The organism is Hydrotalea sp., from assembly GCA_030054115.1.
Taxonomy (GTDB): Bacteria; Pseudomonadota; Alphaproteobacteria; order JASGCL01; family JASGCL01; genus JASGCL01.
In genome coordinates, this window is the sequence record JASGCL010000011.1 from 1 (window position 1) to 43,126 (window position 43,126).

A 43,126-nucleotide genomic window follows, 5' to 3' on the forward strand; every position below is an offset into this window, starting at 1 on the left:
TTGTGGCATCGCTTTGTTCTCCGCCGTTTTTTTAACACCCCACCGTCCGTCATTCCTGAAATCGTTGCGAGCGATATTGCGTTCAGCAATATCGCAAACCATTCGCAACGATTATCGGCCGCGCTCAAGTAACGAAGTGATAGCGCGAATAAATTGCAATCCTTGGCGTCATATTTCATCAAAGTAATAATCTTTTGCCAGCGAAGCTGTCATTTTATCAACCAGCGAGGCGATGTCCGCTGAGAGTGGGCAAAGTTGACGCCAAGGATTGGTTTCCCGATAGCCACCACGCGCTGACGCGCCCCCGCCTAAACGGCGGGCATGTGGTGGCTTCGAGAATGACGGAGAGAGGGGTGAGAGGGGGAGATTTCAAGGATGACGGGGAGAGAGATATTGAGCGGTGAAGCGAAAAAAAACACCAAAAAACGCCTCCAAAACCACTTGACAAAGCCGTGGAAATAGCTTGACAAATCCCATAAAATCCCATAAAATACCAAAATATGGCAATGATGGGGGATTCTGTTTTTATCCCCCGCAATTGCGCCATAAGGGTATTTTATGATGGCTGTTTTTACTGGAACCTATCCCTTGAAACTTGACCTGAAGGGTCGAGTCTCCTTGCCGTCCGCTTTTCGCACCCATTTGCCGGAAAATCGTTTTTTTCTTTTTCCATCGCCCAGCCATGATGCGCTGGAGGCCTGCCCCATCAATTTCATGGAAAAATTACAAACCGCGGTCATGGCGCAAACCAATTTGTTTTCAAAGGAAGAAGACGACATGGCCTGGCTGTTCGCCGAAAGCCGCGACATCGCCATCGACGATACCGGCCGGTTTATTTTGCCCGGTGAATTTTTATCCCACGCCGCCATTTCATTGGGTGATACAATATTTTTTGTCGGCCATGGCACAAGGTTTTTTATTTGGCATGAATCGAAATTGAATGATTTTAAGAAAAAACGCACCCCGCCGAAAAACCTAAAGCTCGTGCTCTAACCCGCCCACAATTAACAAAATTAAAAAATGACAACCAACCACATTCCAGTTTTATGTAACGAGGTCATCGATATGCTAGCCCTAAAAATTAACCAAGCGAACGGCATTTACATCGACGCAACCTTTGGCGCCGGCGGCATGGCGCGGGCGATATTGGAACAGCGGCCGCAAAAACTCATCGCCCTGGACCGCGACCCCAGCGTCAACCAAATGGCGAAGATATTGCAAGATAATCACTCAAATTTTGAATTTATGAATAGCAATTTTGGCAAGATGGACGATTTATTAAAAAACTATCACGGCATGGTCGACGGCGTGGTCTTCGACCTCGGGGTTAGCTCGATGCAATTGGATAATGCGGCACGCGGTTTTTCCTTCATGCAGGATGCACCGCTCGATATGCGGATGAATCAAAATGGCACCGATGCAACCGCCGCCGATATCATCAACCAATCGAGCGAGGCCGCCCTGGCCGATATTTTTTACCGCTACGGCGAGGAAAAAAAATCGCGCTGGTTGGCAAAAAAAATTGTCGCGGCGCGTGCCGAACAACCCATCACCACCACCGCGCAATTAAGCAAATTGGTGGTCGACACGATTGGTAAGCATGGCAAGCATCACCCGGCAACCCGCCTGTTCCAGGCGTTGCGCATTGCGGTGAATAACGAATTGGGCGAGGTTGTAGCTGGTTTATTGGCGGCCGAAAAATTATTAAAAATTGGCGGCCGCATGGTGGTGATTTCGTTCCATTCGTTGGAGGATAAAATTGTCAAAGATTTTTTTAAACAACGCGCCGTGAAACCGGCAAATCCATCGCGCCATGTGCCAATGGTCATGCCGGTTGCTGGCGGCGCAAGCGCGGCGCAAACCACCCAAACCACCGATGAGCCAAACCCAGCCAAGCCACATAACCTGACCTTTAAACTTCTAACCAAAAAACCCATCACCGCCAGCGGACAGGAATTGGCGCAAAACCCGCGAAGCCGTTCGGCCAAATTGCGCGCCGTGATAAAAATTGCGGCGAACAATTCACCACAACCGCTGGCCGCTTAATAACATCAAAATTTACGAAAGAAAAAACCATGACCCTTAAAAAATTACTTATCATTATTATTTACAGCTTCTCCTTTGTTGCGGTGTGGTGGACGCCGACCTACATCGGTTATTACCTAAGCCAGGCCAACCGCACCGCCAAGCAATTGCGCCACGATGTGCTGGCCCTGCGCGAAGAAAACAGCCGTTTGGAGATTGCCTACAGCGACCTTTCCAGTCCCTCGTCGGTCGCGACCCTGACCGCAAAATTTTTGCCCGACATGCGGCCAACCCACGAAGCGCAATTTGTCAGCCGCCAATGGTTTTTTGATAACCGCCTGGTTTACAACCCCGATGACAATCGGCGCGCGCTGGATAACATCGATAATGGCCAATTAACGAACGACAGCGATAAGACCCTGCAACAATAAGCAAGCATGCCGCGCGCCAAAACCCTGCCCCGTTCGATGCCGCTTATCGATTTTCTGGATGAAAAACAGCTGTTCGATACGCGCCACCTGCCGCACGATTTTAAGGCGACGCATGACCCCAAACAAATTTATTTGCGGAAAATAAAAGGGCGGATGATTATTGCGGTGGCGGTTTTGTCATTGATATTTACCGTGCCGTGTTATCGATTGGTGCATTTGGCGATGGACGGCGCGATTAACAAAAAATTTATGATAGCGCCGGACGCATATAATATTGTGCCGCGCGGTAAGATTTATGACCGCAAAGGTTTTTTATTGGCCGGCAATTTGCCGACATTGTCGCTGGTCGCCAGCCCGCGTAATATTCTAAAACCCAACGACACGGCGCAAAAATTAAGCCAATTGTTGCCTTACCTGCAAAAAAGCGATTTGCTAAAACAATTCCAAGATAAAAATGGCAGTAAAATTATTCTCGCTGAAAACCTTGACCCGGCCCTGAAGCAATCTATTTTGGCCTTGGGCGAGCCAGGGTTAGAAATCGGTAATGGCAACAAACGTTTTTACCCGAGCAGTCGTAGCGGCGCGGTGACGGTGGGGTTTGTTAATCGCAACAACCTGGGGGTTTCTGGCCTGGAACGTTTTTTTAACAAACAATTATCTGCCGGCCATGATGTTAATATCTCGATTGACAGCCGCGTGCAAAATTACCTTGATAACGAATTGGCCAAGGCGAAGACGGCGCATAATGCATCGGCCGCCGGTGGGGTGGTGCTGGATATGCAAACCGGGGAGGTTTTGGGACTATCCTCCCTCCCCGGGTTTGACCCCAACAATCGCGCCAAGCTTGATATCAACGATACCTTCAACATGGTCACCGGCGGCAGTTACGAATTGGGGTCGGTCATGAAAATTGTCACCATGGCCGGATGGTTGGACCAGCAACAGGTTAACCAGAACAGCAAGGGCGATGAACCATGGCGCAAAAGATTGTGGGATGTTACCCGGCCGCTGGATATCGATGGTTACACCATCAACGACCTGCACCCCATCAAGCGATCGATTACCAGCGACGAGGTTTTTATCTATTCATCGAACATTGGGGCGGCATTGCTGACGGGTGATGTTTTGCAAAATAATAAAATGGCGCAACGTAATTTTTTGCAATCGTTGCATTTGCTATCAAAAATGAATTTTGAACTGCCCGACCATGAGATGGCGCGGCCGATGGTGCCAAAAACATGGGGCAAGATAGAAAGCGAAACCATAAGTTTTGGCCATGGGATTTCCCTGCCGCCGTTGCAATTTGCCGCCGCGGTGGCGGCATTGGTGGGCGACGGCGTGTGGCGCGCCCCGACGTTGCAAATCAAGCAACCCGATGCAAGCAATGCCGCCAGCCAAAATCAATCGCTCAATCAAGGGAACATGTTCGGCACCTTGTGGGGTAAATTCCGTGGCTTGTTGCCAGAAAAATGGCAAGCCGCTTTCAACTGGCCATCACCGACCGACAATGTGGCCGACCCAAATAAAAAAAATAATAGCGAGGTTGTCAGTGCCGCCACCCGCGCCGAATTGCGGCGGTTGCTTCGCCTGAATGTGCTGGTGGGTTCGGGGCAACGTATCAATGGCACGGCGGCGGTCGGGTATGAGGTCGGCGGTAAAACCGGCACCGCGGAAAAAATCATCAATGGGCAATATAGCCGCGATAAAAACTTGACCAGCTTTATTTCGATATTCCCGACGCAGAAACCGCGTTACCTGGTTTTTCTGTTGCTGGATAACACCAGCAAGGGTTATTTGGCGAGCGAGACATTGGTGCCGGCCAGCGGGCGATTGATTGGTGCCATCGCGCCATTGTTGGCGGTCGCGCCCAGCCGCGCCGCCGAACAACGCAACGACCAGGCGTTGGAAAAAATCAGTCATTTTGCGCCGCTGGATGGCGCCTATAACGGCGGTGATGACGGGGTTGTTGTTGACACAAATAATATTAAAACCGAAATGATAAAATCGCAATAAAGCCAGACAAAAAATTGCTAAACAGACGTTAAATAATTGGGGCAACATGCTATAGCAATACAAGCCCCGATAATTTTTTTATTATTTTATGATAGTTTTTTTCGTTGCATGACCGAACTTGCCCCAAAATCGATAGAACAATTGGCCGCGTCCCACGCCGGCATAACCGCCGATAGCCGGCGGGTGGCGGGTGGCTGGTTATTTGTCGCCCTGCCGCCGAGTTTTAGCGGCGGCCAAGATGGCCGCGATTATATCGGGGCGGCGATTGAAAATGGCGCAACGGCGATTTTGACCGACGATGGTGCGGTGGCAAAAAAAATCAGCGGCGATAAAAATATTGCCATCATCACCAGCGATAACCCGCGCCGCGATTTAAGCCTGCTACTATCGGCACGCGCCGGTGCCATGCCGCGCAACATTGCCCTAGTTACTGGCACCAATGGCAAAAGCAGTATTGTCCAAATGGCGCGCGAATTATGGGCGCGTGGCAATTTATCGGCGGCGTCGATTGGCACGCTGGGCATTGTGCGCGAGGGCGCGGCGGCGAAATCCACCACCACCTTATCACACACCACGCCCGACCCGGAATGGCTTTACCCCGCCCTGGCGGCATTGCACCGCGATAAGGTAGACCATGTGGCGATGGAGGCATCGTCCCACGGCCTGCACCAGTATCGGTTGGATGGTATTATCGGCCAGGTGGTGGCCGGCGCAATGGCCGAATTAAGCCAAGACCATTTGGATTATCACCAAACATTGGACCATTATTACCAAAGCAAATTGCGGTTGTTTACCGACATATTGTCAATTGGTGGCCGCGCCATTTTTTGGCAACATTGCGCGGTGGCGGAAAAAATTTCGGCAATTTGCGACCAACGGCAATTGACAAAAATAATGATGAGCCGCAAGAAAAATTCCGCCGCAACATTATTCCTATCCCGCGTGACGCCAACCGACAATGCGGGCCAGGTTATGGATTTTCAATTCATGGGAAAAAATTACCAGGCGAGAATCCCCCTGACCGGTCATTTCCAGGCGGAAAATGCCCTGACCGCCTTGATGATGGTGATGAAGGATAACAGCGCGGGTGAATTGCAAAAATACCTGCCGCATCTTGCCACTTTATCGCCGATACGCGGGCGGATAGAAAAAATTGCCGAACATCGCGGTGCGCATTTTTTTGTTGATTACGCCCACACCGACGCGGCCCTGGCCACGGCGTTGCAAACCTTGCGACCTTTTACCAAGAGAAACCTTATCGTGGTGTTTGGTTGCGGCGGCAACCGCGACGCCACCAAAAGGCCAAAAATGGGCAGGGTCGCCAATGAACTGGCCGATAAAATTATTGTTACCGATGACAACCCGAGGGGCGAGGTGGCAAGTAAAATTCGCGCCGCGATTTTGGCGGCCTGCGAAAATGGTATAGAGGCCGAAAACCGCCGCCAAGCCATTGCGATGGCGGTGGCGATGGCCGATAAGGGCGATGTGGTGTTGGTCGCGGGTAAGGGCCACGAAACCGGCCAAATTATTGGCGATAAAACATTACCATTTGATGATGCTGAGGTGATAAGGGAGGAAATAAAAAATGACAGAAAATAATATTATTTGGAGCCGGGAACAATTGGCGGAGGGTTTGGGGCATGATTTGGGCGATTGGGTGCGCGACCCCGTCGGCATCTCCAGCGACATCACCGGCGCGACCGGTTTTGTCATTGATAGTCGACAAATTAACGGCGGGGAAATTTTCTTGCCATTGGTCGGCAAAAACCAAGACGGCCATGATTATATCGAACAGGTGATAAAAAATGGCGCGGCCGGCAGTTTGTGCCTGCGCGACCGCGTGAAAAATTATTCGCCCGACATACAAAAAAAACTCATCGCCAGCGATGATGTGATGGCGGATATTAAAAAACTCGCCCATTCTCGGCGCAAGGAAATACATAAAAACCGTGGCAAGGTGTTGGCCATAACCGGCTCGGTGGGGAAAACATCGGTCAAGGAAATGGTGGCGCATGTGTTGGAAAAATCCGGCAAAAAATATTACAAATCGCCGGCCAACCAAAACAACACCCTGGGGGTGCCGCTGTGCTTGCTGAATTCACCGGCCGACATCAAGGCCGGGGTTTACGAATGCGGCATGAACCACGCCGGCGAATTGCGCGAAATTGGCGAAACATTGTGCCCCGACATTGTTATCATCACCAACATTCGCGAAAACCACATTGGTTATTTGGGCAGTTTGCGCGGCATCGCCAAAGCCAAGGGCGAATTGTTGGAGCACATGATGGACGATAACCCATTTGACCCCCCAGTGGCAATTTTGGAAAAAACATCTGGCCAATATGATTTTTTTAATTTGCTGTCGGGTGAGTTTAAAAACCGCCACCCACATGGCGAAGTGATTTCAGTGGGGGAGGGGGATTTTTGCGACGTGCGTTTAAAATCAGCCCGCGCCGAAGTATCTGCTGATGCCGAATATAATTTTAATATCTCAGCACAATTCAAATTCTTTGCTCGCGAATTAAACTATTATTTAAAAACGCATGGCAAACATCAAGCGTTAAATAGTTTGTTTGCTTTGGCCGGGCTTCGTTATTTGTGGATAGATGAAGATGCCGCCGTGGTGCAACATGCGCAACAATTATCAACCTATGGCGCGCCAAGCGGGCGCGGCAATAGCGAGTTATTAAAAATAGGCAATAAAAGAATAGTGCTGATAGACGAATCCTATAACGCCGCACCGGCATCGATGAAGGCGGCATTACAAAATCTTGTTAATTATGTTGAGCCAGCTTTAGGGTCGTCAAAAAAGGCTAGAAAAATTGCCATCCTCGGCGATATGAAAGAATTGGGGGATAAGGAATTAGAATATCATAAAGAGATAGTCGATATAGCCCAGCGTTCAGGTGCCTACTATCTCATCTTCGTTGGCCACTTGATGAAGCAAGCTTGGGAGCATTTTTTATTACATGGTAGCGCAGGGACTGTAGTTTCGCCGCCGCGTACAGAAGACCCGGGACGGGGGATGGCCTTTGACAACGTCGATGAAGCCATCGCAGAATTGAATAAAATTATTGTTAGATATGATATTATCATGGTCAAGGCGTCTAAGGCCATGGGGCTTGTAAAAATTGTCAAACACCTGCAAAACAAGGCCAATGAAAACCAACCATAAAATATTTTATCGTCTTATTTATTAACCCAGCCAACCCCAACCATCATGTTTTATTATTTTCTACTACCGCTCGATTCCTACGTCGGTTTCTTAAACGTTTTTCGCTACATCAGCTTTCGCGCCCTGATGGCAATGCTCACCGCCTTTTTATTTTCGCTGGCTTTTTACCCGTGGTTTATGCGTTGGCTTCGCGCGCAACAACGCGGCCAAACCAACATCCGCGCCGACGTGCCGCTCAACCATTTAAAAAAATCCGGCACGCCGACCATGGGCGGGTTGATGATTATTGTCGCCACGCTTTTTTCATTATTTTGTTGGGGCAATGGCGGCGATATTATTTTGTGGGGCGCGGTGGTGGTGTTCATCGGTTTCGGCCTTATCGGCATGGTCGATGATTTGCAAAAAGTCACCAAACAAACCAAAAAAGCCGGCAAAATGCTGGCCAACGGCGGCCTGCCCGGGTGGGTGCGGTTGTTGCTCGGCGGGGGGATTTCGGTGTTGGGGTATTTTTTTATTCGCTACGCGTCCGAAGATACCAACCTCAGCACGACCCTTTATTTTCCATTTTTTAAAGACCTCAGTATTAATTTTGGCTGGGGGTTTTTGTTGGTCATGGCGGTGGTGGTGGTCGGGTCGGCCAATGCGGTTAATTTAACCGACGGGCTCGACGGGTTGGCCATCGGCCCAATATTGATAGTAACCGCGGTGTTTGGTTTTATCAGCTATTTGGTGGGCAACAGCATCTACGCCGATTATTTACAAATCCACCATGTGGACGACAGCGGCGAATTGGCGGTGTTATGCGCCGCCATCATCGGTGCCGGCCTGGGGTTTTTATGGTTCAACGCGCCACCGGCAATGATTTTCATGGGCGATACCGGCTCGCTCGCCCTGGGTGGCGTCATGGGTTATATCGCGGTGGCAACCAAACACGAAATTGTGTTGGCGATTGCCGGCATGTTGTTCGTGGTCGAGGCCATGTCGGTGATGTTACAAGTTGGTTATTTTAAATATAGCAAAATGAAATATAAGGCCGGGCGCAGAATTTTCCTCATGGCGCCGCTCCACCACCATTATGAAAAAAAGGGCCTGGCCGAAACCCACATCGTGATAAGGTTTTGGATAGTGGCCGGCATCTGTGCCCTTATCGCCCTCAGCACGTTAAAATTACGTTAAAGAATGGGAGCCTGCAATGTTGCTTCCTTCTTATCAAAAAAATAAGAAAAAAATCTACGTCGTTGGTTTGGGGGTTACCGGCCTGGCCGCGGTGAAAACCCTGGTGGCATCGGGGGCCGATGTTGTGGCGTTTGACGACGACGAAAAAAATCGCGCCACGGCTGAAAGCAACGGCATTACCATCCTTTCCCCCGCCGATTGGGGCAAGGGCGACAATATCGATATGTTATTATTATCGCCCGGCATTGTCGCCAACGATTCAAAGCTAAAAAAATCCCACCCGGCGGCGGTGCGGGCGCGGCAATTGGGGGTGGCGATTCGCGTCGATGTTGATTTGTTATTTGACGAATTGGGCGGCGATGGTGATGATGATGAACAGGACGATAACAAGCGCGATTTTGTTTTTATCACCGGCACCAATGGCAAATCCACCACCACCAAATTAACCGCGCATTTATTAACGGCCAACCGGCGGTCGGCCACCATGGGCGGCAACATCGGCCTGGCGGCATTGTCCTTGCCGGTTTTGCCAAACAACGCGGCCGGGCGGGGTGTTTATGTGCTGGAGCTCAGCTCCTACCAAATCGAACGAATGGCCGACCCCGTGCCACAGGTCGCGGTGTTATTGAATTTATCTTTTGACCATTTGGAACGGCACGACACGATGGAACATTACCTGGCGATTAAAACAAAAATTTTTGGCACGGCGCAGGCAAAGCAACCAAAATTATCGGTGATTGGCATCGACGACGAATTTTGTCGCGGCTTTTATGAAAAAAACAAAAATAATTTGCGGCTGATTCCCATCTCTGGCCTTACCTTGCCATCGGGCGGGGTTGGCGTGGTTGATAATAATTTGGTCGACAACCGCGATGGCACAAAAAAAACCATTGCCGGCTTGCCCCTGCACCCGGCACTGCCCGGGCCGCATAATGCGCAAAACCTGGCGGCGGCTTACCTGGTGGCCGATTATTACGGCATGGCGGTTAAGGATTTTGTCGCTGGCGTTGCAACCTTCGTCCCCCTGGCGCATCGCCAAGAATTGGTGGCACAATTTGGTGATGTTGCCTACATCAACGACAGCAAGGCCACCAATGTCGATGCCGCGTTGATGTCCCTGCGCAGTTTTAAAAATATAAGGTGGCTGGCCGGCGGCGAATTAAAATCCGGCGATAGGTTTCATGACCTGTTGCTGGCCGCCGATAATATCGCCCGTGGGTATTTTTTTGGCGCCGGCGCAAAACAATTGCAACAGGCGGTGATGGCAAAAATCGACGGCGCGGTGTTTGACAATTTGGCCGACGCCTTGGCGGCGGCGCATCAAGATGCAAAACAGGGTGAGGTTGTTTTGCTGTCGCCGGTTGGTGCCAGTTTTGACCAATATAAAAATTTTGAAGAACGTGGCAATGATTTTAAAACCCGTGTTTTGGCTTTAAAAAACCTCCCTTAATCCTGCTGGCTGTTATAGACAAATATAAAGATAATAGATGGATCGTTTGCTTTTTACCCGCGCCGACAAAAGCCCGCTGGCCAGGTGGTGGTGGTCGGTCGATATTGTTACACTGGTGTTGGTGTTTTGCCTAATGGCGGTTGGCTTGCTGGCGGTATCCTCCAGCATGGCCAACCCGACGACGCCATCATCGGTTTTTATCAAGCATGTCATTTTTGTTGCCCTGGGCATGGTGACGATGGTTGGCACAAGTTTCCTGTCGCCGCGCCAAGTAAAGGCACTTTCGGGTTTGATATTTTTTATCGCCATCATGCTGATGATATTGATATTGGTCAGGGGCGGGCAAGAGACCAAGGGCGCAAAGCGATGGTTTCCTTTATTCGGCCTTGCCCTGCAACCATCAGAATTTATTAAGCCGGCGTTGGCGGTGCTGTTTGCCAATTTTTTTGTCCTCGCCAAGCGTGAAAAACAATATTTTTTTTATGGCTTGGGGTTGTTGATATTGCTGTTGGTTATCGGCTTGTTGTTGTTGCAACCCGATGTCGGCATGACGGCGTTGGTTGGCTTGACCTTCCTCAGTATTATGTTTTTGGCCGGCACGCGATTGCGTTTTATATTGCCGTTGCTGTTGGGCATGGCGTTGGTGGGCATCGCGGCCTATTATATTTTTCCCCATGTTCAGGAACGTATATTACACACCAACGACTACCAGATAAAAAAATCGATGGCGGCCTTCACCAGCGGTGGGTTTCTTGGCACTGGCCTCGGCACCGGCGTGGTGAAATTAACCCTGCCCGATGTTCACACCGATTTTATTTTTGCATTGTTGGGGGAGGAGCTAGGCCTCATCCCCACCTTGGGGCTTTTGGGGGTTTATGTGGTGATTATTTTAAAAAGCTTTAAGCGGCTTTATGAAAGCAAAAATGATTTTAGAATAATCGCCGGCGGCGGGTTGATTTGTCAATTTGGTTTTGCGATATTGATAAACCTGTTCAGCGTGCTGGGGCTGGGCCCGACCAAGGGCTTGACCCTGCCGTTTATTTCCTACGGCGGCTCGGCGATGTTATCGGCCGCCATCACCATGGGCTTTTTATTGGCATTGACGAGGCAGAAAAATGACGCGTAATAATTCTTACAAAATATTTTTGGTGTCGGGCGGCACCGGCGGGCATAGTTTCCCCGCCCTGTCGCTGGCGACATTGTTATTGGCCACTGGCCACCAACCGTCGGTGGTCAGCGAACAACGCGGCATCGATTATTTTCATAAACATTTTCGCGGGCATAAATTATCTTGCCCGACCTATTGCCTGCCATTGCGTAGCCCGCAGGGCGGTGTTGTCAAAAAATTATTGGCCGGCGCGTCGTTGCTGTGGGCGGTTTTGCCGGCCATCAAATTGTTGCGGCGCGAACGGCCGGCGGTGGTGGTCGGGTTTGGCGGTTACATGATGGTGCCGATGTTTTTGGCGGCGCGGTTGCTTGGCCTGCGCCATGTTTTTTTGGAACAGAATGCGGTTATCGGTCGCGCCAATCGGTTGTTTAAATCCTCGGCCAGCGCGATAGCCATCGGCTTGCCGCAATGCCGTGGGCTTAACGCTGTTGAAAGAAAAAAAACAAGCTTCGTCGGCACACCCATCAAGGATGTTTTTTTAAAAACCAAAGCTGTTAAAAATAATAATAATGGCGCGTTAAGAATTTTTGTCACCGGCGGGTCGCAGGGGGCGCAGGTTTTTGCCGATATTGTGCCACGGGCGATGGCGCGACTGTTGCAAGAATTACCCGACAATACCGGCAACATGGCAAAAAAAATAACCATCCGCCAACAGGCCAAGGCGGCGCAGGTTGCCGCCCTGGCGGCGCGGTATGACGCAATGGCTGTGAAAAACACCATCAAGGATTTTTTTGACGATGTGCCACAACAATTGTCACGCGCCGATATTTTCATCGGCCGCGCCGGCGCGTCGACCCTGGCCGAAATTGCGGCCATGGGCAATGCCGCCATCTTGATTCCTTTCCCCTTTGCCACCGACAACCACCAATATTACAATGCAAAATTATTGGCGGCTGGCGCGGCATGCCGATTGTTGGTGGAAAAGAAAAACAAAACGGCGGAGGACAGCGAAACATTGGTGCGTGAATTGGCGGCCGCATTGCGCGACCTGATGCTAAACCCCGCCGCACGCCAGTCATTATCGCGCAACATAAAATCCTTCGCCAAAAAAAACGCTGGCGTTGAATTGATGAAATTGGTTATAGCAACCATCGAACACCGCAAAAAATAACTATATTTTATTACGACCATGCCCGCCCAAAAATCATCCGACATTACGACGCGCCCGTTAGGGACAATTTATTTTGTCGGCATCGGCGGCATCGGCATGTCGGCCATCGCCGAGGTAATGTATGATTTGGGTTACAAGGTCGCGGGGTCGGATTCGGGCGAAAACGCCAATGTTTTGCGCTTGAAGAAAAAAGGCATCGTTATTCACCTCGGCCATGATGCAAAAAATATCATCGCCAGCAACGACAGCAATAATGGCAATGGCATCGACACCATGGTGGTCAGCACCGCCATCAAAAAAGACAACCCCGAATATGTCCAGGCCCAAGCCCTGAATATTCCGATAGTGCATCGCGCCGATATGCTGGCGACCTTGATGCGCTTGAAAAAATCGGTGGCGGTTTCGGGCACCCACGGCAAGACCACCACCACGTCGTTGATTGCCCATATTTTTATCACCGCCGGTTTGGACCCGGTGGTCATCAGCGGCGGCATCATCAACAATTATCAATCGAACGCCAAATTGGGGCAGGGGGATTGGTTGATTGCCGAGGCCGATGAATCAGATGGTTCGTTTTTATTATTGCCGGCGTCGGTCGCGGTGGTGACCAATATTGACCCGGAGCATCTTGACCATTATGGCGATTTCGCCACGGTCAAAACCGCCTTTTACGATTTCATGCGGCGTGTGCCGGTTGATGGTTTTGCCGTCGCCTGCCTTGACCATCCGGTGGTGGCCGAATTGGTAAAAAAAATAAAAGAGCGAAAAATTATCAGCTACGGGCTGGCACCCGGCGCGGCGGCGCGGCTTGAAAATATCCGGTTCGATAATCGCGGCGCGTTGTTCGATTTGTGGCTTAATAAAAAATGCGAAACGGCGATTCGCCTGCCGCTGTTTGGCAACCATAATGTCAGCAACGCCGCCGCCGCCATTACCGTGGCGCGGGCGGTGGGCATCGACTGGCGCGATATTCGCGCCGCGTTGGAATCCTTTCAGGGGGTGAAACGTCGCTTCACCCTGACCGGCGTGGTGCAGGGCAAGGACAAAAAAAATATCTCGGTGATTGACGATTACGCCCACCACCCGGCGGAGATTGAGGCCGTGCTCTCCGCGGCGCGGTTCGCGCTTGAGGGCGCGGGTCATGCGGGCCGTTTGGTGGTGGTGGTGGAACCGCACCGCTATACCCGCCTGCGCGACCTGTTCGATGATTTTTGTGCATCGCTGTTGAAAACCGACTTGCTGTTCGTGGCCGATGTTTACCGCGCCGGCGAACAACCGATAGACGGGGCGACGGGTGATAGCCTGCTCGCCGCGATAAAAAAATCCGGCCACCCCTATGCCGAAAAAATGTCATCGCCGCAGGGTTTGGCAAAACAATTGGCCGCCGTGGTGCAACCAAACGATATGATATTATGCTTGGGGGCGGGCGATGTTTCCAAATGGGCCAATGCACTGCCCGCCGAATTGGAAAAATTATTATAAAAAAATGGTCGCGCAAAAATTATCATCATTGTTACATGAATTAGGCGCAGAGCTTGGCGAAAAATTATTGTTCGATGAGCCATTGGCGCGGCACAGCTGGTTTGGGGTTGGCGGCAAGGCCGATATTTTTTTTACGCCGCATGATATTGCCCAATTGCAATATTTTTTAAAAAACCTGCCGCGCGATATACCAATCACGACCATCGGTGGCGCGTCTAATTTATTGGTGCGCGATAATGGCGTGCGTGGCGCGGTGATAAAACTGGGCAAGGGATTTAACAGCATGACTCATCATAATGGCATGATAACCGCCGGCGCGGCGGTGCGCGATGCCACCCTGGCGCAATTTGCGTTGCAGGAACATGTTGCCGGTTTTGAATTTTACATCGGCATTCCGGGCACCGTCGGCGGCGCGGTGATTATGAACGCTGGTTGCTTTGGTTCGGAAACCAAGGATATATTGCACCACGCCGATTTTATAAATCGCGCGGGCGACATCATCACCTTACAAAACAGCGACCTACAATTTTCTTATCGCCACGCCGCCGTGCCGACCGATTTTATTTGCATCAATGCTTATTTTACCGCCATGACGGGCGACGAAAATGCTATTCGCGAAAAGATGCTTAAGTTGAAGGAAGAAAAAGCAAAAAATCAGCCCCTGCGCGGTCGCACCGGCGGGTCGACATTTAAAAACCCACTGCCGCACCATGCGTGGGAATTAATCGACGCCGTGGGGTTGCGCGGCCACCGCCTGGGCGGCGCGGTGTTCAGCGAAAAACATTGCAATTTTTTGCTAAATGATAATAATGCAACGGCGCGTGATATCGAAACCCTGGGGGATTTGGCGGTGCAAAAGGTTAGGCAAAAATTCAACATCGATTTGCAATGGGAAATAAAAAAAATTGGCGAGGCTTAAAAACATGAATCAAAATACCAACCAACAATTTAAAAAAGTTGCCGTGCTTTACGGCGGGCCATCGGCCGAGCGCGATGTGTCGCTGGTCTCCGGCGCGGCGGTGGGCGACGCCTTACGTTCCTTGGGCTACAATGTTATGATGCTCGACCCAAAAGATATAAGCGATAATGGCCTGGCGCAATTCAAAACCGCGCTTAAAAATTTTGCGCCCGATGTTTGTTTTAACGCCCTGCATGGTCGATTTGGCGAGGACGGCGGCGTGCAAGAAATCTTGGAGCAATTAAAAATTCGCTACACCCATTCGGGGCCGGCGGCGTCGCGCCTCGCCATGGACAAGGTCAAAACATTAAATAGTTTTTCGGCCCATGATTTGCCGATTGCGCGGCACGAGGTTTTTAACCAAGCCGCCATCAGGCAACAACCAACCCCCAGCATCGCGCGGCCGTTGGTGATAAAGCCGGTGACCGAGGGGTCATCGGTCGGGCTTTATATTATCAAGGCCGGCGATGAATTCCCCGACCTGTCCACTTGGAATTTTGGCGACGCATTGGTCGAGGAATATATCCCAGGCCTCGAACTAACCAGCGCGGTGTTGGAAATCGATGGCGTGGCAACCGCCCTTGGGGTAACCGAATTGCAACCCAACCGTGGCGTTTACGATTACCAGGCCAAATACCAAACCGGCGAAACCACCCATGTCTGCCCGGCCAACATCGACCAAAAAATTTACCAGCAATGTTTGGCATTTGCCTTGCGCGCGCACCAGGTGATTGGCGCGAAGGGGGTCAGCCGAACCGACTTCCGCTACGACCCGCATAACAACCGCTTGGCCTTGCTTGAAATTAACACGCAACCCGGCATGACCAATTTGTCGCTGGTGCCGGAGCAAGCAATATACAAAGGCATTTCCTTCGCGCAATTGGTCGATTATATTTTGGCGGCGGCCGGTCGTGCAGAATAAAATATTATAGTTAGCGATGGATAGTTTTTTAGATATTTATAATCGGATAGCGCGGCTGGTGATTATTATTACATTGCTGGGCATGATGGGGTTTTTGTATTTTTTTTTCTACCCGCCGCTTAACCCCGCCAGTCGATTATATTTCATCACGCCGCGAATTGAGGCCGTGGCGATAAAAATGGGCTTCGTGCTTCGTGCCACCGCGGTCAGCGAAACCACCTTCACCCCGTCATCAGATATTATTGATAAGGTTTTGACGGCGCATCAGGTGGCGATTGCCGAACCCCTGCCGCTGATTCCGGCGCGCGCCATTAAATTAGCGTTGGAACAATTGCCGATGATAGAATCGGCCACCGTGGTGATTCATTACCCCAGCCGCGAATTACGCATCAATTTTGTTGAACGGGTGCCGGTCGCCCTCCTGGCCGCGACGCGGCAAATTATCACGCGCGACGGGCGGTTGTTGCCGCAACCCACCGTCGGCGATTTGCCCGACAATATCATGCTGTTGGATTACCGCCCGGCCGATGACATGATGGTGCAACATTTCATCGCGCTATATAACCAATTGCAATCCTACAGCCTACTCCTTGATTTGGTGCACCAGGCACAATATGTCGGTGGGCGGCGGTGGCGGTTGTGGTTGACGCGCCCCTTAGGCAATGGTTACCTGCAGGTCGATATGCCAGAGGACATAACCCCAGCGGTGATGGAGCGCTTGAGCAAATTGGTGTTAGGTGATAAAATCCTAAACTTGAAAATCGAGAAGCTTGATTTGCGGCTTGAAAACCAAACGATAGTGCGGCTATTGTCACCGGATAAGTAGAAAAATACCAGCGGACAACAACTAAAAAATATTTCTAATGGATAAAAAAAATCGCCTACAACGTCCGACCAATGCCCTGAAGAGCGGTTGGGAAGATTTTTCAAAAAGTTTTGATAACGAGCCATTTGCGGTGCTGAGCCTGGGGAGCGAAACGATTCGCATCGCGATATTTTGCCGCGATAAAAACAATCGACCATTATTGATGGGGTTTGGCACCGCGCCATCGCTGGGTATTAAAAATGGTTTTATCGTCGACCTGCGGGCTTGCCGCGACCGCGCCCTGGCCGCCCTCAGCCAGGCCGAACAAAACGCCGAGCATCATTTGAAAAAAATCACCGTGTTGTTTTCCGGCCCCAGCCCGGCGGTGGTGATGAAAAAATATAACCTGACCCTTAATGGTTCTGCGGTAACGCGGCGGCATCTGCTCGCCCTGAACCAAAAATTTTGGTCGCCAAAAATGGTGGGGGATTATCACCTGCTTTACCCCATTCCGTTTGATTACCGGTTGGATAACTCGCCCGCGCTGAAAAACCCGCTTGGCTTGGTCGGGCAAAAACTTTCCCTAACCATGGCAATGATTTACGAGGAACGCCACGCCCTAGAAAATATCGATGGGCTTTTGCAAAAAATTAACCTGCGGCCATCGTGGTTGCTTGATGAGGCCATGGCGTCAGCCCTCGGCATGACCGCGGTTGACGAACAGGAAATGGGGGCATTAAGCCTGCATATCGGTGCCGAAACCACCAACATCGCGGTGATTAAAAACTTCTGCCCGATATTTCTTTACCGCCTGCCGATTGGTGGGCGGGCATTGACCCTGGCCCTGGCCAAAAATTTGGGGCTTGATGTAAAAACCGCCGAGGCAGTGAAGCGGTCATTCGGCGATATCACGGGGCAAAATGGGCAATTATCATTTGCCACAACCAATCCGCTCCTGCCAAAAATCGATGAAGCGGCGGCCATGGCGGTGGTAACGGCCTATCTGTCAAACCTTATCAACCAGGTAACCGGTGTGTTGGAAAAATATAACATCAATTACCGGCAATTGGCGGTGTTATCTTTAAGCGGTGGCGGCACCAAGCTAAAAGGCCTAGACCAATTGTTAAGGGAAAAATTGAATCGGCGGGTGCGCACCACGCCTGCCAACCCCCTGTCCAATTTGCCGCGCCATGCCGATGGCACAGAATTTGCAGGAATGGTGGGGGCCGCATTATTCATTATAAAAAAACAACTTAACCAACAACAAATGCCCAAACCATCTTTATTGCGAAATTTGGTTGCTTGGGCAAGAAAAAACTATGGCTAGAGATAAAATAACTTGGCAGGGCAAGCGAACAGGCGTAAAATAATATCATGAGCTTTAATCCAAACATCGTTGTCTTTGGGGTTGGCGGCGCGGGGTGCAACGCGGTCAACAACATGGTCGAAAAAAAATTGCAGGGCGTGCAATTTGTCGCGGCCAACACCGACATGCAATCGCTTATCCATTCAAACGCCGATGTAAAAATTCAATTGGGCACCACCTTGACGCAAGGGTTGGGCGCGGGCGGCAACCCGGAAATCGGGCGAGAGGCGGCACGCGAAAACATCGTCGAAATTAAGGAAACATTAAAAAATTGCAACATGCTGTTTATCACCGCTGGCATGGGCGGCGGCACCGGCACCGGCGCGGCACCATTGGTGGCGAAAATCGCCAAAGAACTGGGCGTGCTGACCATCGGGGTTATTACCAAACCATTTTCGTTTGAGGGGCGAAAGAAAATGGACATCGCGCTTGATGGCATCCGCGCCATGAAGGACCAGGTCGGCACATTGATAATCGTGCCCAACCAAAATTTAATGTCGCTGGCCAATGAAAAAACCACCAACCGCGAGGCCTTCATGCTCGCCGACCAGGTGCTTTACAATGGCGTGGCCGGCATCAGCGATGTTATCGTGCGCCCCGGCCATATCAATTTGGATTTAGCCGATTTGCGCGGTGTGATGAGCGAGATGGGTCGCGCCGTGCTCGGCACGGGCGAGGCCACGGGCAAGGACCGCGCCACGGTTGCCGCGCAACGCGCCATTCAAAACCCATTGCTGGAAAACACCGACATCGCCGGCGCGAAGCAATTGCTTATCAATATATCGGGCGGTGAAGATTTAACCTTGTTTGAAACGGAAAAATCCATCGCCATTATTGCGGCGGCGGCGGGCGAGCATTGCAATATCCATATCGGCAGTTCGACCGACCCGGCCCTGAACGGCAAAATCCGCGTCTCGTTGGTGGCAACGGGTATCAAGGGCGAGGGGGCCGGCGTCGCCAGCCATTTGTTAAAATCATTGCAGGGCGCCACCGGTTTCCAAGGTAGCGACCGCGCCGGCGAGCATCTGGCGGCAATTAAAAACACCGCCCTTAATCCCCTTAATCCATTACGCCCGCAATATGATGAGGAAGGCGAAGAGGCAATGGATGAATCGGAAGAACCCTATCGCCAACCAAATGGCTTGATGGGCGGGATGGTCCATAAAACGAGCGATGAAATGAGCGATGAAGCCAGCAATGTAGACATTGATGGCATGGACGATATCGCCAATGTCGCCGATGCCGCGCCGGCCACCGCGACGCGTGATAATAATAGTGGCCGACCGGTGTTTAATAACCCGTTTGCTAAGGGGTCGCCGATTCCTGGCGACAGCGATGACGCGGCAGACAATGTGGAAGACAGGCTTGAATATAAGCCAACTTTGCGTGATGCAACCGGCGATGAAGCAACCGACAGCATTGCCGATGAAATGGCCGAGTTTGATAATTTTTCGCAAGCCATCAGCAAAAAAGAAATCCATAAGGAAGAAACAGAAGATAACGCCGCATGGCACGATGCCGCTGACTCGGCGCGTTACCGGAGCAACGTCGCCGACCTGCAAGACGAGCAAGATGATGCTATCGACAATCGCCGCACAGCCCATGGCAATGACGGCAAAGAATCCGGCGGTAAAAAAACCGGCCTGTTCAAAAAAATATTCAGCGCGTTTTTTGGCGATAAAGATGGCCAGGACGATGACGATGGTGATGGCCCATACCCCGAGGTTGTCGACCTGCGCGGCGACATGGCAAGAAGCGCCACGGCGGAGGATGACAAACCACGCGGCGCCATGGCAAGAGGCGCCACGGGGGACAATGAAGCGCAACATGGCAAATCGCGCCTGAAACACCGCCTGACCCGCAAAAAACAACGGGTGGAGGAAGAAATAACCTATGACCTTTTTTCGATGCCCGGCATCGAGTTGAAGAAGAAATAACCCCTGACCTTTTTTCGATGCCCGGCATCGAATAGCCACTGGTAAATACCATTGCGCCATGTTATAAAAAGAGATGATATTAAAGAGCACCGCATTTTTATTATTTTTGCTGTTGTTGTTTTTTGGCATGTTTCACACCGCCAGCCAGACCTATCGCCTGTTTAAAAAAAGGGAAGAAATCAGGGCATTGCAGGCCGAGGCACAACAATGGCAGGAAAAAAATAAAATCCTGGGCGGCAAGGTAAAATCGCTGGATGGCAACAACCCAAACAAAGATTTGTTAGAAGAATTGGCGCGCGAAAAATTGGGCTATAATTACCCCAACGAACGTCGCCTTAAAGAATAAATGGCAGAATAAAAGAATAAACAACCGACGATTTTTTTGTAAAATCAACGCCGGTTATTATAGAGGGCTTAGAGTATTTTTTGAAATATCAGGCGCAATACCCATAATTTAATAACGCCGATAATAATAAAAATAATAATCGCCGCCCACACCGGTAATAACAACCATGGCACAATAACATTGTCCCAAATAATATTAAGGTGTAAATAACGTTCCATAACAACCTGGAAAAGATTCAGGCTGGAAACCGAGGCATTAAACCAGGCCTGGCCCATGCGGTCGGTCCAATCGCTGGTGGCCAAAAAATAAATCGAAAAGAAGCTATAAAAGGCAATGATCGCCGTTGAAAGCGCACGATAAAGGTAAAGGAAAAATAAATAAGCCATGGCCAACCATAAAGGGTTTGAAGGGAAAAGTCAAGATTGCTAGCCCCCCCTGCCGATGGGTGAGATAGGCACTTGCGGCTGGTCGCCACGCGCCATTCATGGGCTTGCAATTGCCCCCGCCCCTAATCAAATGGATTTTTTTTGACACGCATCGTCCAGCGGAACGGCACGCCGGCGAAATCGAATTCGTCCTTCAGGCTGTTTTCCAAATAGCGCAAATAATTTTCATTCATCAAATCCTTGCGGGTTAGAAATATCACAAAATGCGGCGGCCGTGATTTTACATTGATGATGAAATTAATTTTGGCGCGCAAACCGCGACGGCTGGGCGGTGGGTTTTTTTCCATCGCACGGCGTAGCCAGCGATTCAAACTGGCGGTGTCGATACGTTTGCCCCAGCGTGTGTGTAATTGTTTAATCGCCAGCAACAGCTGGTAAATCCCCTTGCCGTCCAGCGCGTTCAACGGCATGATGGGTAAATCCTTAACCCGTGGCAACAGATACGAAACCTGCCGTTCAATTTCGGCGCGGGCGCGTTTTTTGTTTTCGACCAAATCCCATTTGTTCAGCACCAGGCAAAATGGCCGCCCCTCCTGGATAACCAATTTTATAATCGCCATGTCCTGTTGTTCCAATGGCGCGGTGGCGTCAATCATTAAAATCGCGACATGGGCAAACCGCAGGGCGGTCAGGGCAAGGTCGACCGATTGTTTTTCAACGGCTTCGGTAATTTTGGCACGCCGGCGAATACCGGCGGTGTCGATGACTTGAAAATCAACCGGCTGGTTATTAATGACGCGCGTAAAATCGTGATAGGTCGCGTCGCGCGTGGTGCCGGCCAGGTCGCCGGTTAAAACCACTTCCTCGCCGATTAACCGATTGGTCAGGGTCGATTTGCCAACATTGGGCCGACCGAGGATAACCAATTTGATGGTCGATTGCCGGTCGTTGCGAATTTGTGACGCGCTTCGTTGTTTGGTTGGTTTGGTTTTTTCTTTTTCAGGTGGGGTTTTGGCCGCCTTATTGATGGCGTCATCGATATCATCATAATCCTTACCCCATTCGCCGGCTTCCTCATCCATTTGGTCATCGGCCTGGTCGTCTTGGTCTTGGTCATCGGCAAAGGCTTCCTCGGGCAAAATTTTTATCAAGCAATCGTAAAGTTCCATCATGCCGATGCCGTGGCTGGCCGACATCACCACCGGTTCGACCGCCACACCATTGACGCGGTTGATGGGGTATTTCGCCAGCAGGTCGGCAACCTCGCCCCGCGCGTTTAACAGCTTGTTGCTATTTTCCCCCTTGTTAATTACGACAATGCAATTGTAGGCGGGTTGTGCGCCTTGACGTTGTTGCTTCAGGATGAATTCGGCCAATTGCCAATCAAGTTGATTCAGCGGCACCAAGCCATCGACCATAAAAATAAGCAGGTTACTGCGGGTTATTAAGCCGTAAAGCAATTGCCGCGCCTTCTCATCCATCGCGTCTTTAATCGGTTGAAAACCCACCGTGTCGGCCACCATGAATCGCGCGTTTAATACTTGGGCGGAACGAACCTCGATATCGCGGGTCAGGCCTGGCATGTCGGCGGTTAGGCGGTTTTTGCGCTCATAACTTTTTACCACCAATCGGTTGAATAACGTCGATTTGCCAACATTGGCACGACCGATAAGGCTGATGAGGAATTGTTGATGGATGGGCTTTATCATAAGCCGCTCTATCATTTTTTAGGGCTTATGGCAAAAACCATTATAATGCTGGCCGACAAAATAAACCCGCTGAGCAACGAATACATGACAAACAATTGCACCAACCTCGGCGGCAGGGGCGATGGTGCCATATCCATCGGCAATAACATCCCCACCACCAATGACGGCAGGGTTAGCAATAATATCGATAATGCTAAGCGCAATGGCCGTGCCAGTCGGTCAATAAAAAAACCGGTGTGTAATAACAACCCAACCCCGGACGACAGCACCAACCCCAGCCATACAAATTGCCGGGACAATAGCTCATGGTGCTCATGATGCTCGCCCATGCCCGGTAACGTGGCCGGCAAAGAAATCGCCGGAATAAAAAACACCGCCAACCAAAAACAAACAACCCAAGGGAAAGCATTTTTTAAGGTGATGCGCAAATCAAGCATATAAAGGATGGCAAATAACCATAAGGACAAACTGACCGCGCTGGCCAGGTTGGCAACCATGGTGCCCGAAAACCGCGCCATCGCCAATAAATTTGGCGCGGTGCTGAGTTGTTGTTCCAACTGCTCGCCCATGGCGATAAGCGGCAGGGTAAGGAAAACCGATGTCATGGTGCTCACCGCCCCCGCCACCAGCCCGGCCAGCAATGCTCGCCAAACGCCGGATAAAAAATTTACCGGCATTTACAATATAATTATTAATGGCATGGAAAATTCAAACCATGGCGCGTGTCATGGGCCGCGTTATGCAGATTCGGTTGCGCCGAAAAAGCCGTCAGCCACAGGCCGCCACTCGCTAAGAACATCATGGCCAGGCCGAGTAAAAAACGGCTGGTCGCTGGCGACAATAGCTTGGCGTGGATATTGGTTCGGGTTTTCGCCGCGCCACCATGTTGCGCGGTGATGATAGATAATTTATTCATTTTTCACTCCTTCGGAAAAATAGTTTTTTTTTAAAAACAACCCTCTCAAACCCATGGCAATAAACCACAAGGCAGAAATTGTTGCTACCACGGATGGCAGGTTTCCTGACTCTGGCACGGGTGCAATTATTTATAATAAATTCTTGCGCTATAAAAAAAACCTTCCCAATTGCTCAGTGGTTTTTCCTACGTTGCGTTGTTAATAAAAACAACAACAACCCCAGGCCTACAGTTGCGAAGGACAGTTGAGATTACCAAACGCCAATCATGGCTAATTCGATTCCCATTCCCTATTAAGCCCCATTTGCCAAACGATTGTGGCAAACAGGCACCAGCTATAGTAACCCAACATTAACCGATTCAAACCGAGATGGCAAGGCTTCAATAAGCTTTCACAACGACTTGGCGATATTTTTTGGTAACGCCATAAATAGAGCAGATGACAATGAAAAAAAAAGATGATAGAGCAGGGGGCAGGGGGCGAAGAAAGCCTCCCCCAATTTACAGCCCATAAACCATATTTTAAAAAACATGCCTAAAGCCAAATCACCGAATGCCAATGTTATTGGCGAATCGATAAGCGGTCCCTATGATTATTTTCGCCTGCTAAAACCGCGCGTCATGTCGTTGGTGGTTTTTTCGGCGATGGTCGGGTTGGCAATGGGCAAGGCAATGATTTATCATATCGGGCAAGCATCGGGGCAAGTTTTACCCATGCCGATGAGCGCGGCGCAACAGGTGCTGGCAATTATTTTTATCGCCATGGGGGCGGGGTCGGCCGGCGCGTTGAACATGTGGGTCGACCGCGATGTCGACAGCAAAATGCTCCGCACCATGAAACGGCCATTGCCGCAGGGCATTATCACCCCCGACAATGCCTTGGCCTTTGGCCTGGTGATGGCCTTGTTCTCGGTGTTGCTGTTGGCCTTCACCACCAATTATATTGCCGGCGGGTTGTTGGCCTTCACGATATTTTATTACGTGGTGGTATACAGCATGCTGTTAAAAAAACGCCATGTTTATAACGTGGTGATTGGCGGCGTGGCCGGTGCCCTGCCACCGGTGATTGGCTTCGTCGCGGTCTTGCCAGTTTTTTATTGGCAGGCCTGGTTGCTGTTCCTCGTGATATTTTTTTGGACGCCGCCCCATTCCTGGGCATTGGCAATTTTTCGCGGCCAAGATTACCAGCGCGCCAAGATTAAAATGCTCCCCGCCGTGATGGGTTATAAAAACACCGCTTGGCAAATGGTCGGCTATTCGTTTTTGTTGTTATTGTCGGTGCTGTTGTTTTTTGTCAGCGGCCTGACCAATCAATTGTTTAATTATTTTCTGTTGATACTAACCGTGGCGTTTTTTGCCCTGTCGTTAAAATTTTTATTGCTATGGCGTGACAAAAAAAATCTTATGATTGAGGCAAAGAAATTTTTCTACTACTCGATATTCTATTTATTTATTTTTCTGTTGGCGTTGCTGATAGATATATGGTAATGGTTAAGCCAATGAAATCTTCACGGAAATCTTCACCAATTATTAAAAAGGACGCTGTGTTGTCGGCGCAAAAACGCTTGTCGCAGAAAAATATCACGGTGGCAATAATGGTGGTGTTGTTGGTTGTGTTGTTTTTTTTCATCACCTACACGCGGTTAAAAATGGGCGTAAATTTATTGGCCAAATAATGATGCGTCGCCTGTTGCTTTCGCAATAAATAAGAATATAAAAATGTTAAAAAAAATCTTCAGCAAAAATAAAAATATCGCCATTGCCTTGGTGGCGATTGTCATCGGGTTGGTGGGCGGCAGTTTCGCCTCCGCGCCATTATATCGTTTGTTTTGCCAAGTAACCGGTTTTGCCGGCACGCCGCAAAATGCCAGCCAAAATGGCAATGCGCTGGTGGCGGGTAATAATACCAGCATCACGCCGGAGGTGATAAAAAACTTTCACCCCCTCACCATTTTTTTCGACAAAACAATCGATACCAATATGCCGATTAAGGTTACCATCCAAACGCCGCGGGTTGATGTCGCTGTCAACCAAATCAAAAGAGTCGTCTACCGCGTTGAAAACCTGACCGACAAGCCACTGAACTTTACCAGCACCTATAACGCGACCCCCGATAAATACGCCCGTCAAATTATCAAGACTGAATGTTTTTGTTTTGTAAAACAATTGTTACAACCGGGTGAGAAAAAAGATTTGAGTGTGGTGTTTTTTATCAGCCCAGAAATCATCAATGCCGAAGGGGCCGAGAAAATTCGCGAACTCACCATCGGCTACCATTTTTTCCAAGATCGTAGTTGATGAAGCGCGCGGCAAAAAAAAATTGACGCGGCGCGTAAAATTTTTGGCTTGATTCTTATTTGATAAATTGTTAGAAGTCGCGCCATCATGGCAAGCAAAAAAGCAAATCACGATTATCACTTGGTTGACCCAAGTCCATGGCCGTTGCTCGGTTCCTTTTCGGGCTTTGTCTTGGCCTTTGGTTTTCTTTGCTTTCTCCACCCCGATATTTTTGGCGTTAAGGTCAGCAACGACAACCAATTTTTTGTTATTATTTACAGCGCGGTAACCCTCTGCCCGGGGTTTGCGCTGTTGCTGGCGACATTTTATTATTGGTGGCGCGATGTTATTAAGGAAGGGAAACTTGGTTTCCACAGCGCGGTGGTGGAAAAGGGGCTACGTCTTGGCATGGCTTTATTCATCGCCTCCGAGGTTATGTTTTTCGTGGCGTTCTTCTGGGCGTTTTTTTACAGCAGTTTGTTTGTCGACGATGTGAAGAACCTCGCCCGTTACAGCTTCACCGGTGGCACCTGGCCGCCGAAGGGGATTGAGCCGGTTCCAACCTTTGAACTGCCGTTTGTCAACACCATGATATTGTTGCTGTCCGGCACAACCCTTACTTGGGCGCACCATGCGCTGAAGGAAGACAACCGCAAGGATTTGATACGCGGCCTGGGCTACACCATCGGCTTGGGGTTGTTATTTTCCGCTATCCAACTTTATGAATATATCCACGCGCCCTTTTCATTAAAAAGCGGTGCCTATGGCGCGACATTTTTCATGGCGACCGGCTTTCACGGGTTGCATGTTATCATCGGCACGATATTTTTGGCCATCTGCTATTTCCGCTCGAAACGCGGCGATTTTACCCCGACCCACCATTTCGGGTTGGAGGCCGCCGCCTGGTATTGGCACTTCGTCGATGTGGTGTGGCTGTTCCTGTTTGTTTCGATCTATTGGTGGGGCGGCAGTGGCGTCGTCGCCGGCAACTAATTGCGAATTGGCGGGGGCGATAATGCAGAAATAACGACGGCAATTGCCCTATCATTCCGCAATATTTATGGGCTAACATAACGGGATAAGAATAACGGGATTAACCTTTGCAACGTTTCGGACGATAGTTGGTGGTTAACAAATTAGTTTTTATAAAAAATATAATTCATTATGGCTAAACGCAAAAAAAATCATATCCCACTTACCGCCGGCTCGTTGGTCAGTTTATCGCTGGCTGGGTTATGCCCGCAATGCCATCGCGGTAAAATTTTTACCGGCTACAGCCGCGTCAAAAATCGCTGTCCATCTTGTGGTTATAACCTGCAACATGAAAATTCGGGCGATGGGCCATCGGCCTTTTTATTGCTGTTGATTGGTTTTCCGGCGGTGTTTGTGATTGCGTTGCTTTATTTAAAATACGATTGGCCGTTTTGGGCGTTGTTTTTGATTTTCATTGCGATGGTGGCGGGGGGGATGTTCCTGCTGTTGCGGCCGTTAAAGGCGATGTTCATTGCCTTGCAATATTACATGAAGAGCGAATAACATGAAGCAAGCCAAAAAAATCACCACGCGGCCAAAAATTATTTTGCCGCTTATCATCATAACCTTCCTGCTTGGGGTGTGGCAATGTTTTCGGCTGGAAGCGAAAATGGAACTTATCGACACGCAAGTGGCTAACCAGGCAAAACCGCCCATCGCCTGGTATAAAAACCCGAATCTAAGCCTCGCCGACCGCGGCAAAAAATTTATCGTCCGTGGGCGGCTGTTCCCCGACAAAACAATTTACCTGCTCAGCCTGGCGCCAGACGAAAGCGAAACCCGTGGTTACGAACCGACCATGCCGTTTTTAACCAACGACAACGAATGGCTGTTGGTATCGGTCGGGTTTTATTTGGAACGATTGAAAAGAAATATCACCAGCCAAGCGATAGACGCCGACGTGGCCGATTATTTAAAAAATTTGGCGGGCAAGGAATTGACCCTAACGGTTTACAGCGACCCCATCAAACGCCAGGGCATGTTCACGCCGGATAACATCGATGGCAGTAAAATTTGGTTCTACATCAATAAAAAACAATTGGCCGACAAATGGCAAAGGCCGGAATTTTTAACCGATAGGCCAAGCAATCAATTTTTGTTCAAGGTCGCAACTATCAGCCCGACGCCAAAAATCATTTCCGGCAAGCCGACGATAAAATTTTTTGACCAGGGGTTGCCGTTACCCTACAACCGGCACCTCGAATATATCGCCACCTGGTGGCTGTTATCATTTTTTGGATTTTTGCTTTATTGGTTTGGCACCGGCCAGGTTGACGAAAAAAAGAAAACAAAAAATAAAAAAAACAAAAAATAAACGACCGCCACCATGACCACAGGTTTATACGACGACAGCGCAAAAAACTTGCCACCGAAAATTTCCTCGGCGGTTATATTGCTTCATGGTTACGGCGCGGACGGCAATGATTTGTTGTCACCGATAAGCAACGCCTGGCGCGATGTTTTTCCCGAAATGGCCTTTATCGCGCCGAACGGCCTTATCAAACGGTCGGTGTTTGGTTACGAATGGTTCCGCCTGACCAATATCAGCGAGGAAGAAATCACCAGCGGCGTGCTCGAAACCGAAAATGCCATTTGGGGTTTGGTGGCCGAGGTCGCGCGCACCCTGCAATTGCCCCTGACAAAAATATTTTTGCTCGGCTTTAGCCAGGGCACGATAGTCGCCCTGCATGCCGCTCTAAAGCACAAGGATTTGCTCGGCGGCGTGATTGGTTTTTCGGGTGCCTTGCCCGACCGAAAAAATATCGCAACCAGCCTTAAGCAAAAACCGCCGGTGTTGTTAATCCATGGCGAATTGGACCCGGTGGTGCCGGCGGTCGCGTCGGAGGTTTCAGCCCAGGCGTTGCAGGCGGCCGGTGTGGCGGTGCAATTGGTGTTGGAACCTGACCTGGCCCACGCCATCGGCCCGATGGGATTCAACGCCGCCACCGAATTTTTGCAAAAACATTTGGCGTAAATTGGTATATATTGGGGGCAAGGATGGCAGGGGGGACAGGGGTTTTACGCGGTATAATCGCCACTTGCGCGCTTGGCGTTTTCGTGGTTAAAAAAGACTGAACATCGCCTCAGCGGGTTTCAGCAAAAATATATAAATTATGACAACCAAACAACTCGATTTTATTTTGGCGTCTCAATCGCCGCGACGCGTGGCCTTGCTGGCGCAATTGTCGATAGCACCGCAGGCCATTGTGCCGGCGATAATCGATGAGGTGCCGCGCCGCGACGAATTGCCAAAGGATTTTGTCATCCGCATGGCCAAGGCCAAGGCGCAGGCCGTCGCAACGCAACAGCCACAAAAAAATATCTTATCGGCCGACACGGTGGTCGCCATGGGGCGGCGCATATTGTTAAAACCCGAATCGGCCGAGGCCGCCACCGCGATGATAAAAAAATTGCAGGGGCGGCGCAGTCGCATCTACACCGCCATGACATTGCTGACGCGCGATGGCGTTTTGCATAACCGCCTCAGCGTGACAAAAATAAAATTGAAAGAATTAAACAGCCAAGAAATAAAAAATTACATCACCCGCGACGAATGGCGCGGCCGTGCCGGCGGCCTGGCGCTTGACCAATCGGCGGCGGCCTGGCTGGCGTGGCTTAACGGCAGTCCGACCGCTTGCCTCGGGCTTGACCTGAAAATGACCTATCAATTATTAAAGGGCGCGGGGTTATTATCATGAGCAATTTATTCGACCAGGTTGAGAATAAATCTTTAGGAAAAATAAAAACCGGCGGCAAATTATTGGCCGATGCCCTGCGCCCCGACACCCTGGTCGATGTCGTGGGCCAGGAACACCTGACCGCCGACAATGACTCGGTGCCCGGCCCATTATTGCGCATGGTGCGCGAAAAAAAATTGCGGTCGATGATATTATGGGGGCCGCCCGGCGTGGGGAAAACCACCCTGGCACTTTTGCTCGCCCGAGATTCGGGCATGCAATTTCGGTCGCTGTCGGCGATTTTCAGCGGCGTCGCCGATTTAAAAAGAATTTTTGAGGAAGCCGAAACCGCGCAAAAAATGGGGTTGGCAACATGTTTGTTCGTCGACGAAATCCATCGCTTCAACCGCGCGCAACAGGATAGTTTTTTACCATTCGTCGAACGCGGCGTTATTATTTTAATTGGCGCGACCACCGAAAATCCTTCCTTCGCCTTGAACAACGCCTTGCTATCGCGCTTGGCGGTGTTTGTCTTGAAACCCTTGACCGAAAAAGATTTTGCAAAAATCTTTGCGCGCGCCGAACAATATTACGGCAAAAAAATAATGCTCGACGATGCCGGCAAAAAAATCCTTTATGATTTGGCGGCGGGCGATGGGCGGTATTTTTTGAACATGGTGGAGCAGGTCGCCTTCGCCAATCCCGCCCAACCATTGGCGCATCAAGAATTATTGGCGTTGGTGCAAAAAAAATCCGCGCTTTATGATAAGGGCGAGGACGGGCATTATAATTATATTTCGGCCTTGCATAAATCGGTGCGCGGCAGCGACCCGGACGCCGCCCTTTATTGGTTATACCGCATGTTAAACGCGGGGGAGGATAGGGATTTTCTGGCGCGGCGCATTGTGCGCATGGCCTATGAAGATGTTGGCCTGGCCGATGTTGCGTCGCAAACCGTCGCCATCACCGCCTGGCAAACGATGGAGCGGTTGGGTAGCCCCGAGGGCGAAATTGCCCTGGCCGAGGCGGTGGTATATCTTGCCCTGGCGCCAAAATCGAATAGTATTTACAAGGCTATCCAACGGGCGGAGGATTTTGCCAAGCAACATAACAACCAAGACCCGCCAAAAATTATTTTGAATTCGCCAACCAAATTGATGAAAAATTTGGATTATGGTAAGGATTATGTCTATGACCACAACGACCCCGATGGATTTTCTGGCCAGCATTATTTCCCCGACGGCATGGCGCGGGTCGATTTTTTTCAACCGGTTAATCGTGGCTTCGAACGCGAATTGATAAAACGCAAAGATTATTTTTCTGCCCTGCGTGCCAAAAAACAAAAAAAATAAAACCCAACATGAAAAGCAAACCCGTCAATCGCTTTAACCATAACATGCCGCAGAAACTTGCCCAAAAAATTGATAGCCTGGCAAAGCCGCGGGTGATAAAAATTTTATCGCGCGAAGCATTGCGCGCCGGCGCACGCGACCTGACCAATGGTTTTTTACCCTTTTGGCCGCTGGTGTCGACCGTCGGGCTGGGCGGCCTGTCGGGTTTTTCGTTTTTGCCATGGCAACAATTTTGGTTATTTCCGCTGTTGGTTTTTTTGTTTGTTAAAAAAATTTTTGACCATGGGTTTATATCGCGCCAAGCAACCAAGGTTGTTTTGCTTCACGCTTTTTTATTTTATTTTTGCCAGAATCTTATTTCGCTAAGTTGGGTTGGCGCCGCGCCGATAGCATTTGACAGCGGCCTGTGGTGGGTGGGTTGGGCCATGGCGATTTTGTTGCCGGCGTTGCTGGCGGTGCTTTACCTGCCGATTTTTTTTCTTGGCAAAAAATATGGCGAACATATAACGCAAAAATTATTAATATTATGGGTTGGCTTGTCGTTGGTTGATATATTGCGGCAATGGGTGCTGTCGGGGCTTCCCTGGAACATCGCCAGTCACAGCTTCCTTTACCTATCGCTGATGACGCCGCTGGTGTCGCTGGTCGGGCAATATGTTATGTCATTTTGGGTTTATGGGTTGGTTTTTTTGGTGGCAATATTTTGGTATCGGCGCAACGATTGCGCCCTGCCTTGGTGGTTGATGGGGATAATGCTGTGGCTCACCCTGCCGCCGGTGGTGGGTTATCAATTGTTGCATGCTGATTCCAAAGTTGGCGCGACCACGCCGGTTGAAAAAAACATTCGCCTGTTGTTGGTGCAACCCAATTTATCGGTTAGCGAAATCCACGGCAATTCGCTTATCGGCAATATCACGCTGTTAAAAAAACTCAGCCAAGATAAATTGCGGACAAAACCGGCTGGCAAGGTTGAGGCGACATTGATTGTCTGGCCGGAAAGCTCGATTCCCGCTGACATATCCCACAACAATGCGGCGGCGCGTTTCGTTACCAATTTTATGGGCGACAATGATGCGCTGTTGCTCGGCACATTGCGCACCGATGACGTCGGCCAAGTTTACAATAGCATGATGTTGCTGAACAACCGTGGCGAGGTGCTGGCGACATATGACAAACATCACCTGGTGCCATTTGGCGAGTATGTGCCATTTGGCGCGGTGGCAAAAAAAATTGGCTTTCTGCCGGTGGCGGCGCGCAATATCGATTTGGCCGCCGGCGCGCGGCCGCGCCCGATAACCCTGCCATTTGGCAAAAACCAAGGTTTTTCGTTCGCGCCGTTGATATGTTTTGAAGTGGCATTCCCCCCCATGGTGCGGCGGTTTGTCGATGGCGCACCGCAAAAAATGGACGCCATTATCAACATCACCGACGATGCGTGGTTCGGCGCGGGTATCGGGCCGATACAACATCTTTTTATGGCGCAATTGCGCGCGGCGGAAAATGGCCTGCCGCTTTATCGCGCCGCCATGACCGGCGTCAGCGCGGTTATCGACAGCCACGGTCGCGTGGTCGAAAAAATTGGCTTCAATACACGCGGCGTCATCGACAGGCTTATCTTGCCGCCAAGCAAAACCATGCCGTTTTACGCCGCCCATCGACGGGCGATGGACAATGGATTGGTAGCCGTCTTGTCATTGGCTTTGCTTGTTTTGTGCTTTCTGAAAAAAAACATTTATAAAATTGGGCGAGAAAAATAATGACCCAGCAACGCAAACCCCACCCGCGTGATATTTTAATTCTGCCCGATAAATTGTTGCGCGAGCGATCGAAAGAAATCCCCCGCGTGTCGGACGAAACGCGGCAGATTTTTGACGACATGGTCGAAACAATGAAATCCGCCAATGGTATCGGCCTGGCCGCGCCGCAGGTTGGTATTTTGCAAAAATTGGTGGTGATTGATTTTCGCTACTCCACCCGTTACCCGCGCGATGACCTGACCGCCGCCGAGCAGGCGTTGGAGGATAGCGCGCCGCCCATTATTGATGTCACCGATGATGCCGATGACGATGACGATGACGATGACGACGCGTCGCCGCCGACTTTATTTTTGGCCAACCCAGAAATTATTTATCGGTCGGACGAGACGAATGTTTATCAAGAGGGCTGCCTTTCCATCCCGCAGGTTTTTGAGGACGTAACGCGGCCGAAGCAGGTCAAGGTGCGTTATTGGGATTATTATGGCAAGGAACAAGAAATTTCGGCCGATGGTTTACTGGCGACATGTTTGCAACATGAATGGGACCATCTGCATGGCAAATTATTTATCGATTATTTGTCGCCGTTAAAAAAATCGATGATTGTTAAAAAATTTACAAAATTGGCGAAGCAGAAAGAATCGTAAGGGCGCGTGGTGTCAGGCGCGCTTACCATGCGGCAAGCGGTGGCAGGGACATCAGGATAGCCTCGACATTGCCATCGGTTTCCAGGCCGAATTTTGTGCCACGGTCATATAGCAAATTAAATTCGGCGTAGCGGCCGCGATAACGCAATTGTTGGTCGCGGTCGGCCGGTGTGAAAGGGTGATTCATTTTTTTTTCTATCAACGCCGGGTAATAGGCCAGGAAGAATTCGCCAACCGCCCGGACAAAGGCGAAGTTTTTTTGAAAGGCTTCATCGCCAAGTTCGGCCTTGTTATCGCCGCGCAATTGGTCGAAAAAAATGCCACCGACGCCGCGCGGCGTGTGGCGATGTTTGATATAAAAATAATCGTCGCACCATTTTTTGTATTTGGGGTAAAAATCCTTATCATGGGCGTCGCATGTATTTTTTAACGATTCGTGAAAATTTTTTGCCTCGTCATCATCGGGGATGGCGGGGTTCAGGTCGATGCCGCCGCCAAACCACCAATGGCCAGTGATAAGCAAGCGTGTGTTGAAATGAATCGCCGGCAGGTGCGGGTTGGCCGGGTGTGCGACCAACGAAATACCGGCGGCAAGAAAATCGCCGCGCGGGTTGGTGCCGGGGATTTTGCTTTTAAAATCTTCTTTAAAAAAACCATCGACGACCGATATATTGACGCCCATTTTTTCCATCACCGTGCCGTGCAACAACGCCATGGTGCCGCCACCGCCCGGCGAACCATCGGGGTTTTTTCGCTCCCAGGTTTTTTTTTGGAAGGTTTTTGCCTCACCGGTCGAGGCCTCGATAGCCTCGATGGTGGCGATGATGCGACCCTGCAATTCGGCAAACCAGGCGATGACGGGCGCGATGGTTTTTTGGTCGGCGGCGGAGAATCTATTATTCATGATGTCGATAATTTTTTTTGACTATTTAATTGTTGCCGCGCCATGGTTTGTCCGGCGCGTTGCCGCACCAAGCACAAAAGCGATAGAGGTAGCCAGGTTGAGCGAGCGGGTGTTGTCGGCCATCGGGATTTTTATTTTTTTATCAACCGTAGCATGGATGGATTCCGGCGCGCCGCGCGATTCACTGCCGAACAACAAAAAATCATCGTCGGTGAAGGAAAAATTATCAATAGCCTCGCTGGCGTGGGTGGTGAATAAAACACGGCGGCGCGGTTTACAATCGGCAATAAAATGGTCGTAATCGATATGGCGAAACAGCGCGACCTTATCAAGGTAATCTAACCCGCCGCGTTTTAATTTTTGCTCGTCCCAAATAAAACCAAATGGCTCGATAAGGTGAAGTGGCACCTGCAAACATGCGCATAACCGCATGATGGCACCAGTGTTTTGTGGAATATCAGGTTCGATAAGAACAACCGAAAGGGGCATGTTCCTTAACCCCCATCAATAGGCCGGCGCGCTTAATTGCCTTTGCTGGCCTCAACCGGCAAAACCGACACGGTTTGCCGCACCGCATTTTTTTTGAACGCAACAACGCCGTTGATGGTGGCAAACAATGTGTGGTCGCGCCCCATGCCAACATTGGCACCGGCGTGATACACCGTGCCGCGTTGGCGAACCAATATATTACCGGCCTTTGCATATTGGCCGCCAAATAATTTTACGCCCAAACGACGCCCGGCACTATCGCGCCCGTTGCGTGAACTACCGCCTGCTTTTTTATGTGCCATGGTTTTTTCGCTCCTGTTTCTTTTTTTTTAGGTTAGCCGATGTTGGTTATTCTGACCAGCGACACCAACGGCCGCACCCCATTGTTGCGACGATAATTGTGGCGGCGTTTTTTCTTAAAAATACGAATCGTCGGCAAGTGGCCTTGCTCCATAATTTCGGCAGAGACCTTCGCGCCGGCGACCAATGGGTTGCCGATTGCTGGTTTTGCACCGCCCATCATCAAGACGGGAAAATCAACCTTATCACCCTTTTTATTGGGGAGTTTTTCAACCCGCAAAATATCGCCCTTTTCGACGCGGTATTGTTTGCCGCCGGTTTTGATAATTGCATAATCGGTCATGGTATTTTCCTTATGGTTGCCTTATTTTTTTTCTTGTGGTTTTCTTTATAAAAATTTCTTTCGCTTATTATTCGCTAGCGCAAAACAAAAACCATGTCAAGTGGGTTTTTTTCAAGCATGGTTTTTTTCCCAATTTTCGCAAGGGCGGCAAGCGGTTCCGGTTACGCCGTTTTTTGCAATTGAAAAATCGCGCAACCATAATTGTTGACGCCGTAATTTTGGGAAATTTTTTGCGGTGCAAGCCTGACATTTTTATGCAAATTATCATGGTCATCGACATAGGAAAAATTTATAACTTTTAACTTCATGTCCTTAAACCAATCGAGCAGGTAGGTCGCGTTGTAAATGCGATGTGCGTTATAGGCAACCCGTTGTTTTCCCATCGGCACCGAAAAATAAAGGTAACCATTTTTTTGTAGCATCGCAAGCAAATGGGCCATGCCCTTTTTATCGCCCAACGGGTCGATGGTATCGCCGTAACGGCCCAGGCCAAAATGTTCCAGCGTGTGGAGGCAAGAAATAGAATCAAATTTTTCGCGCTCGCTGGTTTTTATTGGCAACATTAAATCGCGTTGAATAAACCGCACATTGGGGATGGTTTTTTTCTGCGGTCTTATATCCATGACATCAATTTCGCGGTAACTGGCCACGTGGGCAATGAAGCCATCGATGCGCGACCCAACATCAAGGTGTCGCCGAGGTTTATTTTTAAACAACCATTGCGCCACCAATAGGTCTTGGTGAAAATAATGGCCACCGGCATCGCCACTGGTTAATTTTTTTTCGTCCATGATGGGGTAATCCTCAGCCAACGGCCAGGCGGTATGGTGTGGTTGGTCGCGCAACAACATCGCGGCAAATTTTTTTTTGTCTTGTTTAAAAGCCAGATGCTGGCGAAATTTGCGCCATGTTCTTTTATTAATACTCTTCAGTATTTTTTTCATGGGCGGGTTTTTAACCCAACCCATGGCAAAAAGCAATTAAAATAAGAACTCGAACTTTATTCTTTTTTAAATAGAGCCAAGTCGTATTTTTTTAACCAGCGTTTGAATTTTATTTTTTTTCTTATTTTTTATAAACCAAATCGTAAACATGGTCGATATTTTTTAGGTATGTTGCGTCGTTGCAATTTTTTTTGATATCGCCCGCCGATAAATATTTGCCGATGGTTTTATCCGCCGTTACCAAATCGATAAAATCAACTTGCTCGGCCCAGGCTTGCAACGCCAATTTTTGCACCAATTGATATGCCGCCTCGCGCGAAACGCCGGCCTGCGTCAGGGCGTTTAATATCGCACCTGAATAATAAAGATGATGCGATTTTTTCATGTTGTGGGCGATGGCGGCCTCGTTGACTTGCAATTTTTCCAACAGGCCGCCCAAGCGGTCGAGCGCGAAGTCGAGCGTCACCAACGCGTCGGGCACAATAAAACGTTCGACCGACGAATGGGAAATATCGCGTTCGTGCCACAGGGCAATATTTTCCATCGCCGGCAAACATTGCGCGCGAATTACCCGCGCCAGGCCGGTCAGGTTTTCGCTGAGTATCGGGTTTTTTTTATGCGGCATGGCGGAAGAACCCTTTTGCCCCTGGTCGAAAAATTCGCTGGCCTCGTTGACCTCGGTACGTTGCAGGTGGCGAATTTCCACCGCCAGGTTTTCAATCGACCCAGCAATAACCGCCAGCGTGGCAAAAAACATCGCGTGGCGATCGCGCGGAATAACCTGGGTCGCGTGGGGTTCGACCGCCAAGCCCAATTTTTTTGCGACATAGGATTCAACGCTCGGGTCGACCGACGAATAGGTGCCAACCGGCCCGCGCAATTTGCAGGTCGCGATTTCCGCCACCGCCAACCCAAGCCGTTGTTGCGCCCGCGCAAAGGCCGCGTAATGGCCGAGCATTTTAAACCCGAAGGAAACAGGTTCGGCGTGGATGCCGTGCGACCGACCAATGGTCAGGGTGGTTTTGTATTTGTCGCTGAGCTTTTGTAACGCCGCCAAAACCCGCGCCAGGCCTTGTTGCAACAACCCGCCGGCTTGCTTTAACTGCAGGGCAAGGGTGGTGTCGAGAATATCCGACGAGGTCAACCCCTGGTGCAGGAATCTGGCTTCCTCGCCAATTTGTTCGGCGATGAAGGTCAGGAAAGCAATCACATCATGTTTGGTGGTTTGTTCGATTTCCAGAATCCTCGCCACGTCGCTTGCCGTGAATGGCTTGACGGTCGCCAACAGCGGCGGCAAGGATGCCGGAATTTGCCCCATCGCCGCCATTTGCTCGGCGGCGGCGGTTTCAATTTTTAACCACAGGGCGTATTTGTTTTCCTCCTGAAATATTTTTTTCATTTCAAGGCGGCTATAACGTTCAATCATGATATTCGCCTTTTTAAAAAAATTAGGAGATTTTTAATAACATTTGCGATTTGGATAGCTCGCGGTCAGCCTCCAAAATAGTCAGTCGGCGATAAGCACGACTGCAATGGTGGGCGCAGTAAGGTTTGCCACCCTCAACATCTTTACCACAAAAATGAAAATCGCTCTTTTGTGGGTCGCCAAACGGCCATTGGCACAAACGTTCGCGGGCAAAATGAGGGGTTAAAAATTCGCGCTTTGGTGGCGCGATACGTTGCGATAAACCGAGGCGATGCGCTTTACCAATGACTGCGTTGCGACTTACCCCACCCATCTTGTCGGCAATTTGTCGGGCTGAGTATCCCTTTTGCCATAAGGATTTTAATTCAGTTTCTTTTTCGTTCGTCCAGGTGAAGGTCATAATGTTTTGTCCCAATATATATTAATGTATTAATTAACATATTCATATTATGAATATATTAATATTATTTTGTTTTATAAGTTTTAAAATTTTGTTTAAAAATTATTTGTAATCTAACTTAAGAAAAATAGGCCCCATACCGCAAGGTTTTTTTTTGCTTTAATAAAAAAATCTGTTGATAAGCCTGTTAGTAAATTACGCACAGGATTCGCGATGCTAACAAATTATAATAATTATAAGCATTTGCAAGTCAAGCTGCTTCATTAAAAAAAATTTGCCGATTGGTCTAATTGTCTGCTAGATGGTTGCTCGCCGCCGCGAAAATCTTTAAGGTGCGGGGTTTTTATTTTTTTAGCTTTCATTGCTGGCCGTTGTAATCTTATCAATAATAATATTCATAAGGTTATTGACAATAATGGTTGTTTTCTCTATTGCGGAATGGTGAGAAGATAACATGGCACAATCAAGCAATAGCCCAAATCGCCCCCTGGCCAAAAGATACGGCCTCGCCCTTTATCGGTTGGCGACCGCCACAACGGCGACGGGTGTTGGCAACATGCCATTTGCCACGGCGGTTAAAAATTTACGCGACGCCATTGGCCAAAGTGCCGATGCGTGGGAGCGGATGGCCATTTCCCCGGTTTTATCAAGCGACCAAAAAAAAGACGTGGTGGGGAAGGTCTTGGCTGCACAAAAAATTGCCGATAAAAAAATTAGCGACCTGTTGTATAGTTTTTTTGATTTGCTGGTGGTCAAGGGGCGATTGGTGATGGCCGGCCTTATATTAGAGGAAGTTGCCACCATGTTGTTGGCAGATGAAGGAAAGGTGTCGGCGGTCGTTACCACCGCCAAACCGATAGCCGAGGCCGAAAAGAAATTATTAGAAAAACAATTGGCCACGTCTTTGCCAAAATTATTACCAAAGGATATGGAAAAAAAATTGGATAATAACCTCACCATGAGTTATAGAGTGGATGAGACATTGTTGGGTGGCTTGACGGTGATGGTCGAATCATACAACATTGACCTTTCGGTAAAGAGCAAATTGGCAAAATTAGAACAAAAATTATCATAAAAAAAGTTACAACCTAAACCCATCAACCCATAAGACCTAAGGAGAACAAACATGGCCGATATTAACCCAAGCGAAATTTCAAAAATTATCGAAGCTGAAATAAGCGGTAGCGACGATGGCGGCATGGTGGCGGAGGTCGGCACCGTCCTTTCGGTGGGCGACGGTGTGGCGCGGGTTTATGGCCTGTTGTCGGTGCAGGCCGGCGAAATGGTCGAATTCGAGGGTGGCGTTCGCGGCATGGCATTGAACTTAGAAAGCGATAATGTCGGCGTGGTTATTTTTGGCGACGACCTTAAGGTGAAAGAGGGCACGCAGGTCAAACGCACCAAGCAAATTGTTTCCACCGCGGTGGGCAAGGAATTGTTGGGCCGGGTGGTCGATGGCTTGGGCATGCCAATCGACGGCAAGGGGCCGCTCAAAACCAAAGAAACGCGATTGGTCGAAACCAAGGCGCCGGGGATTATCCCAAGACAATCGGTTAACGAACCAGTGCAAACCGGCCTGAAGGCGTTGGACGCGTTGGTGCCGGTCGGTCGCGGTCAGCGCGAATTGATTATCGGCGACCGCCAAACCGGCAAAACGGCGGTGGCGATTGATGCTATTTTGAATCAAAAGAAAATTAACGAAGGCAAAGATGAAAGCAAAAAACTTTATTGCATTTACGTCGCGGTTGGGCAAAAACGCTCGACGGTTGCCCAGGTGGTGAAGGTGTTGGAAGAACATGGCGCGATGGATTACACCATTGTGGTGGCGGCCACCGCGTCTGACCCCGCGCCGGTGCAATTCATGGCGCCCTATACCGGTTGCGCGATGGGCGAATATTTCCGCGACAATGGCATGCATGCGTTGATTATTTATGATGATTTGTCGAAGCAGGCCGTGGCCTATCGCCAGATGTCATTGCTGTTGCGCCGCCCACCGGGTCGCGAGGCTTACCCCGGCGACGTTTTTTATTTGCACTCGCGGTTATTGGAACGGGCGGCGAAAATGAACAAAGACCATGGCGGCGGGTCATTGACGGCGTTGCCGATTATCGAAACCCAGGCGAACGACGTGTCGGCCTATATCCCGACCAACGTGATTTCGATTACCGACGGCCAGATATTTTTGGAAACCGGTTTATTTTACAAGGGGATTCGCCCCGCCATCAACGTGGGTATTTCGGTCAGCCGAGTTGGTTCGGCGGCGCAGACCAAGGCGATGAAAAAAGTTTCTGGTTCGATTAAATTGGAATTGGCGCAGTATCGCGAGATGGAGGCCTTCGCGCAATTTGCGTCTGACCTTGACCCCGCGACGCAAAAATTGTTGGCGCGTGGTGCGCGTTTGACCGAGTTGTTAAAACAACCGCAATTTTCACCACTGACCGTGGGCGAACAGGTGGTTGCGATTTACGCCGGCACCAAGGGTTATTTGGATAATGTTAAGGTGAGCGATGTTAACCGGTTTGAGGCCGAGATGTTGCAACATCTGCGCACCAAGGGCAAGGCATTGGCGGCGGAGATTGACGACAGCGGCCAAATAACCGATGCGACCGAGGGCAAAATCAAAAGCTTCCTTGATGATTTTGCGAAAAAATTTGCATAGGGTCAAGCGGTTATATTCGTTATATTTGCAGGAAGTCTTTATGAAAACATCTAATAAGTTGATTACGCCAACTTTTATTCTTTGTTTGTTTTTGGGCGTGCTTGGCGTGCATTGTTTTTATGTTGGTAGACCAGGGCGTGGTTTGTTGATGTTGATAACGCTTGGGGGATATGGTATTTGGGCATTCATCGATTTAATTATATTAGCAGGACGAAATTTTAAAGATGGCAATGGACGCGTATTAACAAATTGGTAATAAAGAAATAAGATAAAATCCATGGCGTCATTAAAAGACCTACGCAATCGAATCAAAACGGTTAAATCGACCGAACGGATAACCTCGGCCATGAAAATGGTTGCGGCCGCGAAATTAAAAAAATCGGAAGACCGCGTTGCGCAATCACGGCCCTATGCCAACGAAATGGAAACCATGTTGGCCAAATTATCGGCCGGCATGGGGAGCGACGCGCCATTGTTGTTGGCTGGGCGCGGTGCGACAAAAAACAAAAAAATATTATTATTGGTCATAACATCTGACCGTGGGTTGTGCGGCGGGTTCAATGGCACAATGGTTAAGGAAACGCGCAAAAAAATTCGTGCCCTGCAACAAGAGGGCCACAGCGTCAGCCTGATGGTGGTTGGCCGAAAGGGCATTAATTTATTGCGCCGCGATTTTGCAAAAAATATACTGGCCGATTTTGAAGAATTATGCAAACCACTGCCGCAATTTGATGGTGCCGATATGTTGGCGCAAAAAATCATCGCGCTGTTTAACGCCGGCGAGATTGACGAATGCCAATTGTTTTACACCAAATATGTGTCGGCCCTGACGCAAGTCGTGACGCCATTGTCCTTGATACCTTTCCAGGCCGCGACGGCATCGAATGATAATCAAAAGGATAATAAAAAACCGGTCAACGAGGCAAAAACGTCAGAACAATCGGTTACCGAATTTGACCCCGACGAAGAAGCAATTTTGGCAAAACTATTGCCGCAAAATTTGGCGGTCCAGGTTTATCGCGGGTTGTTGGAATCTTTTGCCTCTGAACAGGGGGCGCGCATGACCGCAATGGATAATGCGACGCGCAACGCCAAGGACATGATTAACAAATTAACCATCACCTATAACCGGTCGCGCCAAGCGCAAATCACCAAGGAATTGATAGAAATTATTTCTGGGGCGGAAGCGGTGTAACGTTTTGATGAAAGACGATAAATATAAAGATTTTTCTGAAGAAGAATTGAACGCCCGCCACCACGAAAAAATGGCGAAGAAAAAGGCGGCGCGGGATAAGATGCTCGCCAATATCACCGCCGAAAAGGGATTGTTGATGGTTTACACCGGCAAGGGCAAGGGCAAAACGACGGCCGCCATGGGGTTGGTAACCCGCGCCTTGGGCAATGATTTCAAAGTCGGTGTGGTGCAATTTGTTAAGGGGGCGTGGCCGACCGGCGAGGAAAAAATTCTCAGCGTGCAAAAAAATTGTGTTTTCAAACGGATGGGCGAGGGTTTTACCTGGGACACCCAGGACAGGCAAAAAGACATGGCGGCGGCCGACCGCGCGTGGCAGGAGGCGGTGAAGATGATAAATGACCCGGCGATTGATTTGCTTTTGCTGGATGAATTGAACATCGTGCTTCGTTATAATTATTTGGAACATGACGTGGTGCAAAAAATATTGGCCAACAAACGCGCGACGCAACATATTGTTATCACCGGTCGCAACGCGCCCGATTGGTTGGTCGAGATGGCCGATTTGGTAACCGAATGCACCGAGGTCAAACACCCGTTCAAAGCCGGCATCAAGGCGCAAAAGGGAATTGAGTATTAAGCCCGCAATTTTGCGGCGCGATTTTCGCCCTTGCCCAGGTTATAAATACCATGGTAAGAAAAATCCATGACCGACGACATTGCCAAAAAAACCGCGGAAATTTTGTGGCGCATCGGCGCGGTTAATTTTCGCGACGAGCCATATCAATTTGCATCGGGGATAAAAAGCCCGATATACATGAATTGCCGCGCGCCGATATTTCACCCCGCCGAATTAAAAATGCTGATGGACATGGGGATGGAAAAAATTGCGCCGGTCGTAAAACAAAAAAATATTTCGGTGATGGCCGGTGGTGAAACGGCGGGCATTCCCTACGCCATGTGCTTGGCCGAACGATTTCATTTGCCGATGGTTTATGTGCGCAAAAAACCAAAAGGTTACGGCATGAACGCAAGTATTGAGGGAGGTTCGCAACCCGGCGCGCGCGCGTTGTTGGTGGAGGATTTGGCGACCAACGGGGGCAGTAAAATAAATTTTGTTAAGGGGTTGCGCCAGGCCGAATTTTTGTGCAATGATTCGTTTGTCATTTTTTATTACGGCATTTTTGGGTTGGCGGCGGACATGGCGGCGATGGATATCACCCTGCATCACCTGACCACGGCGGACGATGTTTTTGCCCATGCCAAGGAAAAAAACCTGTTCGATACAAAAACCCTATCGCTGGTCGAACAATTCATGGCCGACCCCATGGCGTGGTCGGCCGCGCATGGTGG

45 protein-coding genes and 1 riboswitch are annotated in these 43,126 nt (G+C 49.8%); of the genes, 34 read left to right on the forward strand and 11 right to left on the reverse strand.

The window, feature by feature from the left end; translation table 11 throughout:
* The first annotated feature begins 558 nt into the window (after positions 1-558).
* The 17 genes from QM529_03405 to QM529_03485 all read left to right on the forward strand — a co-directional run bounded on the left by QM529_03405 (position 559) and on the right by QM529_03485 (position 20,365).
* The gene (locus QM529_03405; protein ID MDI9313709.1) at positions 559-993 is read left to right on the forward strand and encodes a hypothetical protein; all 435 of its coding nucleotides are present in this window, start codon (positions 559-561) and stop codon (positions 991-993) included.
* A 27-nt stretch (positions 994-1,020) separates the two neighbouring features.
* Positions 1,021-2,046: a 16S rRNA (cytosine(1402)-N(4))-methyltransferase RsmH gene (gene rsmH, locus QM529_03410; protein MDI9313710.1), complete on the forward strand. Its 1,026-nt coding sequence runs from the start codon at positions 1,021-1,023 to the stop codon at positions 2,044-2,046.
* 29 nt (positions 2,047-2,075) lie between these two features.
* Positions 2,076-2,456, forward strand: a complete 381-nt coding sequence (locus QM529_03415) for a hypothetical protein (protein MDI9313711.1) — start codon at positions 2,076-2,078, stop codon at positions 2,454-2,456.
* Between the two features lie 6 nt (positions 2,457-2,462).
* Complete coding sequence (locus tag QM529_03420; protein MDI9313712.1) at positions 2,463-4,469, forward strand: penicillin-binding protein 2; 2,007 nt, start codon at positions 2,463-2,465, stop codon at positions 4,467-4,469.
* A 108-nt stretch (positions 4,470-4,577) separates the two neighbouring features.
* The gene (locus QM529_03425; GenBank protein ID MDI9313713.1) at positions 4,578-6,068 is read left to right on the forward strand and encodes a UDP-N-acetylmuramoyl-L-alanyl-D-glutamate--2,6-diaminopimelate ligase; all 1,491 of its coding nucleotides are present in this window, start codon (positions 4,578-4,580) and stop codon (positions 6,066-6,068) included.
* Positions 6,055-7,644: a UDP-N-acetylmuramoyl-tripeptide--D-alanyl-D-alanine ligase gene (murF, locus tag QM529_03430; protein ID MDI9313714.1), complete on the forward strand. Its 1,590-nt coding sequence runs from the start codon at positions 6,055-6,057 to the stop codon at positions 7,642-7,644. The genes QM529_03425 and murF overlap by 14 nt, the downstream gene beginning before the upstream one ends.
* Positions 7,645-7,689: 45 nt before the next feature.
* Positions 7,690-8,820 carry a phospho-N-acetylmuramoyl-pentapeptide-transferase gene (mraY, locus tag QM529_03435; protein ID MDI9313715.1) on the forward strand — a complete coding sequence of 377 codons (1,131 nt, stop codon included), beginning with the start codon at positions 7,690-7,692 and terminating at the stop codon, positions 8,818-8,820.
* A gap of 16 nt (positions 8,821-8,836) precedes the next feature.
* Positions 8,837-10,270: a UDP-N-acetylmuramoyl-L-alanine--D-glutamate ligase gene (gene murD / locus QM529_03440; GenBank protein MDI9313716.1), complete on the forward strand. Its 1,434-nt coding sequence runs from the start codon at positions 8,837-8,839 to the stop codon at positions 10,268-10,270.
* 37 nt (positions 10,271-10,307) lie between these two features.
* Positions 10,308-11,396, forward strand: coding sequence for an FtsW/RodA/SpoVE family cell cycle protein (locus QM529_03445; protein MDI9313717.1), 1,089 nt, complete (start codon positions 10,308-10,310; stop codon positions 11,394-11,396).
* Positions 11,386-12,549, forward strand: coding sequence for a glycosyltransferase (locus QM529_03450; protein MDI9313718.1), 1,164 nt, complete (start codon positions 11,386-11,388; stop codon positions 12,547-12,549). The genes QM529_03445 and QM529_03450 overlap by 11 nt, the downstream gene beginning before the upstream one ends.
* A gap of 18 nt (positions 12,550-12,567) precedes the next feature.
* Complete coding sequence (murC, locus tag QM529_03455; protein ID MDI9313719.1) at positions 12,568-14,031, forward strand: UDP-N-acetylmuramate--L-alanine ligase; 1,464 nt, start codon at positions 12,568-12,570, stop codon at positions 14,029-14,031.
* On the forward strand, positions 13,997-14,950 hold the full coding sequence (gene murB / locus QM529_03460; GenBank protein ID MDI9313720.1) for a UDP-N-acetylmuramate dehydrogenase: 954 nt from the start codon (positions 13,997-13,999) through the stop codon (positions 14,948-14,950). The genes murC and murB overlap by 35 nt, the downstream gene beginning before the upstream one ends.
* A gap of 4 nt (positions 14,951-14,954) precedes the next feature.
* Positions 14,955-15,911, forward strand: a complete 957-nt coding sequence (locus QM529_03465) for a D-alanine--D-alanine ligase (GenBank protein MDI9313721.1) — start codon at positions 14,955-14,957, stop codon at positions 15,909-15,911.
* 16 nt (positions 15,912-15,927) lie between these two features.
* Positions 15,928-16,737, forward strand: a complete 810-nt coding sequence (locus QM529_03470; protein MDI9313722.1) for an FtsQ-type POTRA domain-containing protein — start codon at positions 15,928-15,930, stop codon at positions 16,735-16,737.
* A 37-nt stretch (positions 16,738-16,774) separates the two neighbouring features.
* Positions 16,775-18,043, forward strand: coding sequence for a rod shape-determining protein (locus QM529_03475; protein MDI9313723.1), 1,269 nt, complete (start codon positions 16,775-16,777; stop codon positions 18,041-18,043).
* Positions 18,044-18,090: 47 nt separating this feature from the next.
* A complete protein-coding gene (gene ftsZ, locus QM529_03480; protein ID MDI9313724.1) occupies positions 18,091-20,019 on the forward strand; it encodes a cell division protein FtsZ in 1,929 nt (642 codons plus the stop codon).
* A 73-nt stretch (positions 20,020-20,092) separates the two neighbouring features.
* A complete protein-coding gene (locus tag QM529_03485; protein ID MDI9313725.1) occupies positions 20,093-20,365 on the forward strand; it encodes a septum formation initiator family protein in 273 nt (90 codons plus the stop codon).
* Positions 20,366-20,433: 68 nt separating this feature from the next.
* Here the strand turns inward: QM529_03485 and QM529_03490 are convergent, their stop codons facing one another.
* From QM529_03490 to QM529_03505, 4 genes are all read right to left on the reverse strand, one after another.
* Complete coding sequence (locus QM529_03490) at positions 20,434-20,751, reverse strand: hypothetical protein (GenBank protein ID MDI9313726.1); 318 nt, start codon at positions 20,749-20,751, stop codon at positions 20,434-20,436.
* Positions 20,752-20,873: 122 nt separating this feature from the next.
* The gene (gene der / locus QM529_03495; protein ID MDI9313727.1) at positions 20,874-22,460 is read right to left on the reverse strand and encodes a ribosome biogenesis GTPase Der; all 1,587 of its coding nucleotides are present in this window, start codon (positions 22,458-22,460) and stop codon (positions 20,874-20,876) included.
* A gap of 11 nt (positions 22,461-22,471) precedes the next feature.
* Positions 22,472-23,137, reverse strand: coding sequence for a CbtA family protein (locus QM529_03500; GenBank protein MDI9313728.1), 666 nt, complete (start codon positions 23,135-23,137; stop codon positions 22,472-22,474).
* A gap of 14 nt (positions 23,138-23,151) precedes the next feature.
* The gene (locus QM529_03505; GenBank protein ID MDI9313729.1) at positions 23,152-23,376 is read right to left on the reverse strand and encodes a CbtB domain-containing protein; all 225 of its coding nucleotides are present in this window, start codon (positions 23,374-23,376) and stop codon (positions 23,152-23,154) included.
* Between the two features lie 77 nt (positions 23,377-23,453).
* A riboswitch (cobalamin riboswitch) is annotated at positions 23,454-23,727 on the reverse strand.
* A 180-nt stretch (positions 23,728-23,907) separates the two neighbouring features.
* Here QM529_03505 and cyoE point away from each other — a divergent pair.
* The 11 genes from cyoE (at position 23,908) to def (ending at position 33,116) form a co-directional block, all read left to right on the forward strand.
* Positions 23,908-24,864 (forward strand): heme o synthase, encoded by a 957-nt coding sequence (gene cyoE / locus QM529_03510; protein MDI9313730.1) that lies wholly within the window; start codon positions 23,908-23,910, stop codon positions 24,862-24,864.
* An 11-nt stretch (positions 24,865-24,875) separates the two neighbouring features.
* Positions 24,876-25,052, forward strand: coding sequence for a hypothetical protein (locus tag QM529_03515; GenBank protein ID MDI9313731.1), 177 nt, complete (start codon positions 24,876-24,878; stop codon positions 25,050-25,052).
* A 43-nt stretch (positions 25,053-25,095) separates the two neighbouring features.
* Entirely contained in the window at positions 25,096-25,674 is a 579-nt protein-coding gene (locus QM529_03520; GenBank protein MDI9313732.1) for a cytochrome c oxidase assembly protein, read from the forward strand.
* A gap of 87 nt (positions 25,675-25,761) precedes the next feature.
* Complete coding sequence (locus QM529_03525; protein ID MDI9313733.1) at positions 25,762-26,646, forward strand: cytochrome c oxidase subunit 3; 885 nt, start codon at positions 25,762-25,764, stop codon at positions 26,644-26,646.
* Between the two features lie 171 nt (positions 26,647-26,817).
* Positions 26,818-27,189 (forward strand): DUF983 domain-containing protein, encoded by a 372-nt coding sequence (locus QM529_03530; GenBank protein ID MDI9313734.1) that lies wholly within the window; start codon positions 26,818-26,820, stop codon positions 27,187-27,189.
* 1 nt (position 27,190) lies between these two features.
* Entirely contained in the window at positions 27,191-28,000 is an 810-nt protein-coding gene (locus QM529_03535; GenBank protein MDI9313735.1) for an SURF1 family protein, read from the forward strand.
* Positions 28,001-28,012: 12 nt separating this feature from the next.
* Positions 28,013-28,660: a dienelactone hydrolase family protein gene (locus QM529_03540; protein MDI9313736.1), complete on the forward strand. Its 648-nt coding sequence runs from the start codon at positions 28,013-28,015 to the stop codon at positions 28,658-28,660.
* A gap of 139 nt (positions 28,661-28,799) precedes the next feature.
* Positions 28,800-29,384 carry a Maf family nucleotide pyrophosphatase gene (locus tag QM529_03545; GenBank protein MDI9313737.1) on the forward strand — a complete coding sequence of 195 codons (585 nt, stop codon included), beginning with the start codon at positions 28,800-28,802 and terminating at the stop codon, positions 29,382-29,384.
* Positions 29,381-30,715 carry a replication-associated recombination protein A gene (locus tag QM529_03550; GenBank protein MDI9313738.1) on the forward strand — a complete coding sequence of 445 codons (1,335 nt, stop codon included), beginning with the start codon at positions 29,381-29,383 and terminating at the stop codon, positions 30,713-30,715. The genes QM529_03545 and QM529_03550 overlap by 4 nt, the downstream gene beginning before the upstream one ends.
* Before the next feature lie 8 nt (positions 30,716-30,723).
* On the forward strand, positions 30,724-32,472 hold the full coding sequence (gene lnt / locus QM529_03555) for an apolipoprotein N-acyltransferase (GenBank protein MDI9313739.1): 1,749 nt from the start codon (positions 30,724-30,726) through the stop codon (positions 32,470-32,472).
* Positions 32,472-33,116 (forward strand): peptide deformylase, encoded by a 645-nt coding sequence (gene def / locus QM529_03560; protein ID MDI9313740.1) that lies wholly within the window; start codon positions 32,472-32,474, stop codon positions 33,114-33,116. The genes lnt and def overlap by 1 nt, the downstream gene beginning before the upstream one ends.
* Before the next feature lie 22 nt (positions 33,117-33,138).
* Here the strand turns inward: def and hemF are convergent, their stop codons facing one another.
* From hemF to QM529_03595, 7 genes are all read right to left on the reverse strand, one after another.
* Positions 33,139-34,020 (reverse strand): oxygen-dependent coproporphyrinogen oxidase, encoded by an 882-nt coding sequence (gene hemF, locus QM529_03565; GenBank protein MDI9313741.1) that lies wholly within the window; start codon positions 34,018-34,020, stop codon positions 33,139-33,141.
* Positions 34,021-34,041: 21 nt separating this feature from the next.
* The gene (locus QM529_03570) at positions 34,042-34,509 is read right to left on the reverse strand and encodes a tRNA (cytidine(34)-2'-O)-methyltransferase (protein ID MDI9313742.1); all 468 of its coding nucleotides are present in this window, start codon (positions 34,507-34,509) and stop codon (positions 34,042-34,044) included.
* 32 nt (positions 34,510-34,541) lie between these two features.
* Entirely contained in the window at positions 34,542-34,811 is a 270-nt protein-coding gene (rpmA, locus tag QM529_03575; GenBank protein ID MDI9313743.1) for a 50S ribosomal protein L27, read from the reverse strand.
* Between the two features lie 32 nt (positions 34,812-34,843).
* Positions 34,844-35,152, reverse strand: a complete 309-nt coding sequence (rplU, locus tag QM529_03580) for a 50S ribosomal protein L21 (protein ID MDI9313744.1) — start codon at positions 35,150-35,152, stop codon at positions 34,844-34,846.
* Positions 35,153-35,313: 161 nt separating this feature from the next.
* On the reverse strand, positions 35,314-36,096 hold the full coding sequence (locus QM529_03585) for a DUF268 domain-containing protein (GenBank protein MDI9313745.1): 783 nt from the start codon (positions 36,094-36,096) through the stop codon (positions 35,314-35,316).
* Positions 36,097-36,217: 121 nt separating this feature from the next.
* Positions 36,218-37,522: an adenylosuccinate lyase gene (purB, locus tag QM529_03590; GenBank protein MDI9313746.1), complete on the reverse strand. Its 1,305-nt coding sequence runs from the start codon at positions 37,520-37,522 to the stop codon at positions 36,218-36,220.
* A gap of 22 nt (positions 37,523-37,544) precedes the next feature.
* Positions 37,545-37,922 carry a GcrA family cell cycle regulator gene (locus QM529_03595; protein MDI9313747.1) on the reverse strand — a complete coding sequence of 126 codons (378 nt, stop codon included), beginning with the start codon at positions 37,920-37,922 and terminating at the stop codon, positions 37,545-37,547.
* 454 nt (positions 37,923-38,376) lie between these two features.
* On the opposite strand from QM529_03595, the gene QM529_03600 reads away from it, so the two are divergent.
* From QM529_03600 to QM529_03625, 6 genes are all read left to right on the forward strand, one after another.
* Positions 38,377-38,997, forward strand: coding sequence for a FoF1 ATP synthase subunit delta (locus QM529_03600; GenBank protein ID MDI9313748.1), 621 nt, complete (start codon positions 38,377-38,379; stop codon positions 38,995-38,997).
* A gap of 51 nt (positions 38,998-39,048) precedes the next feature.
* Positions 39,049-40,581 carry a F0F1 ATP synthase subunit alpha gene (atpA, locus tag QM529_03605; GenBank protein ID MDI9313749.1) on the forward strand — a complete coding sequence of 511 codons (1,533 nt, stop codon included), beginning with the start codon at positions 39,049-39,051 and terminating at the stop codon, positions 40,579-40,581.
* 40 nt (positions 40,582-40,621) lie between these two features.
* On the forward strand, positions 40,622-40,837 hold the full coding sequence (locus tag QM529_03610) for a TM2 domain-containing protein (GenBank protein MDI9313750.1): 216 nt from the start codon (positions 40,622-40,624) through the stop codon (positions 40,835-40,837).
* Between the two features lie 21 nt (positions 40,838-40,858).
* The gene (locus QM529_03615; GenBank protein MDI9313751.1) at positions 40,859-41,776 is read left to right on the forward strand and encodes a F0F1 ATP synthase subunit gamma; all 918 of its coding nucleotides are present in this window, start codon (positions 40,859-40,861) and stop codon (positions 41,774-41,776) included.
* 7 nt (positions 41,777-41,783) lie between these two features.
* Positions 41,784-42,413, forward strand: coding sequence for a cob(I)yrinic acid a,c-diamide adenosyltransferase (gene cobO, locus QM529_03620; protein ID MDI9313752.1), 630 nt, complete (start codon positions 41,784-41,786; stop codon positions 42,411-42,413).
* Between the two features lie 66 nt (positions 42,414-42,479).
* A partial coding sequence (locus QM529_03625) for an orotate phosphoribosyltransferase (GenBank protein ID MDI9313753.1) occupies positions 42,480-43,126 on the forward strand: 647 nt, incomplete at its 3' end.

Excerpts from the sequence above, each read along its gene's own strand:
- QM529_03405 (MDI9313709.1), top strand. The coding sequence starts at position 559 with ATGATGGCTGTTTTTACTGGAACCTATCCCTTGAAACTTGACCTGAAG.
- rsmH (MDI9313710.1), top strand. The coding sequence starts at position 1,021 with ATGACAACCAACCACATTCCAGTTTTATGTAACGAGGTCATCGATATG.
- QM529_03415 (MDI9313711.1), top strand. The coding sequence starts at position 2,076 with ATGACCCTTAAAAAATTACTTATCATTATTATTTACAGCTTCTCCTTT.
- QM529_03420 (MDI9313712.1), top strand. The coding sequence starts at position 2,463 with ATGCCGCGCGCCAAAACCCTGCCCCGTTCGATGCCGCTTATCGATTTT.
- QM529_03425 (MDI9313713.1), top strand. The coding sequence starts at position 4,578 with ATGACCGAACTTGCCCCAAAATCGATAGAACAATTGGCCGCGTCCCAC.
- murF (MDI9313714.1), top strand. The coding sequence starts at position 6,055 with ATGACAGAAAATAATATTATTTGGAGCCGGGAACAATTGGCGGAGGGT.
- mraY (MDI9313715.1), top strand. The coding sequence starts at position 7,690 with ATGTTTTATTATTTTCTACTACCGCTCGATTCCTACGTCGGTTTCTTA.
- murD (MDI9313716.1), top strand. The coding sequence starts at position 8,837 with ATGTTGCTTCCTTCTTATCAAAAAAATAAGAAAAAAATCTACGTCGTT.
- QM529_03445 (MDI9313717.1), top strand. The coding sequence starts at position 10,308 with ATGGATCGTTTGCTTTTTACCCGCGCCGACAAAAGCCCGCTGGCCAGG.
- QM529_03450 (MDI9313718.1), top strand. The coding sequence starts at position 11,386 with ATGACGCGTAATAATTCTTACAAAATATTTTTGGTGTCGGGCGGCACC.
- murC (MDI9313719.1), top strand. The coding sequence starts at position 12,568 with ATGCCCGCCCAAAAATCATCCGACATTACGACGCGCCCGTTAGGGACA.
- murB (MDI9313720.1), top strand. The coding sequence starts at position 13,997 with ATGCACTGCCCGCCGAATTGGAAAAATTATTATAAAAAAATGGTCGCG.
- QM529_03465 (MDI9313721.1), top strand. The coding sequence starts at position 14,955 with ATGAATCAAAATACCAACCAACAATTTAAAAAAGTTGCCGTGCTTTAC.
- QM529_03470 (MDI9313722.1), top strand. The coding sequence starts at position 15,928 with ATGGATAGTTTTTTAGATATTTATAATCGGATAGCGCGGCTGGTGATT.
- QM529_03475 (MDI9313723.1), top strand. The coding sequence starts at position 16,775 with ATGGATAAAAAAAATCGCCTACAACGTCCGACCAATGCCCTGAAGAGC.
- ftsZ (MDI9313724.1), top strand. The coding sequence starts at position 18,091 with ATGAGCTTTAATCCAAACATCGTTGTCTTTGGGGTTGGCGGCGCGGGG.
- QM529_03485 (MDI9313725.1), top strand. The coding sequence starts at position 20,093 with ATGATATTAAAGAGCACCGCATTTTTATTATTTTTGCTGTTGTTGTTT.
- QM529_03490 (MDI9313726.1), bottom strand. The coding sequence starts at position 20,751 with ATGGCTTATTTATTTTTCCTTTACCTTTATCGTGCGCTTTCAACGGCG.
- der (MDI9313727.1), bottom strand. The coding sequence starts at position 22,460 with ATGATAAAGCCCATCCATCAACAATTCCTCATCAGCCTTATCGGTCGT.
- QM529_03500 (MDI9313728.1), bottom strand. The coding sequence starts at position 23,137 with ATGCCGGTAAATTTTTTATCCGGCGTTTGGCGAGCATTGCTGGCCGGG.
- QM529_03505 (MDI9313729.1), bottom strand. The coding sequence starts at position 23,376 with ATGAATAAATTATCTATCATCACCGCGCAACATGGTGGCGCGGCGAAA.
- cyoE (MDI9313730.1), top strand. The coding sequence starts at position 23,908 with ATGCCTAAAGCCAAATCACCGAATGCCAATGTTATTGGCGAATCGATA.
- QM529_03515 (MDI9313731.1), top strand. The coding sequence starts at position 24,876 with ATGAAATCTTCACGGAAATCTTCACCAATTATTAAAAAGGACGCTGTG.
- QM529_03520 (MDI9313732.1), top strand. The coding sequence starts at position 25,096 with ATGTTAAAAAAAATCTTCAGCAAAAATAAAAATATCGCCATTGCCTTG.
- QM529_03525 (MDI9313733.1), top strand. The coding sequence starts at position 25,762 with ATGGCAAGCAAAAAAGCAAATCACGATTATCACTTGGTTGACCCAAGT.
- QM529_03530 (MDI9313734.1), top strand. The coding sequence starts at position 26,818 with ATGGCTAAACGCAAAAAAAATCATATCCCACTTACCGCCGGCTCGTTG.
- QM529_03535 (MDI9313735.1), top strand. The coding sequence starts at position 27,191 with ATGAAGCAAGCCAAAAAAATCACCACGCGGCCAAAAATTATTTTGCCG.
- QM529_03540 (MDI9313736.1), top strand. The coding sequence starts at position 28,013 with ATGACCACAGGTTTATACGACGACAGCGCAAAAAACTTGCCACCGAAA.
- QM529_03545 (MDI9313737.1), top strand. The coding sequence starts at position 28,800 with ATGACAACCAAACAACTCGATTTTATTTTGGCGTCTCAATCGCCGCGA.
- QM529_03550 (MDI9313738.1), top strand. The coding sequence starts at position 29,381 with ATGAGCAATTTATTCGACCAGGTTGAGAATAAATCTTTAGGAAAAATA.
- lnt (MDI9313739.1), top strand. The coding sequence starts at position 30,724 with ATGAAAAGCAAACCCGTCAATCGCTTTAACCATAACATGCCGCAGAAA.
- def (MDI9313740.1), top strand. The coding sequence starts at position 32,472 with ATGACCCAGCAACGCAAACCCCACCCGCGTGATATTTTAATTCTGCCC.
- hemF (MDI9313741.1), bottom strand. The coding sequence starts at position 34,020 with ATGAATAATAGATTCTCCGCCGCCGACCAAAAAACCATCGCGCCCGTC.
- QM529_03570 (MDI9313742.1), bottom strand. The coding sequence starts at position 34,509 with ATGCCCCTTTCGGTTGTTCTTATCGAACCTGATATTCCACAAAACACT.
- rpmA (MDI9313743.1), bottom strand. The coding sequence starts at position 34,811 with ATGGCACATAAAAAAGCAGGCGGTAGTTCACGCAACGGGCGCGATAGT.
- rplU (MDI9313744.1), bottom strand. The coding sequence starts at position 35,152 with ATGACCGATTATGCAATTATCAAAACCGGCGGCAAACAATACCGCGTC.
- QM529_03585 (MDI9313745.1), bottom strand. The coding sequence starts at position 36,096 with ATGAAAAAAATACTGAAGAGTATTAATAAAAGAACATGGCGCAAATTT.
- purB (MDI9313746.1), bottom strand. The coding sequence starts at position 37,522 with ATGATTGAACGTTATAGCCGCCTTGAAATGAAAAAAATATTTCAGGAG.
- QM529_03595 (MDI9313747.1), bottom strand. The coding sequence starts at position 37,922 with ATGACCTTCACCTGGACGAACGAAAAAGAAACTGAATTAAAATCCTTA.
- QM529_03600 (MDI9313748.1), top strand. The coding sequence starts at position 38,377 with ATGGCACAATCAAGCAATAGCCCAAATCGCCCCCTGGCCAAAAGATAC.
- atpA (MDI9313749.1), top strand. The coding sequence starts at position 39,049 with ATGGCCGATATTAACCCAAGCGAAATTTCAAAAATTATCGAAGCTGAA.
- QM529_03610 (MDI9313750.1), top strand. The coding sequence starts at position 40,622 with ATGAAAACATCTAATAAGTTGATTACGCCAACTTTTATTCTTTGTTTG.
- QM529_03615 (MDI9313751.1), top strand. The coding sequence starts at position 40,859 with ATGGCGTCATTAAAAGACCTACGCAATCGAATCAAAACGGTTAAATCG.
- cobO (MDI9313752.1), top strand. The coding sequence starts at position 41,784 with ATGAAAGACGATAAATATAAAGATTTTTCTGAAGAAGAATTGAACGCC.